The 57671-nt window shown below is 32.0% G+C and carries 60 protein-coding genes and 1 tRNA gene (1 of these 61 running past the window's edge); 42 read left to right on the forward strand and 19 right to left on the reverse strand.

The annotated features are described in order from the left end of the window. Positions 1-237: 237 nt before the first annotated feature. Positions 238-1779 (reverse strand): glycine--tRNA ligase, encoded by a 1542-nt coding sequence (locus Q0739_RS05430; RefSeq protein WP_298237693.1) that lies wholly within the window; start codon positions 1777-1779, stop codon positions 238-240. A gap of 98 nt (positions 1780-1877) precedes the next feature. Between Q0739_RS05430 and Q0739_RS05435 the strand changes: the two genes are divergently transcribed. Together Q0739_RS05435 and Q0739_RS05440 are read left to right on the forward strand one after the other, a co-directional pair. Continuing rightward, a complete protein-coding gene (locus Q0739_RS05435) occupies positions 1878-2555 on the forward strand; it encodes a phosphoribosyltransferase family protein (protein ID WP_298237694.1) in 678 nt (225 codons plus the stop codon). Between the two features lie 57 nt (positions 2556-2612). Next, on the forward strand, positions 2613-4223 hold the full coding sequence (locus Q0739_RS05440) for an Ig-like domain-containing domain (RefSeq protein ID WP_298237695.1): 1611 nt from the start codon (positions 2613-2615) through the stop codon (positions 4221-4223). Here the strand turns inward: Q0739_RS05440 and Q0739_RS05445 are convergent. From Q0739_RS05445 to Q0739_RS05465, 5 genes are all read right to left on the reverse strand, one after another. Next, a complete protein-coding gene (locus Q0739_RS05445; RefSeq protein ID WP_298237696.1) occupies positions 4210-4989 on the reverse strand; it encodes an amidohydrolase in 780 nt (259 codons plus the stop codon). The genes Q0739_RS05440 and Q0739_RS05445 overlap by 14 nt on opposite strands. A 7-nt stretch (positions 4990-4996) precedes the next feature. Continuing rightward, entirely contained in the window at positions 4997-5473 is a 477-nt protein-coding gene (locus Q0739_RS05450; protein WP_298237697.1) for a hypothetical protein, read from the reverse strand. A 337-nt stretch (positions 5474-5810) separates the two neighbouring features. Next, complete coding sequence (locus Q0739_RS05455) at positions 5811-6953, reverse strand: methionine aminotransferase (RefSeq protein WP_298237698.1); 1143 nt, start codon at positions 6951-6953, stop codon at positions 5811-5813. Positions 6954-6984: 31 nt separating this feature from the next. After that, positions 6985-7674: a LytTR family DNA-binding domain-containing protein gene (locus Q0739_RS05460; protein WP_298237699.1), complete on the reverse strand. Its 690-nt coding sequence runs from the start codon at positions 7672-7674 to the stop codon at positions 6985-6987. A 23-nt stretch (positions 7675-7697) separates the two neighbouring features. Then, positions 7698-8681, reverse strand: coding sequence for a histidine kinase (locus tag Q0739_RS05465; RefSeq protein ID WP_298237700.1), 984 nt, complete (start codon positions 8679-8681; stop codon positions 7698-7700). Between the two features lie 210 nt (positions 8682-8891). On the opposite strand from Q0739_RS05465, the gene gcvH reads away from it, so the two are divergent. The 5 genes from gcvH (at position 8892) to Q0739_RS05490 (ending at position 13619) form a co-directional block, all read left to right on the forward strand. Then, a complete protein-coding gene (gcvH, locus tag Q0739_RS05470) occupies positions 8892-9272 on the forward strand; it encodes a glycine cleavage system protein GcvH (protein ID WP_298237701.1) in 381 nt (126 codons plus the stop codon). Between the two features lie 49 nt (positions 9273-9321). Then, positions 9322-9642, forward strand: a complete 321-nt coding sequence (locus Q0739_RS05475) for a VanZ family protein (RefSeq protein WP_298237702.1) — start codon at positions 9322-9324, stop codon at positions 9640-9642. 60 nt (positions 9643-9702) lie between these two features. Beyond that, positions 9703-10425 (forward strand): energy transducer TonB, encoded by a 723-nt coding sequence (locus Q0739_RS05480; RefSeq protein WP_298237703.1) that lies wholly within the window; start codon positions 9703-9705, stop codon positions 10423-10425. A gap of 126 nt (positions 10426-10551) precedes the next feature. Continuing rightward, a complete protein-coding gene (locus Q0739_RS05485; RefSeq protein WP_298237704.1) occupies positions 10552-11337 on the forward strand; it encodes an energy transducer TonB in 786 nt (261 codons plus the stop codon). A gap of 182 nt (positions 11338-11519) precedes the next feature. Next, positions 11520-13619, forward strand: coding sequence for a gliding motility protein RemB (locus tag Q0739_RS05490; protein ID WP_298237705.1), 2100 nt, complete (start codon positions 11520-11522; stop codon positions 13617-13619). 79 nt (positions 13620-13698) lie between these two features. Here the strand turns inward: Q0739_RS05490 and Q0739_RS05495 are convergent, their stop codons facing one another. Continuing rightward, a complete protein-coding gene (locus Q0739_RS05495; RefSeq protein WP_298237706.1) occupies positions 13699-14565 on the reverse strand; it encodes an MBL fold metallo-hydrolase in 867 nt (288 codons plus the stop codon). A 226-nt stretch (positions 14566-14791) separates the two neighbouring features. Here Q0739_RS05495 and cyoE point away from each other — a divergent pair, with 226 nt between their 5' ends. The 6 genes from cyoE to Q0739_RS05525 all read left to right on the forward strand — a co-directional run bounded on the left by cyoE (position 14792) and on the right by Q0739_RS05525 (position 19389). Then, a complete protein-coding gene (gene cyoE, locus Q0739_RS05500) occupies positions 14792-15685 on the forward strand; it encodes a heme o synthase (RefSeq protein WP_298237707.1) in 894 nt (297 codons plus the stop codon). A gap of 2 nt (positions 15686-15687) precedes the next feature. Next, positions 15688-16269: a cytochrome c oxidase subunit 3 gene (locus Q0739_RS05505; RefSeq protein ID WP_298237708.1), complete on the forward strand. Its 582-nt coding sequence runs from the start codon at positions 15688-15690 to the stop codon at positions 16267-16269. A gap of 137 nt (positions 16270-16406) precedes the next feature. Then, positions 16407-17390: a cytochrome c oxidase subunit 3 gene (locus tag Q0739_RS05510; RefSeq protein WP_298237709.1), complete on the forward strand. Its 984-nt coding sequence runs from the start codon at positions 16407-16409 to the stop codon at positions 17388-17390. Between the two features lie 53 nt (positions 17391-17443). After that, positions 17444-17824, forward strand: coding sequence for a cytochrome C oxidase subunit IV family protein (locus tag Q0739_RS05515; RefSeq protein WP_298237710.1), 381 nt, complete (start codon positions 17444-17446; stop codon positions 17822-17824). A 97-nt stretch (positions 17825-17921) separates the two neighbouring features. Further along, positions 17922-18641, forward strand: coding sequence for a hypothetical protein (locus Q0739_RS05520; RefSeq protein WP_298237711.1), 720 nt, complete (start codon positions 17922-17924; stop codon positions 18639-18641). Further along, positions 18634-19389 (forward strand): SCO family protein, encoded by a 756-nt coding sequence (locus tag Q0739_RS05525; protein WP_298237712.1) that lies wholly within the window; start codon positions 18634-18636, stop codon positions 19387-19389. Before Q0739_RS05520 ends, Q0739_RS05525 begins: the two co-directional genes overlap by 8 nt. Positions 19390-19546: 157 nt before the next feature. Here Q0739_RS05525 and Q0739_RS05530 read toward each other — a convergent pair whose 3' ends face one another. Together Q0739_RS05530 and Q0739_RS05535 are read right to left on the reverse strand one after the other, a co-directional pair. Beyond that, positions 19547-19870, reverse strand: a complete 324-nt coding sequence (locus Q0739_RS05530; protein ID WP_298237713.1) for a metalloregulator ArsR/SmtB family transcription factor — start codon at positions 19868-19870, stop codon at positions 19547-19549. Next, entirely contained in the window at positions 19860-20291 is a 432-nt protein-coding gene (locus tag Q0739_RS05535; protein WP_298237714.1) for an SRPBCC domain-containing protein, read from the reverse strand. Before Q0739_RS05535 ends, Q0739_RS05530 begins: the two co-directional genes overlap by 11 nt. Before the next feature lie 359 nt (positions 20292-20650). Here Q0739_RS05535 and trxA point away from each other — a divergent pair, with 359 nt between their 5' ends. The 4 genes from trxA (at position 20651) to Q0739_RS05555 (ending at position 22780) form a co-directional block, all read left to right on the forward strand. Next, on the forward strand, positions 20651-20968 hold the full coding sequence (trxA, locus tag Q0739_RS05540) for a thioredoxin (RefSeq protein WP_298237715.1): 318 nt from the start codon (positions 20651-20653) through the stop codon (positions 20966-20968). A gap of 88 nt (positions 20969-21056) precedes the next feature. Next, positions 21057-21599, forward strand: a complete 543-nt coding sequence (locus Q0739_RS05545) for an ATP-dependent Clp protease proteolytic subunit (RefSeq protein WP_298237716.1) — start codon at positions 21057-21059, stop codon at positions 21597-21599. Positions 21600-21699: 100 nt separating this feature from the next. After that, entirely contained in the window at positions 21700-22629 is a 930-nt protein-coding gene (locus Q0739_RS05550; RefSeq protein ID WP_298237717.1) for a DUF58 domain-containing protein, read from the forward strand. A gap of 77 nt (positions 22630-22706) precedes the next feature. Then, positions 22707-22780, forward strand: a tRNA-Asp gene (locus tag Q0739_RS05555). Positions 22781-23016: 236 nt separating this feature from the next. Here the strand turns inward: Q0739_RS05555 and Q0739_RS05560 are convergent. The 4 genes from Q0739_RS05560 to Q0739_RS05575 form a co-directional block, all read right to left on the reverse strand. Continuing rightward, on the reverse strand, positions 23017-23166 hold the full coding sequence (locus Q0739_RS05560; RefSeq protein ID WP_298237718.1) for a PspC domain-containing protein: 150 nt from the start codon (positions 23164-23166) through the stop codon (positions 23017-23019). Positions 23167-23295: 129 nt separating this feature from the next. After that, entirely contained in the window at positions 23296-24444 is a 1149-nt protein-coding gene (locus Q0739_RS05565; RefSeq protein WP_298237719.1) for a DUF2652 domain-containing protein, read from the reverse strand. Between the two features lie 111 nt (positions 24445-24555). Then, positions 24556-25056: a DUF4440 domain-containing protein gene (locus Q0739_RS05570; RefSeq protein ID WP_298237720.1), complete on the reverse strand. Its 501-nt coding sequence runs from the start codon at positions 25054-25056 to the stop codon at positions 24556-24558. 162 nt (positions 25057-25218) lie between these two features. Beyond that, positions 25219-26244, reverse strand: a complete 1026-nt coding sequence (locus Q0739_RS05575) for a LacI family DNA-binding transcriptional regulator (protein WP_298237721.1) — start codon at positions 26242-26244, stop codon at positions 25219-25221. 151 nt (positions 26245-26395) lie between these two features. Here Q0739_RS05575 and Q0739_RS05580 point away from each other — a divergent pair, with 151 nt between their 5' ends. From Q0739_RS05580 to Q0739_RS05605, 6 genes are all read left to right on the forward strand, one after another. Further along, entirely contained in the window at positions 26396-27442 is a 1047-nt protein-coding gene (locus Q0739_RS05580; RefSeq protein WP_298237722.1) for a sugar kinase, read from the forward strand. A 97-nt stretch (positions 27443-27539) separates the two neighbouring features. Next, positions 27540-28205: a bifunctional 4-hydroxy-2-oxoglutarate aldolase/2-dehydro-3-deoxy-phosphogluconate aldolase gene (locus Q0739_RS05585; RefSeq protein ID WP_298237723.1), complete on the forward strand. Its 666-nt coding sequence runs from the start codon at positions 27540-27542 to the stop codon at positions 28203-28205. A gap of 263 nt (positions 28206-28468) precedes the next feature. Beyond that, a complete protein-coding gene (locus tag Q0739_RS05590) occupies positions 28469-29482 on the forward strand; it encodes a LacI family DNA-binding transcriptional regulator (protein ID WP_298237724.1) in 1014 nt (337 codons plus the stop codon). A 404-nt stretch (positions 29483-29886) separates the two neighbouring features. After that, the gene (locus Q0739_RS05595) at positions 29887-30030 is read left to right on the forward strand and encodes a hypothetical protein (RefSeq protein ID WP_298237725.1); all 144 of its coding nucleotides are present in this window, start codon (positions 29887-29889) and stop codon (positions 30028-30030) included. Positions 30031-30142: 112 nt separating this feature from the next. After that, positions 30143-32155 (forward strand): sensor histidine kinase, encoded by a 2013-nt coding sequence (locus Q0739_RS05600; protein WP_298237726.1) that lies wholly within the window; start codon positions 30143-30145, stop codon positions 32153-32155. A gap of 8 nt (positions 32156-32163) precedes the next feature. Beyond that, positions 32164-32838, forward strand: a complete 675-nt coding sequence (locus Q0739_RS05605; RefSeq protein WP_298237727.1) for a response regulator — start codon at positions 32164-32166, stop codon at positions 32836-32838. A gap of 261 nt (positions 32839-33099) precedes the next feature. On the opposite strand, the gene Q0739_RS05610 is transcribed toward Q0739_RS05605, so the two are convergent. Next, positions 33100-33588, reverse strand: coding sequence for a DUF456 domain-containing protein (locus Q0739_RS05610; protein WP_298237728.1), 489 nt, complete (start codon positions 33586-33588; stop codon positions 33100-33102). 141 nt (positions 33589-33729) lie between these two features. Here Q0739_RS05610 and Q0739_RS05615 point away from each other — a divergent pair, with 141 nt between their 5' ends. From Q0739_RS05615 to Q0739_RS05625, 3 genes are all read left to right on the forward strand, one after another. Continuing rightward, positions 33730-34089 carry a BlaI/MecI/CopY family transcriptional regulator gene (locus Q0739_RS05615; RefSeq protein ID WP_298237729.1) on the forward strand — a complete coding sequence of 120 codons (360 nt, stop codon included), beginning with the start codon at positions 33730-33732 and terminating at the stop codon, positions 34087-34089. Between the two features lie 4 nt (positions 34090-34093). Next, positions 34094-35512, forward strand: a complete 1419-nt coding sequence (locus tag Q0739_RS05620) for a M56 family metallopeptidase (protein ID WP_298237730.1) — start codon at positions 34094-34096, stop codon at positions 35510-35512. A gap of 101 nt (positions 35513-35613) precedes the next feature. Next, positions 35614-36090, forward strand: a complete 477-nt coding sequence (locus tag Q0739_RS05625; protein ID WP_298237731.1) for a hypothetical protein — start codon at positions 35614-35616, stop codon at positions 36088-36090. A gap of 5 nt (positions 36091-36095) precedes the next feature. Here Q0739_RS05625 and Q0739_RS05630 read toward each other — a convergent pair whose 3' ends face one another. The 4 genes from Q0739_RS05630 to Q0739_RS05645 are packed head-to-tail and all read right to left on the reverse strand — an operon-like array spanning position 36096 to position 39870. Then, entirely contained in the window at positions 36096-36830 is a 735-nt protein-coding gene (locus Q0739_RS05630) for a Bax inhibitor-1/YccA family protein (protein ID WP_298237732.1), read from the reverse strand. After that, on the reverse strand, positions 36830-37699 hold the full coding sequence (locus Q0739_RS05635; RefSeq protein ID WP_298237733.1) for a hypothetical protein: 870 nt from the start codon (positions 37697-37699) through the stop codon (positions 36830-36832). Before Q0739_RS05635 ends, Q0739_RS05630 begins: the two co-directional genes overlap by 1 nt. Before the next feature lie 54 nt (positions 37700-37753). Next, positions 37754-38899 (reverse strand): glycosyltransferase, encoded by a 1146-nt coding sequence (locus Q0739_RS05640; protein WP_298237734.1) that lies wholly within the window; start codon positions 38897-38899, stop codon positions 37754-37756. Then, the gene (locus tag Q0739_RS05645; RefSeq protein WP_298237735.1) at positions 38896-39870 is read right to left on the reverse strand and encodes a hypothetical protein; all 975 of its coding nucleotides are present in this window, start codon (positions 39868-39870) and stop codon (positions 38896-38898) included. The genes Q0739_RS05640 and Q0739_RS05645 overlap by 4 nt, the downstream gene beginning before the upstream one ends. 32 nt (positions 39871-39902) lie before the next feature. On the opposite strand from Q0739_RS05645, the gene Q0739_RS05650 reads away from it, so the two are divergent. From Q0739_RS05650 to Q0739_RS05685, 8 genes are all read left to right on the forward strand, one after another. After that, complete coding sequence (locus Q0739_RS05650; RefSeq protein ID WP_298237736.1) at positions 39903-40550, forward strand: outer membrane beta-barrel protein; 648 nt, start codon at positions 39903-39905, stop codon at positions 40548-40550. After that, entirely contained in the window at positions 40543-41100 is a 558-nt protein-coding gene (ruvC, locus tag Q0739_RS05655; protein WP_298237737.1) for a crossover junction endodeoxyribonuclease RuvC, read from the forward strand. Before Q0739_RS05650 ends, ruvC begins: the two co-directional genes overlap by 8 nt. A 198-nt stretch (positions 41101-41298) precedes the next feature. Continuing rightward, positions 41299-42450 carry a radical SAM family heme chaperone HemW gene (hemW, locus tag Q0739_RS05660; protein ID WP_298237738.1) on the forward strand — a complete coding sequence of 384 codons (1152 nt, stop codon included), beginning with the start codon at positions 41299-41301 and terminating at the stop codon, positions 42448-42450. Positions 42451-42464: 14 nt separating this feature from the next. After that, positions 42465-43214 carry a cyclase family protein gene (locus Q0739_RS05665; RefSeq protein ID WP_298237739.1) on the forward strand — a complete coding sequence of 250 codons (750 nt, stop codon included), beginning with the start codon at positions 42465-42467 and terminating at the stop codon, positions 43212-43214. A gap of 1 nt (position 43215) precedes the next feature. After that, a complete protein-coding gene (locus Q0739_RS05670; protein ID WP_298237740.1) occupies positions 43216-43824 on the forward strand; it encodes a DUF4230 domain-containing protein in 609 nt (202 codons plus the stop codon). Beyond that, on the forward strand, positions 43821-44189 hold the full coding sequence (locus tag Q0739_RS05675) for an MmcQ/YjbR family DNA-binding protein (RefSeq protein ID WP_298237741.1): 369 nt from the start codon (positions 43821-43823) through the stop codon (positions 44187-44189). The genes Q0739_RS05670 and Q0739_RS05675 overlap by 4 nt, the downstream gene beginning before the upstream one ends. A gap of 152 nt (positions 44190-44341) precedes the next feature. Next, entirely contained in the window at positions 44342-45151 is an 810-nt protein-coding gene (locus tag Q0739_RS05680) for a hypothetical protein (protein ID WP_298237742.1), read from the forward strand. A gap of 200 nt (positions 45152-45351) precedes the next feature. After that, entirely contained in the window at positions 45352-45930 is a 579-nt protein-coding gene (locus Q0739_RS05685; protein ID WP_298237743.1) for an alkylphosphonate utilization protein, read from the forward strand. Here the strand turns inward: Q0739_RS05685 and Q0739_RS05690 are convergent. After that, entirely contained in the window at positions 45927-46769 is an 843-nt protein-coding gene (locus Q0739_RS05690; protein WP_298237744.1) for a helix-turn-helix transcriptional regulator, read from the reverse strand. The genes Q0739_RS05685 and Q0739_RS05690 overlap by 4 nt on opposite strands. A 337-nt stretch (positions 46770-47106) precedes the next feature. On the opposite strand from Q0739_RS05690, the gene Q0739_RS05695 reads away from it, so the two are divergent. The 8 genes from Q0739_RS05695 to Q0739_RS05730 all read left to right on the forward strand — a co-directional run. Continuing rightward, complete coding sequence (locus Q0739_RS05695) at positions 47107-47640, forward strand: hypothetical protein (RefSeq protein ID WP_298237745.1); 534 nt, start codon at positions 47107-47109, stop codon at positions 47638-47640. A 193-nt stretch (positions 47641-47833) separates the two neighbouring features. Continuing rightward, positions 47834-48766 carry a dihydrodipicolinate synthase family protein gene (locus Q0739_RS05700; protein WP_366140777.1) on the forward strand — a complete coding sequence of 311 codons (933 nt, stop codon included), beginning with the start codon at positions 47834-47836 and terminating at the stop codon, positions 48764-48766. A 200-nt stretch (positions 48767-48966) separates the two neighbouring features. Beyond that, positions 48967-50493 carry an aldehyde dehydrogenase (NADP(+)) gene (locus tag Q0739_RS05705; protein ID WP_298237747.1) on the forward strand — a complete coding sequence of 509 codons (1527 nt, stop codon included), beginning with the start codon at positions 48967-48969 and terminating at the stop codon, positions 50491-50493. A gap of 34 nt (positions 50494-50527) precedes the next feature. After that, a complete protein-coding gene (locus Q0739_RS05710; RefSeq protein WP_298237748.1) occupies positions 50528-52261 on the forward strand; it encodes a DUF885 family protein in 1734 nt (577 codons plus the stop codon). Further along, a complete protein-coding gene (locus Q0739_RS05715) occupies positions 52254-53264 on the forward strand; it encodes a 4-hydroxyproline epimerase (protein WP_298237749.1) in 1011 nt (336 codons plus the stop codon). Before Q0739_RS05710 ends, Q0739_RS05715 begins: the two co-directional genes overlap by 8 nt. A gap of 57 nt (positions 53265-53321) precedes the next feature. Beyond that, positions 53322-55577, forward strand: coding sequence for a prolyl oligopeptidase family serine peptidase (locus tag Q0739_RS05720; protein WP_298237750.1), 2256 nt, complete (start codon positions 53322-53324; stop codon positions 55575-55577). A gap of 3 nt (positions 55578-55580) precedes the next feature. Further along, positions 55581-56828: an FAD-dependent oxidoreductase gene (locus Q0739_RS05725; RefSeq protein ID WP_298237751.1), complete on the forward strand. Its 1248-nt coding sequence runs from the start codon at positions 55581-55583 to the stop codon at positions 56826-56828. A 15-nt stretch (positions 56829-56843) separates the two neighbouring features. Next, on the forward strand, positions 56844-57671 hold the 5' portion of the coding sequence (locus tag Q0739_RS05730) for a Xaa-Pro peptidase family protein (RefSeq protein WP_298237752.1). It continues 396 nt past the right edge of the window; only the first 828 of its 1224 coding nucleotides appear in the window; the start codon lies at positions 56844-56846; its stop codon lies beyond the right edge, outside the window.

Below are 57671 nucleotides of genomic sequence, written 5' to 3' on the forward strand. Positions count from 1 at the left end.
CATTGAAATCAAAACAAAAAACGACCAAAAATCAAAAAACTCAGCTCGTTTTTGTAAAACTTTGCTGAGTTTTTTTATTCTATTTTTATAAATCAACTTACTTCTGAAAGTGCCTAGTAAGTTAAAAATATTTCGACAAGCTCAATATGACATCGAACTTACTTTTCAGACAGCCTCTTTTGTTTTATAAATATTGAAACAATCTATCGTTATCGGGACAAGATTATAACTTCTAGTTTACATCTTCATTAACCAAGAACGTACATCTACTTCTTGTTTAATAATAGCTCTTAAATCTTCAATTTTTACACGTTCTTGTTCCATAGTATCTCTATGGCGAATAGTTACTGTGTTATTTTCTTTGGTATCATGATCTACAGTAATACAAAATGGAGTTCCATTGGCATCTTGTCTTCTATAACGACGTCCAACTGCATCTTTTTCATCATAATCGATATTAAAATCCCATTTCAAATCTTCTACAATTTGTTTTGCTATTTCTGGTAATCCATCTTTTTTAACTAGTGGTAAAATAGCAGCTTTCACTGGTGCTAAAATACTTGGTAATTTTAAAACAGTTCTAGTTGTACCATTTTCGAGTTCTTCTTCTTGCAACGAATTTGAGAAAACGGCTAAAAACATACGATCTAAACCAATGGAAGTTTCTAAAACATAAGGGGTATAACTCGCATTTTCTTCATGATCGAAATACTGTAATTTCTTACCAGAATATTCCTCGTGTGCTTTTAAATCGAAATCGGTTCTAGAATGAATACCTTCTAATTCTTTAAAGCCAAATGGAAATTTAAACTCGATATCTGCAGCAGCATCGGCATAGTGCGCTAATTTTTCATGGTCATGAAAACGATATTTATCTGTACCCATGCCTAAAGACAAGTGCCATTTCATTCTATGTTGTTTCCAATACTCATACCATTTTTGTTGCGTCCCAGGTTTAATAAAGAATTGCATTTCCATTTGTTCAAACTCACGCATTCTAAAAATAAACTGTCTAGCAACAATTTCATTTCTAAAGGCTTTTCCCGTTTGAGCGATACCAAAAGGAATCTTCATACGGCCTGTTTTCTGTACATTTAAAAAGTTGACAAAAATACCTTGAGCCGTTTCGGGGCGCAAGTATAAATCCATCGCACTTTCTGCAGAAGCACCAAGTTTGGTCCCAAACATGAGGTTAAACTGCTTAACATCTGTCCAGTTCTTGCTTCCCGTTAATGGGTCTGCTATGTCTAATTCTTCAATTAGTGCTTTAACATCGGCTAAATCTTCATTCTCTAAAGATTTTGCCATTCGCGATAGTGTGGTATTTATTTTTTCTTGATACCCAACAACACGTCCATTAGTAGATACAAACTCTTCTTTATTAAAAGCATCACCAAATCGTTTTTCAGCCTTTTTTACTTCTTTTTCAATTTTAGTCTCAATTTTAGCACAATAGTCTTCAATTAAAACATCGGCGCGATAACGTTTTTTAGAATCTTTATTATCAATTAATGGGTCGTTAAAAGCATCAACGTGTCCAGATGCTTTCCAAGTAGTTGGATGCATAAAAATAGCCGCATCAATACCTACAATATTTTCATTCATTTGCACCATGGCTTTCCACCAATAGTCGCGTATATTCTTTTTTAATTCTGCTCCGTTTTGTGCATAGTCGTAGACTGCGCTTAAACCATCATAAATTTCGCTACTTTGAAATACGTATCCGTACTCCTTTGCATGCGAAATTACCTTCTTAAATTGATCATCTTGATTTGCCATAGGTGCAAAAATAAAAAACCGCATGAAACTAAAAGCCTTGTTCGTTAAAAATTAAGTTATTTTTTATTTATGTTTACAGGTCTTGACCGTAGAAATTTATGATGCAATCTCTAGTAAACTTATTCTTTCCAAAAATATGTTATGCTTGTCTCAATTTATTAGAGGATAATCAGGATACAATTTGTGTTAGTTGTAGGCACGATTTACCAGTAACTAATTATCATTTTAATGATGATGACACTGTTTTGAAAGTCTTTTATGGGCGTGTTAAAGTTGAAAAAGCTACAGCATTATTTAGATTTGAGAAGAAAAGCATCGTTCAGCAACTAATACATGGGCTTAAATACAAAGGGTATGAAAATATTGGATTTGTGCTAGGGGATTGGCTAGGAGGTGAATTAAAAACTATAGAACATTACAATACTATAGATTTTGTAATTCCTGTTCCATTGCATAAAAAGAAATTAAAAAAAAGAGGCTATAATCAGGTAGCCAAATTTGGCCAACAAATTGCAGAGGCTTTAAATGCTAAATATGTTGATGATGTTCTTTTAAAAATCACTAATACCAAATCTCAAGTAAATAAAATGCGATTTGCTAGATGGAATGAAAGTGATGAGTTATTCACACTACAGAATAAGAATAGCATAGAGCATAAACACATTCTTTTAGTTGATGATATTATTACTACTGGAGCAACATTGGAGGCTTGTACTAATGTCTTAAACCAAGCAAGCAATATTAAAATTAGCATTGCGGTTATGGCAATAGCCTAAAGAGTTATTCGTTATCTCTTTAAAATTATGTACGTTTGTGGAAATTTTAAATTGTTGATGAATAAGACCCTTTCAAATTTTATTTTAGCTGCTATAATAGGTGCTGTTTTTATTAACTGTGCTAATCGTGGAACACCAGATGGTGGGCCAAAAGATGAAACCCCTCCAGAAATAATAAAGTCTGAACCAGAAAACTACTCAATTAACTTTAATGGCGATGAAATAAAAATCACTTTCAATGAGTTTGTTAAGCTTAAGGATATACAGAAGCAACTTATTATTTCCCCTCCAATGGTTACTCAGCCAGAAATAAGACCAATTGGAGGTGCCAGTAGAGAAATAACAATTAAAATTTACGACACGCTTCAACCTAATACAACTTATGCTTTTAATTTTGGAAATAGCATACAGGATAATAATGAAGGAAACCCGTATTCATATTACAGATATGTTTTCTCTACGGGCGATTATATAGATTCTTTAACTGTTAAAGGAAATATTGTTGACGCAACAAAAAGACAACCAGAAACTTTTGTTTCGGTAGCACTTTATGAAGTAGATTCTACGTTTAGTGATTCTATTGTTTATAAAGAAAGGCCTAAGTATATAACGAATACTTTAGATAGTTTAACCACTTTTACTATAGAAAATGTAAAAGAAGGAAAGTATTTGTTAGTAGCTTTAAAAGATGGCAATGGCGATAATAAGTTTCAACAAAAAACAGATCAAATAGGGTTTTATAAAACTCCAATTGATGTGCCGACAGATTCTATATATACTCTAAAACTGTTTAATGAAGATTTAGACTTTAAAGCGGTAAGACCTCGATTAATTTCTGGCGAAAAAATTGCCTTTGGATATGAAGGCGATTATAAAGACATGAATATTGAATTGCTCTCAGATGTTTCAGAAGACTTTTCATATAGAATAACAAAAGACAAAGAAACAGATTCGCTTTATTATTGGTATACGCCAAGACAAGAAGTAGATTCTTTAATTTTTAAAGTGACTCATCCAACTTTCGAAAAAGATTTTACAGTGAGAATTAGTGAGCAGAAACGAGATTCTTTAACTATTAATGTTTCTCCATCTGGAAGTATTGGTTATGAAGACCCCATCGAAATTTTCGGGAACACCCCATTTAATAATTTTGATGCTTCTAAGGTGACTATTTTAGATAAAGATTCAACAGTGGTTACATTCACTTCAAAATTCGATAGTATTACCAATATTTATGCTTTAGACTTTGATAAAACAGAAGAAAATAAATATAATATTCAAATATTACCAGAAGCTTTCACTGGATTTTTTGATGTAAAAAATGACACATTAAATCATTCGGTTAATACAAAAAAGTTATCAGATTTTGGTTATATACGTTTCAATTTGGTGAATGCGGTATATCCTATTATAGTTCAATTAACAGACGCTAAGGGCGAAGTAAAAGAAGAACGCTATGCTACAGAAAATAAACCTTTAGACTTTTTAAACGTGAGTCCAGGAAAGTATTTTGTAAGGGTTATTTTTGATTCCAACGAAAATAAAAAATACGATACTGGTAACTATCTAAAAAAGACACAACCAGAGCGGGTAAGCCATTTTGAAATGACTGAAGAGGTTCGAGCAGATTGGGGATTAATTGAGACTTTACAATTTATACAAGAGTAAAATTATCTTTATCATCTAAAAACTTAAGTTTATTTCTGTAAGTTTCAATATGCCTTTTATCTAAAGTAACAATTTCTATTTGCTCTTTATTTGGTTGAAAAGAAGTCATTGTATTTCCTAATACATCATAAACTACTGAATGGCCAGAATACGTACTATTTAATCCGTCTTTACCCACACGATTTACGCCAACACAATAACTCATGTTTTCAATGGCACGTGCTTTTAGTAAAGCATCCCATGCAGTGACTCTTGGTTTTGGCCAATTAGCCACATATATTAGAACGTCATAATCGGCTACATTTCTTGCCCAAACAGGAAAACGTAAATCATAACAAATTAACGGACATATTTTCCAGCCTTTGTAATTTATAATCACTTTTTCAGTGCCAGCAGTGTAAACTTTGTTTTCACCAACTAGCGTAAATGTATGTCGTTTATTGTAAGTTGAAATATATCCAGAAGGTTCAACAAAAAGCAATCTGTTATAATACGTATTGTTTTCTTTTATTACTAAACTTCCAGTAATAACAGCATTCGTTTTTACAGCTTGCTCTAGCATCCACTTAACAGTAATGCCATTCATAGATTCTGCTACTTGTGAAGCATTCATAGTGAATCCTGAGGTAAACATTTCAGGCAACACAATAATATCTACTTCATTAGAAATAGCCTCAATTTTTTTGGAAAAATTAATCCGATTAAGTTCGGGGTTTTCCCAAACTAAATCGGATTGAATTAATGCTATATTAAGCAGATTTTGCATGTATTAATTATGCTTTTTTTAGTTTCTTTTTAGCTTTAATGTGAGACTCTTCAAATTTCTTAATTTTTTTATGCCACTTAGCCTCATTTTTAGGAGACAATTTACCTTTCTTTTTTAATTTTTCATACTTTTTTATAGCTTCTTGATGTTTTCTTGCAGATTTATCAAAATTGGATTGTGCTTTTTTCTTCCTTTTTAACGCTTTTTCTGCCTTTTTTTGTTTCTTTTTGGCTCTCTTCTGGTCTTTTTCTGCCTTTTCTAATTGTTTTTCAGTTTCTTCGGTTTTTTTAATTCGAGACATTTTATTGTTGAAAGCTGCTCTAATTTCTCTTCTTTCTTCAACAGATAGATTTTCAGTTACATCAACATTGTCTTTAAATATTTTCTCTTTTTTAACGTTGTAAGTTGTGCCATTAACATTGACTTCTTGAGCGCTTAGTAAAAGGCCAAAACAGATAAATAATAGTGTTATAACAAATTTCATAATTTTTATTTTATAATTTTAAACTTGTTATTTAGACACACAATTTTTTAAAAAGTTACTCGATAATCGAGATTTGCATCTTTAGCAGATTGCTTAGAAATTATTACTACCTGTTGTGTATTTTGAGGAATTTGTCAATTCGAGTGAATTTTGCTCATTTTTATGAGTAAAATTAGTGTCGAGAATCCAATTTTCCATTTCAAAACCTGTTCTCGATACGATTTTCTGTTGAAAATCACCTGAACGGACAATTTAGTAACGTAAATAAAATTGCACAACGGGTTATTACTGTTTTTTTTCTTATGAATACTTTCTAGGCTTGCAATAAGAGAGGTTACTATATGCGATTTAAAATTTCTGCAGCTTGTTTTAAAGTGTCATCCTTTTTGGCGAAACAAAATCGTAATACCTTATTGTCTAAATTATTATGATTAAAAACCGATAAAGGAATAGATGCAAGACCAAAATCAAAGGTCATTCGTTTGGCAAAATCTACATCATGTTCTTGAGTAATTGCAGAATAATCTAAAACTTGAAAGTAAGTGCCTTTGGAGGGTTTAAAATTAAATTTAGAGTCTTTAATAAGACTTAAGAACAAATCTCTTTTGTTCTGATAGAATTCAGAGAGTTCTATATAATGTTTTGGTTCTTGCATATAATCTGCAATGCCTTTTTGAGTGGGATGATGCACACAGAATACATTAAATTGATGCACTTGTATAAACATGGTCATTAGCTCTTTGGGTGCACAACAATAACCAACGCGCCAACCAGTATTGTGGAAGGTTTTGCAAAATGATGCGACAACAAAACTTCTAGATTTTAAATCAGGAAATAAACAGGCACTTTGATGTTTTTCTTCATCATAAATCATGTGTTCATATACTTCGTCACTAAGCACGATAATGTTGGTACCTTTGGTGATGTTTTGTAACTGAAGCATATCTTCTTTAGAGAACACCATCCCAGATGGGTTGTGAGGCGTATTAATAATAATCATTTTTGTGAGACTATTAACTTTCTGTTTTACAGCATTCCAGTCGATACTGAAATTGGGAGCTTCCAATTGAATGGGAATAGTTTTGCCGCCATTAAGTCTTACTGCAGGTTCGTAACTATTATAAGCTGGTTTAAAAATAAGAACCTCATCATTAGGTTTTACAAAGGTGTTAATAATAGTAAAAATAGCTTGTGTCGCTCCAGCAGTAATGGTTATTTCATTTTCTGGATGGTAACTAGAATTGTATAACAATGCCATTTTCTTTGCAATTGCTTCACGCAATTCTAAATTACCAAGCATGGGAGCATATTGATTGTAACCAGAATTCATGGCTTTGCTTACTAAATCTATAAGCTTTTGGTCGCTACCAAAATCTGGAAAACCTTGAGACAAGTTAATAGCGTTGTGCTTTTTAGCCAACCCACTCATTATTGAAAAAATAGTTGTGCCTACGTTTGGAAGTTTAGAAATATGCTGCATAAATGTAAAGATACAGACTTCTAATAAAAATTCACACGCCTAATTTATGAAGCAATTCTTGTTTGAAAGTTCTACCAATAGGAATTTTGGTTGTTTTTACAAAAATGGTATTGCTAGAAATTTTATCTACAAATTTACTGTTTATAATAAAGGATTTATGTACTTGAACAAATTGATTTTTAGGCAGTTTTGTAGTCCAGTTTTTCAAAGAATCTATATATGAAAGTTTTTGGTTTTCGGTAACTACTGTAATATAATTCCTGTCTGATTCAATATAGAGAATAGTATTTATAATTATTTTATGAAGCGTTTTGTCGACATTTAAAAAGATAGTTTCTGCATTTTCATCTAAGGTATTATTAGATGCTTCTAGTCTGTCTTTAGCTTTGTTTACAGCCTTTAGAAATCGATCGAATGAAAAGGGTTTGACCAAATAATCTACAATGGTGTCAAGCTCAAAACTAGTTACGGCATACTCTGGATATGCTGTAGTAATAATAATAGCTGGGGGATTTTTAATTGTCTTGATGAAATCTAGTCCAGACATATCGGGTAAATTAATATCTAAAAAAACAATATCAATAGTGTTATTATTTAAAAACGAATTAGCTTCAATGGCTGCTTGATAAGCCGAGATTAATTCGAGGCTTGGTATTCTTGCAATAAAACTTTTAAGAATTTTTTGTGCAGGTATTTCGTCTTCTATAATAATACAATTCATATGCTGGTTTTTAAACGTGTGGGTTAATTAGATTTTCGTTTCAAATTAAGGCTTAGCATCACTTTAAATAATTCTGTCTTATTAATGTTAAACTCATAGGCGTCCTTATAAATGAGTTCTAATCTTTTCTCTAGATTTTGTAATCCAATTTTTAAATCGGATGAGCTTGTTTTATTTTTATCAAAATCATTTTCACAAGTTAAATTTATGAACCCGTTTTTAACTTCTATGGTTATATTAATGTCACTGTTTAAAGTACTGTGTTTAAAAGCATTTTCAATAATAGTAATTAATAATAATGGCGCAATTTTATGTTGTAAAGAATCAATGTTAGTTGAATAATTAATTTGTTTAACACCTTCGGTTCGTATTTTTTGAAATTTTATATAATTATCAATAAACTTGATTTCCTTTTTCAGAGAAATTGTTTTCTCATTACTTTCATATAAAACGTGTTTTAGATTATCTGAAAGCATTAAAACAAGATCTGGTGTTTCATTTGGTTTTTCTAAAGAGTAAGAATAAATAGTATTCAAATTATTGAATAATACATGTGGGTTTATTTGCGACTTTAGAAATTTTAATTCCATTTCGGCATGTTCCTTTTTAATGATTTCAACTTCTTCTTGTTTATCAATAAACCGATATAATATCCAAATAAAAGAAAAGAAGATAAGAGGTACTAACGATTGCCATAAATAATCGCTTAAGCATTTAAAAACGGTACATCCGCATTGTGCAAAAGAATAGCAATAGAGCTGTGTTGCTAAAAATGAAACAGCAGCAAAAACAAATACATATAAAACGTATAGTTTCTTTTTAACAAAAAAGGGTAGGAGTAAAAAGTTATTAATATATACTATAATGATTAAAAGGGTTAAGTATTGAAGAAACGGATTTTCTTTCCAATAAAAATCTGAAAACAGAAAGAGTGATACAAACACAAAAAGCATCCAAAAGAGGATGTGAACCAATACCTGAGAAATATATTTATTAAGAATTCGCATATAGTTCTTGAAAATTAACTAGAAAACCTTGAACTGTCAAAAGATATGTACAAAATTCATGTTTGTGTGTGCGAACTGCTTGTTTTATAGTTGATTATTTTGTTAGCAACGATTTTATTATCAATTAAAAATAATTACTTAATTAATTCATTGAGGTTTGATAATTAAATTTGAATAAATACATTTGCTGAATCTAAATAAACAAATATAATGAACATACCATCAGATTTAAAATATACAAAAGACCATGAGTGGGTTAAAATAGAAGGAGATATTGCCACAATTGGAATTACAGATTTTGCTCAAGGGGAACTTGGTGATATTGTTTACGTAGAAGTAGAAACAGTTGATGAAACTTTGGAAGCAGAAGACATTTTTGGTACGGTTGAAGCGGTAAAAACAGTGTCAGATTTATTTTTACCAATGTCTGGCGAAATTATTGAGTTTAATGAGTCTTTAGAGGACGAACCAGAAACTGTAAATACAGATCCTTATGGAGATGGTTGGATGATAAAACTAAAATGTTCTGATATGTCTCAAACAGATACGCTTATGTCAGCCGACGATTATAAAGCGCTTATTGGTGCTTAAAAAATATGCTTTATTAATAGCGATTGCTTATACAGTTGTTTTAAATTGTATGAGTCTAATAAAATTAGATGAATTACCTGATTTAGGAACGTCATATAACGATAAAATATTTCATTTTTTAGCGTATTTTGTTTTGCCTATTTTGTGGTATTCTGCTTTTTATAACAAGTTCAAGGTTGGAACTACAAAGGCAATTATGTACTCAGGCATATTTTCTTTTATTATAGGAGTTATTATCGAATTACTTCAAGGAGGATTAACAGAGAGCAGAGTTTCAGATATTTACGATGTAGGCGCAAATACCTTTGGTATTATTATTGCAGTATTAGTATTAATAGTTTATAAGATAAAAGAAGTTAAAAAGATATAATCACTTGTTTTTTTGACAAATAAATGGTTATTTTAGCAATCCTGATAAAACAATTAAGATATGGAACCTAAGAAAAATCCTAAAGCAAATGTTGGACGTAACAGTTCACTGTATTTCGCAATTGGTTTAGCTTTAATGTTGTTTTTAACAAACTACGCTATCAATTACAAAACGTATGATAAGTCTAATATAGATATTGGGCAATTGAATTTAGATGAATTAGATGATGAAGAAATTCCAATCACAGAACAAATTCAAACACCACCACCTCCACCACCTCCACCTGCAGCACCAGAAGTTATCGAGATTGTAGAAGACGAAGAAGAGGTAGAGGAAACAGTAATTGAATCTACAGAGACAGATCAGGAGGAAGAAATTGTAGAGGTAGAAGAAGTAGAGGTAGAAGAAGTAGAAGAAGATATTGAAGTGCCATTTGCAGTTATTGAAAATGTGCCAATTTTCCCTGGATGTGAAAACAAAAGCGGAAACAATGCTAAGAAAGCTTGTATGTCTGAAAAGATTTCAAAGTTTGTTAATAGAAAATTTAACACAGAACTTGCCAGTGATTTAGGATTATCAGGAAGACAACGTATTAACGTAATCTTTAAAATAGACAAGACAGGAAATATTACTGGTGTTCGTGCTAGAGCACCACACCCAGGACTGGAAAAAGAAGCAGCAAGAGTAATTAACTTATTGCCAAAAATGAAACCAGGAAAACAACGAGGTAAGGCTGTAACCGTACCATATTCGTTACCAATTATTTTCCAAGTACAAGATTAAGAAGCATTCCTTTTAAGGGAAAACTAAATAAATTAAAATCCCGTTACAAATTTTGTAACGGGATTTCTTTTTTTGGTATGCTTATTGTGATTTTATCATAACATTAACATTTAAACTATAATTATTATGAACACTTCTAAGAAGTCTCGCGAACTCATTCGGCAAAATGAGCAAATCGCGAAAAAACCACAAAAGCATGATGCAAATCTACAAAAAAACTCAACCCTCTATTTCCAAATCGGCTTAATTGTCTGTTTGTTATTTACCTATGGGCTTTTTGAAATGAATTTTGAATCGACCATTCCTAAATATGCCGACTTACCTCCATTAGATGAACCAGAATATGTGGATGTTCCTATTATTAAACCTATTGAACCCACTTTTGAAGAGCCAATAGAACAAAAAAAGAGCAAACAACCTAAGGATTATGATGTTGTTCCAGATGATGTTGAACTCAATCCAGTATTACCAACAATCGATGACCCCGTTATAGATGATAACCCACCAATTAATCCAGATGATATTGTGGTAATCGAAATCCCAGATGAGGCACCAGTACCATTTATAAGTATTCAAGATGCACCAATTTATCCTGGTTGTGAAAAATTCAAGAATAATGACGATAGAAAACAATGTATGTCCGATAAAATCTCTAAACTTATTTTAAGAAAATTTGATACCAGTATTGCGAGTGATTATGGTTTAACAGGAAGACAAAGAATTAGTGTGATATTTGAAATAGATAAAACAGGTAATGTTACAAACATAGAATCTCGTGCCCCACATCCTAAGTTAGATGAAGAAGCAAAACGAGTTATTAGTAAAATTCCGCAAATGACTCCAGGTAGACAACACGATAAAAACGTTGGTGTTATTTATACTCAGCCTATTATTTTTCAAATAGAAAATTAGTTCGTGTAAACTAATAATATTTTTAAGCCGTTACTAATGTTAATTTAGTAACGGTTTTTTCTTGACTTCTAATAGTTTCATTTTCTTATAAATTTTGATTCAAATTCAAACAAACGAACGGCTAACGAATCTAAAAAAATATAGTATCTTTCAGCTCTAAATCAATGCTTAACAAAATACTTATGAAGCGATTCGTTGTACTACTCCTACTTTTAGTTCAATATAATATCTCCGCACAAAGCACTCCTTTTAATGAGAAGCCGCCTGTTTTTTCAGATTGTAAAAACATCGCGATAGATTCACTTCAAAACTGTTTTGATACAAATGTGTTTAAAAGGATTTATGAAAACTTTAAAGTGCCTCAGAAAGCTTTAGATGAAAGTTATAAAGGAGAAGTTGTTGTGCTTTTTGAAGTAGATACTACAGGAGTATTTCGCGTAATCTACGTCGATGCTATTTATAGCGAATTGAAAGATGAAACAAAACGAGTGTTTGATATGTTTCCTAAAATTCAACCAGCAACATATAATGGACGAAAAACGTATAAGCAGTATTCTATGCCGATTAAGATTCCTTTAGTGAATCAAGAAACAGTGTCTCAAGATTTAGCTAAGAAAAGTGAGGTTTCAAAACTAGAGCAACAAGCAAAAGCCGAGTTTGATAGCGTTAATGCCACATTAATTCCCTTTGAAAATAAAAGGTATTCAAGTCAATTAAATATTCCGTTCACGCATAACTATTATGCTAGATTCGATAGAAATATAAATGTTATTGGCACAAATAGTCACTCGGCCTCAAAGCCATTTGTTTACGATGAGGTTGCCAAATACTACGATTTTAAAGCAGAAACCGATAAACTAAATAAAGAAACAAGTACTTGGGCAGGTAAGAAATTATGGAATGAACATTTAGTGCAATTACAAGGAAAGGATTATTGGTTTACAATAGATCCTATTTTCGATTTACAAGTAGGTAAAGATACTGAAGCAGAATTTAGCTCTACTTACAATAACACAAGAGGTCTTTTGGTGCAAGGAGGTTTGGGTAAAAAGTTTAATTTCTACACAGCAGTTTTTGAAAGTCAAGGGCGTTTTGCGCAATACGTTAATACCTATGCAGAAAGTTTAAAAGCCTTTGGTCCAGATCCCGCAATTGTTCCAGGACGTGGTATTGCTAAACGTTTCAAGAGCGATTCTTACGATTACCCAGTTGCAGAGGCTTATTTGTCTTATGCGCCAGCTAAGTTTATAAATATTCAGTTTGGTCATGGTAAAAACTTTATTGGTGATGGGTATCGTTCTTTATTCTTGAGTGATGTTGCAAGTCCGAGACCATTTTTAAAACTAAACACTAAGTTTTGGAAAATAAAATATACCAATACATGGATGTGGTTAAAAGATGTTAGACCAGAAGTGACTGAAGATGGTGCTTTTTTAACTAAGTATATGGCAAATCACTATTTAAGTTGGAATGTGTCTAAGCGATTAAACTTAGGGTTCTTTGAATCGGTTTTATGGACTAACTCCAATGAACGCGGCTTCGACATTAATTATTTGAATCCTGTTATTTTTTATCGTGCCATTGAATTTGAAACTGGTCAAGGAGCAGGAAATGCTATTTTAGGAGCTTCAGCGAAATATAAATTTAAAGATAATATTTATGCTTATAGCCAATTTGTCTTAGATGAATTTTCTCTAAATGATGTAAAAGGTGGTGAGAAAAGTTGGAAAAATAAGTTCGGATATCAATTAGGTGTTAAGTATTTCAATGCATTTAAAGTTGATAATCTATTACTTCAGTTAGAATACAACCGTGTTCGTCCTTATACCTACTCCCATAATACGATTGTTCTGAACTATGGTCATAATAACCAGTCTATGGCACATTTATGGGGTGCTAACTTTAGTGAAACAGTTTTAATAGGTCGCTATCATTATAATAGATGGTATGCAAATGCTAAAATTATTTTTGGTTCGCGTGGTTTAGATTTTAATAATGGTGTAGACGATTTTAGTTATGGTGGCGATATCTATAGAAATTATAATGAAAGACCTTTTGATACTGGGGTTGAAGTTGGGCAAGGCATTAAAGCACAAACCTTTTATGGTAATTTACAAGCTGGTTATGTAATTAACCCAGCATCGAACCTTAAAATATTTACAGATATCACCTTTAGAAACTTTAATCCAGAAAGTACAACAGCTTCTGCATTTAAAAGCGATACCGTTTGGTTTAATTTTGGTATTAGAACGGATTTGTTTAACTGGTATTTTGATTTTTAATTTTATAGAGAGAAGAATGAATGAAGAGAAATCTTATAGAAATGAAGTTTTTCATCGTATTCGTATGGAATTACATAATCTACTTCTTTAAACTTTTATAAAGCGTTTTCCTAATTTTTTCTGAAGTAATAAATCCCCAGCTATAACCGAGGTCATCATATGTTTTTGTCAATGATGTATTAGAGGTCACTTCTTCTTCAGTTTTACCATTTTTAATTTCAGCTAATACGTTCGATTTTAAGTTTATTAGCATTTTTAAAAAAGTTTCATATTCTTTTTTATTTGAAAGATTTCCATGTCCAGGTATAATTTTGGTGTTTTCATCTATAAGAATCATTGCGCCTTTAACAGCTTCTATATATCCAGTAACACTTCCGCCAGAATTTAAATCAATATATGGGTATCGATTATGGAAGAAAATATCACCTGTGTGTAAAACATTGCTTTTAGTAAAATAGAGCATGCTATCACCATCTGTATGCGCATTGTCAAAATGCATCGCGATAACTTGTTCTCCATTTATATAAAGGCTTAATTTATTGTTAAAAGTGATGGTTGGTAAGGATTCATCAGTTTGTCTTTTGTTGTTTTTTACACGTCTGTAGATATTATCATGTGCTATTATGTTGACATCAAGTTTAGAGATATTTTCATTGCCACCTGTATGATCGCCATGGTGATGTGTATTTGCCAAAAACTTGATAGGTTTGTCGCTTAAATTTTTTATGGCTTCAAGAATTTTGGATGTCAATTTCGCAAATTGGCTATCAATCATAAGTACACCATCTTCACCTATAGAAATACCTATATTTCCACCTTGCCCTTCTAACATATAAATGTTCTCGGAGAGTTTATGGGTTTTTATTGTAACTTCTTTATTTTGCGAACAAGCACTTAATATAAAACCAAAGATTAAAAATGTAGAGATAGATTTATAAAGTTTCATAATGAATTTAATTGATGTTATATTGATTAAAAATACGACTTTTAATTTCAGAAGTAATAATTAAATAACACTCAAAAAGCATTGCTCAAAATTCCGCAACCCAAATTATCTGATAGAACTTCGTTATGAAGAAGTTTCAAGATGTAATAGATTTTCTATTGCATAATTCGGGTTTTATAAAGTATCTTTGCACTCGCAAATAGAAAGCGAACAAGCAAATAGACCATTGAGTAATTCGAAATCTTCAGTAGCAACACCTTCGGTAATTTCAGATTTTAAGGAAATTACTAAAATGCGACTCGCTTTAAGTGTTGTTTTTTCGTCTATTGCTGGCTATTTATTGGGTGTAGAAACGGTCGATTACAAAACGCTATTGTTGTTAGGTTTAGGTGGTTACTTTATGGTTGGTGCTTCAAATGCTTTTAACCAGATTATTGAAAAAGATTTGGACGCATTAATGAATCGTACAAAAAACAGACCTATACCAGCAGGACGTATGTCTGTGAATACGGCTTTTGTTATTGCTACTATTTTCACGCTTTTAGGTATCATTATTTTGTACACCATCAATAAGCAAACAGCAATGTTTGGTGCTATTTCAATATTTCTATATACCTGTGTGTATACGCCTTTAAAAACTAAAACACCTCTAGCAGTATTTGTAGGAGCCATTCCAGGAGCCATTCCATTTATGTTAGGATGGGTAGCTGCTACAGACGATTTTGGTATTGAACCAGGAACTTTATTTGCATTGCAATTCTTTTGGCAATTTCCTCATTTCTGGGCTATTGGCTGGTTTTTATTCGAAGATTATAAAAAAGGAGGATTCTTTATGCTGCCAACAGGAAGGCAAGATAAAGGAACTGCAGTTCAAACAATTATGTATACTATCTGGACTTTAATAGTATCAATAATTCCTGTTTTTGGGTTTACTGGAAAGCTGGAATTATCTATTGTTTCAGCTATTATTGTTTTTCTTTTAGGTTTATGGATGTTGTATTATGCCATACGTTTATTTAAATTAATGACTGAAAAAGCTGCAAAACAATTAATGCTAGTGAGTGTCTCTTATATTTCATTAGTACAAATAGTATACGTAATTGATAAATTTATTAGGTAGTTATGGATTTAACACAAGGCACTTTAGAGGAAAAGAATAGTAGAGCTAAAAAAATGATGCTTTGGTTCGGTATTATTTCATTAATAATGTCGTTCGCAGGATGGACAAGTGCATATATAGTAAGTAAATCAAGACCAGATTGGTTAAAAGATTTCGATTTACCTAATGCTTTTATAGTAAGTGTACTAATAATTGTAGTTAGTAGTGTTACGTTTATGCTTGCTGGAAAAGCGCTAAAGAACAGTAAGAGAAGTCAAGCTACTTGGTTATTATTGGCAACTCTTGTATTGGGATTTGCATTTATTTACAATCAATTTTCGGCTTTTAACGAGATAATAGGAGAAGGGTATCATTTTACTGGACCAACGAGTAATATTACAATGACATTTATTTTTATAATTGCATTTATGCATATTTTACATGTTGTGGTTGGTCTAATTTGTTTGTTAGTCGTAATTTATAATCATTTTAAACAAAAGTATACGCCCACTAGTATGTTGGGATTTGAACTAGCAGCAACCTTTTGGCATTTTCTAGATGTACTATGGGTGCTACTATTTTTGTTTTTATATTTTTTTAGATAGTTTTTTATTTTTTTTAAAGGTCTAAAGTAGCATCTCAATGTACTTTTATTTAGAGTGTGTATAATTTATAGCTGGATGTTTCTTTAGATAAATAAATTGATTATTTTTGTGCAACTTTTAAATAACAACCAACATATATGAGTACTACAGTTGTAAATACTGGAACAGAAGGTAAAACTTGGGGAGGTGGAAACAAACCACTAAATGCAAGTTATGGTAAAATGATGATGTGGTTTTTCATTGTATCTGATGCCTTGACGTTTTCAGGTTTTTTAGCCGCTTATGGCTTTTCAAGATTTAAGTTTATAGATTCATGGCCAATTGCCGATGAAGTGTTTACCCACGTTCCTTTTCTGCATGGTCAAGAGCTTCCTATGATTTATGTGGCTTTCATGACTTTTATTCTTATTATGTCTTCGGTAACAATGGTTTTAGCTGTTGATGCTGGACATCATTTAAATAAGGCTAAGGTTACTATATACATGTTCTTAACCATTATTGGTGGTCTAATTTTCGTTGGATCTCAAGCATGGGAATGGGCAACATTTATTCAAGGCGATTTTGGAGCTGTGCAAACAAAGGGTGGTAATATTTTACAATTTGTTGATACTGATGGTCACAGAGTTGCTTTAAGAGATTTTGTTACCGCTGATACTCATGCAGATAGAACACAGCATGAGCGTAAAAGTGGGTTGTGGTTTGTGTCAGAAGGATCGTTATCATCATATACAGTAGATGAAGTTGTTCAAGGTTTAGAGTCTCATGAAAATATTTTAGTAAGAACACAAATAATAAATGAAGCAGGAGAGAAAACTGTGCTGTCTAGAGCAGAATCTTTAAAACAATTAAAAGATAATGGGAAATTAGTTGTAGAAGGCGCAAATCTTCATGTAAATGAATATGGTTCACCATTATTTGCAGACTTCTTTTTCTTTATAACTGGATTTCACGGATTTCACGTATTCTCTGGAGTTATTATAAATATAATTATTTTCTTTAATGTAATTTTAGGGACTTACGAAAGGCGTAAAAACTACGAAATGGTAGAAAAAGTTGGATTATACTGGCACTTTGTAGATTTAGTTTGGGTATTTGTATTTACGTTCTTCTACTTAGTTTAATTAAGAATTTATTTTTCATTCCCTTTTTGAAGGGAATCTAAAAAACACATAAAATGGCACACGCACATAAATTAGAAATATTTAGAGGCTTAGTTAAGTTTAAATCCAATACTCAAAAAATTTGGGGGGTTTTAATTTTTTTAACCATTGTAACTGGTATTGAAGTAGTATTAGGTATTTACAAACCAGAATCTTTAATGGCTAAGTTTTTAGGAATGAAAATCTTAAACTGGATATTCATTATTTTAACTATTGTTAAAGCTTACTATATTACATGGGATTTCATGCACATGCGTGATGAAACCAAATCTTTAAGACGTATGGTTGTATGGACAGCTATATTCTTAATTCTTTATTTAATATTTATATTATTACAAGAAGGCGGATACGTTTTCGATGTTTATAAAGACGGATTTATAAAAAGAGATTTTTAACTATAATATATAGTTAAATAGATATATTAAGGCGGTTTTTAAACCGCCTTTTTTTATTTTTGTATGAGATAATTGATAAGGAAAAACACTCTAATAAATGGATTATAAGAAAGTTAGCAGATATGTTGTCTTGGGAATATTATTCTTTCTTCCAGTTACATTTTTATTGTTTTTATATCCTGCAACTCATAACTATACACCATTAGATATTGTAAATGATGAGGTATCAGATTTAAATGCATTTACTTCAACATCAGACAAGAAAACGCTTTTAAAAGACCATATTTCTGTAGTTGGTTTTTTTGGTGAAAACCCAAGTAATAAATCTACTACTGCCTTAAATTTAAAAGAACTAGTTTACGATAAATTTAAAGGATTTAAACGTTTTCAAGTGGTAGTTATCATGCCAAATGGGACAGAAGCATCTGTTGAAAAATTAAAATCTGAAATAAGCTCTTATGAAGATTTAAGGTTTTGGCATTTCGTATTTGGAAGTCCAAAAGAAATACAGACTATATTTGAAAGTTTAAAAAGTAAAGAAGGTTTGAATCAAAAACTAAGTACCGATATGGTTTTTTTGGTTGATAAAGATTTAAACCAAAGAGGACGTTTAGACGATAGAACAGATAAAGAAGTTGAAAAGAATACAGCCATTTATCCTTTGCTTTCGTATGATTGTATTGAAGTAGCAGAAATTAAGAATAAAATGAGTGATGATATGCGTATTCTATTCACCGAGTACCGTCAGAAAAGAAAAGGAGAATTTAATTCTGATACTAGAAGAGCGGACGATTTAAAATTAGAGACTAATGAATAAAATAAAAAAAACAAATTATTCATACATAGGTATTGCCTTTATAATTTTGGTTTTTGGCATTATTTTTATACCGAGAATTATTGATAGAATATCAAATAATGATATTTCCAGACAAGAAAGTAGAAGTGATTTGAAAGATGAAAATAAAGTAGTCGATTTAGAAGCTTTAGTTTTTATTGAAAACAATGGTGTTAAAAGAAAAGTACCACCATTTAGTTTTACAAACCAAGAAGGAAAAACAATTACTAACCAAGATTATTTGGGTAAGGTATACGTTGTAGAATTCTTTTTTACAACCTGCCCAACTATTTGTCCGAAGATGAATGCTAATTTAATTCAAATTCAGAACGCATTTAAAGATTTCGAGAATTTTGGTGTGGCGTCTTTTACTATAAATCCAGATTATGATACACCTGAAATTCTTAAAAATTATGCAGAACATTACGGAGTTACAAATCCGAATTGGCATTTATTAACGGGCAAGCAAGAAGCTATTTATAAACTAGCAAACGAAGGCTTTTATATTTATACAGCAGAGAATGAAAATGTAGATGGTGGCTTTGAGCATTCTGGAAATTTCGCCTTAATTGATAAAAATGGTTTCATACGTTCAAGAAAAGATGACTTTGGAAACCCGATAATATATTATAGAGGTATTGTTTCTGAAGCTGAAAAAGTTGATGATGATGGTGTAAAAGAAGAAATTAGCGCTCTAAAAGAAGATATTAAAAAGCTACTTAGCGAATAATTTTATTTTGTTCTAAAAATGATCTCGAATTTGATTAGTTCCCTTTTTCAATTCTGACTTTTCATTTTGTAATAAAGCGTGAGAATCTGTTTGTTGGTAACCTAGGGTTTTAATTAACAGATTGTAACGTCGTGTCTCCTCACAATGACACCGAGTATTAAGCCTTACCATCCAAATAATCCCCCAAACTACTCAATTTATCATCCCAGAATTGCTCATAGAATTTAATCCATTTATTAACTTCTTGAAGTTCTTTTGGGTTGGCGTTACAGAAGCGTTCGCGTCCTTGTGCGTTAATGTAAACTAATCCTGCTTCTTCTAAAGTTTTAATGTGTTTGGTAACGCCTTGACGGGTCATGTCGAACTGATTTGAGATTTGTGTGATGGATAATGTTGAGGTTGCGATAACCAAGGCGTGAAAAATATCACGCCTTGTTGGGTCTGCTATGGCTTTAAAAAGTTTGGTGATTTTATCCTGCATTTACTGTTTCTTTTAAATAGCTAGTTAAACCATTAATACAATTGTCCCATCCGCCATTGAAACTCTCAAACATGGCTACTGCGGTTTCGCCAGCGTAGTTTGAAATTCCAGAATGTTCTAGGGTTAGTTTTGTGCCTTCAGTAGTAGATTCTAGTTCCCATTTTACTGTGGTTTCGGTTTCGGTGCCGCCAACAATCCAAGTGTAGATTAAGGTGTATGGATTTGCTTCTATAATTTCTCCTCCAATGGTGGTACAGCCTTTTTCGTTTGGTGGGGAAGTAAATAGGTATTTATATCCTTTTTCGGCTTTAAAATCGGCTGGTATAAACCATGTTGAGATTTCTTCGGCTTTTGAAATGGCACTCCAGACTTGGTCTATGGTGTGATTAAACACAACTTCTTTTTTGATTGAATCTTTCATAAGTATTCTGTTTTTTTTTGATTAACCTGCCTATCGGTAGGCAGATATGCAACTTTCTGGTTGCTAAATTAAGGTAAATAAATTTAATACGCAACTTTTTGGTTGCTTAACTAAAATTTCAATGGGTGTTCTGCACCCGCGCAAGGGATAGTAGTGAAAAGCCCACAGCCCGACGAAGGAGGTGCGAGGACTTGTAACGGATAGCCCGACCCTTGTGGTTGCGCCCAAAATAGAAACTAAATAAAACCAATTGATGCCATTATAGGGAAAACAAATTGTTGATTTGTAAGCTTTGGAATATTTTTTGACTAATTTTGTGTTATTAAAACGAATTAAAAACATATTAAAATATAAATATTATGGCATTAGAGATTACAGATGCAACGTTTGAAGAAACAGTATTAAAGAGTGATAAACCAGTTTTGGTTGATTTTTGGGCTGCTTGGTGTGGACCGTGTAGAATGGTTGGACCAATTATTGAGCAAATTAGTGATGAATATGACGGAAAAGCTGTTGTAGGTAAGGTTGATGTTGATGCGAATCAAGAGTTTGCTGCTAAATATGGTGTGCGTAACATACCTACTGTTTTGGTTTTTCAGAACGGTGAGGTTGTTGGTCGTCAGGTTGGTGTAGCGCCTAAAAATGCATACACAGATGCTATTGACGGACTTTTGTAGTAGATTATAAAAAGAAAATTGAAAAGGTTTGCCATTATGGTGAACCTTTTTTTATTTTAGATGAAATTTAAAATAAATAAGAATTAAGATGAGTAAGCCAATAAAAGTACAAGATGCTATTGATAGCAAATTAATTGAAGAACGCAAGGTGTTTTTGTGGGGTCAGGTAGATGATAAGTCTGCTAAACATGTGATTGATAGATTGTTGTATTTAGATGCTTTGGAAACCGCAGATATCCATTTATACATTAATAGCCCTGGAGGTTATGTAACGTCTGGATTCGCCATGTACGATTGTATTAAATCTTTAAAAAGTGATGTGTCAACTATTTGTACTGGGTTGGCGGCTTCGATGGGTTCTATTTTGTTATCGGTTGGTACTAAAGGGAAACGTTTTATCCAGCCCCATGCACGTGTTATGATTCATCAACCAAGTGGTGGTGCACGCGGGCAAGCTAGTGATATTGAAATTACAGCTCAAGAAATTTTAAAAACCAAAGAGTTAAGTGCTAAGATTTTAGCGGACAATTGCGGGCAGGATTTTAATAAAGTGATGAAAGATTTTAATCGAGACCATTGGATGGGTGCAGAAGAATCTGTGGCTTATGGGATTGTTGATGGGGTTATCTAATTTTTTAGAGAAGAGAAAAGAAATAAGGACGAGTTTTAGATTTATTTGAAGTCTTGTTTTTTGATTCTAATAACGAAATGGTTTAGCATCTTTTTATAAAATGAACTTACAAACTGAACTAAATAAAGCAGAAGGGTTTAAAAATCTTGAGCTACTTGCAAAACAGGTGGTTGAGGGGTTTATTTCTGGAATGCATAAGAGTCCGTTTCATGGGTTTTCTGCGGAATTTGCTGAGCATAAGATTTATAATCAAGGAGAAAGTACGCGACATATAGATTGGAAATTGTTTGCCAAAACGGATAAGCTATATACGAAGCGCTATGATGATGAAACGAATTTGCGTTGTCATATTATTTTAGATAATAGTAGCTCGATGCATTATCCGAAATTGGATACGTTTTCTATTGATAGTTTAAATAAAGTTGGATTTTCGGTGTTGGCAGCAGCGTCTTTAATGCAAATTTTGAAAAAGCAGCGTGATGCGGTTGGCTTAAGTATTTATAGTGATAATTATGATTATTATGCGCCAGAGAAGGGGAGTGAGCGTCATCATCAAATGTTGTTGAATCATTTGAGTGATGCCGTTGTATCGAAACCTGTAAATAAGCAAACTGAAACGTATAAATACTTGCATGAAATAGCAGAAAAGATTCATAGACGTTCTATGATTTTTTTGTTTACGGATATGTTTCAGACTTCGGAAGATGAGGTGAAGTTATTTGAAGCACTAAGGCATTTAAAATATAATAAACATGAGGTGATTTTGTTTCATGTGTTTGATAAAGCCAAAGAATTGAATTTCGATTTTGATAATAAACCAAAGCGTTTTATTGATGTAGAAACTGGTGAATACATTAATTTATACGCAGATAACATTAAAGAAAGTTATAATGATGCTGTTACTAATTATTTTACAGTACTACGTTTAAAATGTGCGCAATACAAGATTAAATATGTTGAGGCAGATATAAATAAAAATTTTAATTCAATACTTACTACCTATATGGTAGAGCGCCAAAAATTTGCTTAGAAAAATGTTGAAAAAAGACCTAAAAAGATTTGACATATAAAAAAAGGCGTGTATATTTGCAACCGCAATAATGCAACGGTCTGGTAGTTCAGTTGGTTAGAATGTCGCCCTGTCACGGCGAAGGTCGCGGGTTCGAGTCCCGTCCAGACCGCAAGATTGCTAAAAAGCTCTGAGAAATTAGGGCTTTTTTAGTATTAAGATGTTGTGTTGTTCACGCCAAAAGCGTGATGTAGTCTACTAAGTTAGCTTAGTAGCCAATGGAAAGCTTTCCTTTTTTCTTAATAGAAAATTGGGATGCTTTTTTGTTTTTGAGCGATTTATGTTCGGTCAATTTCTATTAACTACTTAAATAGTGATGAACAATTTATATTAGGAGCTTATAAAATTTTACTTAGAAAACATTTTAACCAACCAAAGAATTAAATAAAGCCCAATACCAGCTCCAAATACCAGTACTAATACTACAAAAGCAATACGAATATGTGATGTTTTCCATCCTAATTTACCGCTTAACCATTCAGATACTCCTAAAATCATAATTTTATTTTTTTAAATTCAAATATAAGGAATATGACAAATCACATAAATTAATTTTGAACATTTGTGCTTTTAATTTTCTTAAAAGGAACTTTGCAACTTCTATCCTTTAACTACAAATATCATAGTTTAGGTTGCTGGTTCCAATAGAATACCAGAAGAATGCTTTTTCCCTGAAGCTCTTAAACTTTGGCAATACTGATCAAGTTTATCTAAAGAGCCGCTATAAAATTGAACAAAACCTTTCTTATAAAATAAATTGTAAATCATTTTTTTAATAAGGTTCTGCTTTTGCATCGCAGTTAAATTGATTCTGGTAAGATTATTTCCTATGCGTTGAAGAGTTATAATCAAATCTGATTGTCCTGTATGATTTGTATCAATCCAAGTTATAAAGTCTTTGGTTATATCAAAATTATGTGATGTTAAGAAGGGATCGTTTTCATCACCATTCATAATGCATCTATGTGTACTTCCGTTTTTAGTAATCTCACTATTTGTTTTATCGCTGCCTTTAACATGAAGCACCCAAAGATGTTTTGCATGAGCATCTGAAACAATGTCAAAAACCAATTCTATTGGGGCATTTATGGTAGATTCTACAGCGAGTATTTTACTCATTTTTGAATCAGGAACATAATCTTCTAAAGTGGGTTCAGGAATATGTGATTCTAAGGGAGTTAATGATAAGTAACAGTATTTTATTGCACCAAAATCATATTCGTCTTGTCCTTTTTGTGGTTTTTCCCAGGCGACATGATCAACTTCAACCCAGGTTGAACACGCATTCATAAGTTGATTAGTAACTAAAACATACTCTTTTAAGGAGATATCATTCTTCATAAGGCGATGTGCAACAATCAAATCCTTTCCAAATAGTTTAGATCTTTCCTTTACTTGGTTAACAGAAATGTTTCCATAATGAATAATAAATTTCAAACTTAAACTATTAGCATTTATACAAGCACCGCATTGGCATATTCTTTGGGATTCATATTTTCTTAAGCAAAGATGAAATTTAACATACATTCGTTGCACTTGAGCAAGGGTTTCGGCGGCGGTAGGTTTTCTGCCTTTTCTGTAAAAAAGCACAGCGTCACCTTCAATTTCTGAAACTTCAAGATCAATTTCATTAGCATCAATAAGCGTTTCTAATAGTTCTTTTATTATATGTTCACTATGAGATATTTCGGTTTCGTGTACAAATTTAGTGAAGCCACTTATGTCAGGAATGAAAAGGAGTGTTGGTTCAGCTGCAGTGTTTTTTGTTGATGTCATAAGTTAAAAAGATTAAAGAACCTCTTGAAAAAGCTCTTTGGTTAACAAGGTTTTTGCTTTAATAACAAAACATGTCTGGTGAGTTCTTGACTTCCCTTTTTTAATATTATACTATTTCTCCTCTTCGTCTTGGTTTTCAGAAGAAGATGGTTCTTCTTCCTGTGGTGCTGGTAATGGAATGTTAGAGCTAAATATATCCCTGTCTAAATGCCATTTACCATCAATATTCTTCCAAATAATAATGTATTTGCCTTCGTCTAACTTATTATTACTGGCATCAAAAAGATTGTACGCACCTTCTTCAATAGCCGTGTTTTTGTAAGATTCAACATGAACCGTGGTTAAAGTCGCATGGTCAATTCCCATACCAAATACGCCATTCCAAAAGGAACCTATAGCTTCTCGTCCTTCAATTACTGGACTGTTAGCAGGGAATAATCTTCCGTTTTCCGTGTAAAGCTCACCAATGGCTTTTCCATTATGCGCATTAAAAAATTCAGCAAAAACTTTATTAGCTTCTACAATTTCATTTGTTACATCTTTTGATGTTTGAGAACAATTAATAATTAAAATCGATGCAAGCAGTGTAATGAATAATACTTTAGTTTTCATGTTCTTATGTATTGGTTGGTTAAAAAAAAATAACTTAGGAAAACTAACAAAGTAGAAAGGATGTTATAAATATAGTAATTTTTAAGATTTTGATAAAGTAAATAGCTTTTGTTGCTATAGAAAATAAGCCTATTAATTGTCTTAGGCAGTAATAATTCAATTTTATTTCAATCTAGAAGAATCTCTAATAACTAATTCCGCTTTCAAAATTATTTTATTTAAGGATTGATTAACGGTATCTTTTTTAGCGTGTTCTAAAAATACTTTGGCCGCTTGCTTACCTATTTCAGCACTGTGCTGATTAATACTTGTTATAGATGGTGTCACCATAGCAGCGAATGGTTCATTTCCAAAGCCTACAAGAGCTATGTCTTGTGGTAGTTTTATATTTCTTTCGTTTAAAACTTGTAAAGCACCTAAAGCAGCATAATCTCCAGCTACATAAACAGCATCTGGCCTGTTTTCTAGTGCTAATAATTGCAACATTTTTTCTCGACCATCCTCGGTGGTTAAGCTACTTTCAAGAAGCAGCTCATTATCTAGAGGAAGATTGTGTTTTTTTAAGGCATCAACATAACCTCGAATTCTATTATTAAAAATACGCGTGTGTTTATAACCGCCTATATGAGCAATACGTTTACAACCTTGTTGCACAAGATGCTCAACAATCATATGGCTACTATCATAATCATTAATCCCAATATAATCTACATTCAAATCATTTTCACCTCGGTCAAATAAAATAAGCGGTATGCCTTTAGATTTAATTTTTTCGAAATATTGCAAATCTACTGTTTCATTAGCCATTGATGCAATAATGCCATCAACCTGTGTAAATAATAAGGTATCAATATTGTTACATTCCTTTTTAAAAGATTCGCTCGATTGGGTAATAATAATATTATAGCCTTCATTATTTAAAATTTCTTCCATATTCTGAATGACAGAAGAAAAGAAATGGCTATTTGTACGGGGGACAATGACTCCTACTAGGTTGCTTTTTCCTCTACGAAGCGCACTTGCTAGATGATTTGGTTGATAGTTTAGATTTTTAGCAACTTGTTTTACAGCTTTTTTAGTCTTTTTACTTATTCTAGAATCATCATGAAGTGCTTTAGAAACTGCAGCCGGCGAGATGTTTAAGACATTAGCAATATCTTTTATGGTTGTTTTCTTTTTTTTTACCAATTTTTTATATATTTGCTTAAACGTTTAAACAAATATAAAACCTTATTCGTTATAATCAAAATAGTATTGGTTTAATAATATTTTGATTGTTTTTTGAGATTTATGGTTAAACGTTTAAGCAAATAATTAATTATTAAATAAAATAACTGAAATGGGTAAAGTAGTAACATTTGGAGAAATCATGTTAAGATTGGCGCCACAAGGTTTCTTGAGATTTTCGCAAGCCAATAATTTTGATGCAATCTATGGAGGAGGAGAATCGAACGTGGCAGTTTCTTTGGCAAATTATGGAGTAAACGTAGATTTTGTAACACGCTTACCAAAAAACGATATTGGCGAATGTGCCATGATGGAAATGCGTAAAAGAGGTGTTGGGGTAGATAAAATTGTTTGGGGTGGAGATCGTTTAGGAATTTATTTTTTAGAAACTGGAGCCGTATCAAGAGGTTCTAAAGTAGTGTATGATAGAGCGCATTCTGCAATAGCAGAAATTGAATCAGGTATGATTGATTGGGACGCAGTTTTTGAAGGCTGCGAATGGTTTCACTGGACGGGCATTACACCTGCAATTTCTCAAGGCGCTGCCGATGTTTGCTTAGAAGCGGTTAAAGCAGCAAGTTCAAGAGGAATAACTATTTCTACAGATTTAAACTATAGAGCCAAATTATGGAAGTATTGTAATGCAAATCATCGAGAAGCTGTCATGACAGAATTAACCTCGTATTGTGATATCGTTTTAGGAAATGAAGAAGATGCAGAAATGCATTTCGGTATTAAGCCAGAAGGAATTACTGTTCAGACTCAAGGTCATGACGTAAAGGCAGAAGCTTTCTTATCGGTTTGTGAGCAAATGATGGAGAAATTCCCAAGAGCAAAAAAAGTAATTACAACATTAAGAGGTTCTATTTCAGCTTCGCACAACACTTGGGCAGGCGTTTTATATGATGGAAAAACATTATTCCAAACGCGTCAATATCAAATTACAGATATTGTCGATAGAGTAGGTGGTGGAGATTCATTTATGGGAGGTTTAATCTACGGATTATTAAAATATCCAGAAGACGACCAAAATGCATTAGACTTTGCAGTAGCGGCGTCTTGTTTAAAACACACAATTAAAGGTGATGCAAACTTGGTAACTGTTGCAGAAGTTGAAAAATTAATGGGCGGTGATGCCTCTGGACGTGTAGCAAGATAATATATAAGTTTATTTGTTAAGTCTTAAGTCGTTTAGGAGATAAAACAGCTTAACAACTTTACGACTTAAGACTTAACGAATAAACATTTAAAATAAAATGGCACAGTTTACAAGAATAGAAGTAGCTCAAGCAATGAAAGATACTGGAATGATTCCTTTATTCTTTCATCAGGATATAGAACTTAGTAAAAAGGTGTTAAAAGCCTGTTACGATGGAGGTGCTCGATTAATGGAGTTCACAGCACGTGGCGATTTTGCTCATGAAGTTTTTGGAGAATTAACTAAGTATGCCGTGGCAGAATTACCAGGAATGATTATGGGAGTTGGCTCAGTAACAGATAGCGCAGCAGCGTCCTTATATATGGCTCTAGGTGCTAACTTTATAGTTACACCCGTTTTAAGAGAAGACATTGCAATCGCTTGTAATAGAAGAAAAGTATTATGGTCTCCAGGATGTGGTTCGTTAACCGAAATAGCTAGAGCCGAAGAGCTAGGGTGTGAAATTGTAAAACTATTCCCAGGAGATATTTATGGACCACAATTTGTAAAAGGAATTAAGGGGCCACAACCTTGGACAAGTATAATGCCAACAGGGGGTGTTTCACCAACTGAAGAAAATCTAAAAGGATGGTTTGATGCTGGTGTTACTTGTGTGGGTATGGGGTCAAAACTTATATCAAAAGCTATTATAGCTAATAAAGATTATAAAAAGCTTGAACAGGATGTTAAGCATGCTTTAAATATTATTAAATCTGTTCGTTAACTAATGATATAAAAAGCTTAAATTTATTAAGAGGCTGTTTAAAAAGGTGTCATTCCGAACAAAGTGAAGGAATCTTTCAAATTCAAGTTGTTGATTGTGAGATTACTTCGAAATCAAAATTTCTCGTAATGACATAGTAATTGTTACTTTTTAGACAGTCTCCTTGTTTCTTAGAATTTTGATGTTTCTATTTTTCTTCTACAACGTAAATTACAACAGGTATTTTTGTAAATTGCATAGCTTTTAAATATTGAATAATTAAAATGGTTACTTTAAAACAATTAGCAAAAGAATTAAATGTTTCTATATCTACAGTTTCTAAAGCTTTAAATAATAGTGAAGAAATAGGAGAAGATACAGTAAAGCGTGTTAAAGAACTTGCTAAATTGTATAACTATACACCTAATAAAGTTGCCCTAAGCTTAAAGCAAAACAAGACTAAAACAATAGGGGTTATTATTCCAGATATCTTGAATCACTTTTTGGCAAAGGTACTTTTTGGTATAGAAAGAGAAGCCACTCAACGAGGTTATAATATTATTACATGTATTTCTAACGAATCTCTAGAAAAAGAAGAAGAAGCACTCGATTTATTAGCAAATGGAAGTGTAGACGGATTTATTTTATGTGTTGCTGAAGAGTCACAAATTAAAAATGAAATAAACCATTTTAAGAGAACAATTGCAAAAGGACTACCTATTGTTATGTTTGATAGAGTTGCTCATGATGTTTTATGTGATAAGGTAATTGTTGATGATTTTGATGCAACATACAAAGCAACAAATAGTTTGATTGCAGAGCATAGAAAAAACATAGCCTTTATTAGTAGGATTGATGATATAAGCGTTGGAAAGTTAAGAGAACGAGGTTATAATAAAGCAATTTTAGAAAAAGCGATTCAGGAACCACTGGTTTTAAAGCTTAACAAAAAGGATGACAACCAACAAAAAATAAAATCCTTTTTTAAAAAGCATAAAAATATAGATGGGGTTATTGCTGCAGATAGTTCCTCAGGTATAATTGCTATTAATACGGCATTAAATAAAGGTCTTAAAGTTCCTAAGGATGTTTCAGTAATTGGTTTTGCAAGTAAATCTGTGTCAGAACACTCAATTCCTAGATTGACAATTATTAGGCAACATGCAAAACAAATTGGTGCTAATGCAGCCGATTTACTTATTCGCAGATTAGAAAAAAAGTACGATGAAGAAATAGACTTTAAAACCAAAATAGTTAAAACAACTTTGGTTAATAATAAGTCTACTTTGAAACAATAAATTTATTTTACCACAAAATAGGGTAAAGTTCTAATAGGAAGAGAATAACTATTTTTGTAAGAAATTAACCGTATTACCGTTCGTCGATACTTTTAATCGATAAAAAATGCATTTCATCGATTATATTCTATCCTGAAAGTCTCATTAACCTAGTTTAGTAACCTCTTAGCGAGCACTATTATTTTCCCCTCAGCGAGTTAAGAAAATTAATCCATTTTTTGACTGTAAAGTCAGATTCCCTCAAAGTTTAAAATAAAAAAAATCTGTACGCCTTTATGCGTTCGATTTTAAAGTTAATTATCCATTTTTTCCCTCGTCTAAGGTTTTGATTTTCAAAGCCTCTTAGATAGAATTTTAATATTTAATAATTAGAAAAAATAAGTTTAACCTTAAAATCGAATAATATGAAAGCCCTAAAAGTTACATTACTATTTGCTGTTTTTTTTGCAGCTTTAACATCATGTACTAAGCAAGACTTAAATGAAGATGATGTGTTACAAGACGAAACTCAAGTTATTTATAAAAATGGAGATGTTGTGCATAGATAAAATATAACCTTAAATTAAAAAATATTAATGCCTCTATCATAAGATAGGGGCATTCTGTTTTAATAAAATTAAAAAATTATAGATACATTTGATTAATAATATTTCGATTGTATTGAAACATAAATTTTTTATTCTATTACTATTATTCTCATCTGTTTGTTTTTCTCAAGAAAAGACTAACATAGTTATTGACAGTATTAATCTTTATTTATCTAATGTAAATAAGAAAGCTGATAATGATTTTGAATCGAGTTTAGTTAATTTATTAAGAGCTAAAGAACTTTCTGAAGAGTATAATATAGATTCTCTTATAATAAAAAGTAATATAGCATTGTCTAGTTTCTATTTGGATAATGGGAATGATAAATTGTTTCTAAGTTATGGCCATTCTGGGTTGAAATTGGCGAATAAAATTAATGATTCTACTTTATTGGCTTTGATTAACAAGAATTTAGGTTATTATTACTATGATAAATCTATTGATAGTGCTTATTACTATAATAATAATGCAGAGAAGTTATATAGAGGTCTTAAAGACAACTACAATAGAGCTGTTGTGCTTTTGGATATAGCCCTTCTTCAAAAAAATGATAAAGATTATACAGGTAGTGAATTAACTTCAATAAATGGATTAACACTGCTAGATAAATTATATGAATCTGAAAATGTCAAAAGGTATAAATCCTATTTTTATAATAATCTTGCGATCTTGTTTAAGGAACTCAGCCAGTTTGATGAGTCTATAGATTATAACTTAAAAGCCTTAAACTTATTAAGTCAATTGCAAGGGGAAAATAATGCGTTAATTGATGGGCAAAAAAATAATTTAGCTAATGTATATAATAGTTCAGAACAATATACTTTAGCCAATGACTATTATCTTCAGATTTTAGAGAATAAAAACTTGATTAATGAACGTCCAGGTTTTTATGCATTAGTTTTAGATAATTACGCGTATAATCTTTTTTTATCGAATAAAAATAGCCAGCTACCCAATCTATTTTTGAAAGCCTTAAAAATCTGTGAAAGCATTGGGGATGATTATAAGTCAATTGTAATCAATCAACACTTGGCTGAATATTATAATCATATTAAACAAAAAGATTCAGCAAAATATTATGCTTATCGCGCTAAAGAAATTGCTGAGCCAAATTTCACTGATGATCTTTTAGAGTCATTATTAGTTTTGTCTAAGATTGAAGATGATAGTATTGCTGTAAAATATTATGACGCTTACATTAAGCTTAATGATAGTATAATAAAAAATGAAAGATCAATAAGAAATAAGTTCACCAGAATTCAATACGAAACAGCAAAGATTGAAGAAGAAAACATACAAATAGCAAGAGAACGTCTATGGCTTCTAATAATTTCAATTGTGCTTATAATCGCTTCTTTTTTAATATATGTTATAATCAATCAAAGAAATAAAAATAAAGAGCTCCAGTTTGTGCAAAAGCAGCAAGAAGCTAATGAAGAAATTTATAACTTGATGCTCTCCCAAAACGAAAGCATAGAGGAAGCAAGAACTCTAGAAAAACAGCGTATCTCACAAGAATTGCACGATGGTGTTTTGGGACGTTTATTTGGAACCAGATTAAGCTTAGACAGCTTAAACATGAACCCTTCTCCAGAAGCTATTAAAACGAGAGGTCAATATATTGATGAACTAAAAACGATTGAGCAAGATATTAGAAAAGTATCTCATGAGTTAAATACCGATTTTGTGTCAGGTTCTGGATTTATAGATATTATAAAAACCTTGATAGAAACGCAAACTAATGCTTATAAATTAGAGTATAAAATAGATTACGCCGAAACCATAAATTGGGATAATGTTTCAAACAAAAAGAAAATTCATATTTACAGATTGCTACAAGAGTCCTTACACAATATCTATAAGCATGCTAATGCAACATATGTTAAAATTAGTTTTAAATTAAAAAATAATGTAATTTGCTTAATCATTGAAGATAATGGATCTGGGTTTGATGCAAACAAAGCGAAGTCTGGCATAGGTTTAAAAAACATGAATGCTAGAATTAAAGAAATAAATGGAAAAATAGAGATTACATCAGAAAAACAAAAAGGAACACAAGTTAGCATAGAAGTCCCAATACTCTAACAAAAATTATGACCGAGCATATTAAAATATTAATGATTGATGATCATCCCATGATTATTGAGGGGTATCAAAATACCTTACAATTCACAAAGAAAGACAATCAAGAACTAAAAATAGATATTGCTAATAATTGCGACGAGGCTGTTGCTTTTATGAATAAATCGGTTGAAACAAATATGCCTTATAATGTTTTATTTGTTGATATAAGTCTGCCTCCTTCAACAGATGGTGCGATGAGTTCTGGTGAAGATTTGGCAGAATATGCTAGAGAGGTATTGCCAAATGCAAAGGTTATTATTTTAACCATGTTTAATGAGTCTTTCAGAATTCATAATATCATTAAGAACATAGACCCAGAAGGGTTTCTCATAAAAAGTGATTTAACCTCCAGCGAATTAGCTAGTGCATTTCAAGCTGTTTTGTATAATCCACCATTTTATAGTGGTACCGTAAATAGTCATATAAGAAAAACTATAACCAGTGATATTGTTATAGATGAAAAAAACAGAAAGATATTACATCTATTATCTCAAGGAGTGAAAACTAAAAATTTAGCCTCTCATTTAGATATGTCTTTAAGCGCAGTTGAAAAACGAAAAAAACAACTTAAAGACTTATTCGAAATTGAAGATGGTCAAGACGAAACCTTGTTAAATGAGGCTAGAAAAAAAGGTTTTGTTTAAAAATTAATCACAAAAAGTCCTTATTTGTTAAATATTCAATTTAATTCATTTTTTTTCTCGACGAAAAAGGTTGTTATTCCTATATACTACCATTTAACCGTAACACTATTACGGTTTTTCCACAGTTAAAAGATAAAAAAAACTACTATTTTTAACTTCGTCAACACTTCAATTTAGTTAATCCCTCAAATTATTTGTTGATAATAGCAATTTACAATGGCCCTGTGGAGGTGAGAGACCCACAGGGCTCTTCTTTTTATATCATTTAGCGTGTTCTATAATAATACCTATAAATAACCCTAAGTAGATTATTGCTACTACAAACTTTATAAAAGTTGAAGTTAAAAAACCAATAAAAGATCCAAAAGCAGCTCTAGTAGCCACTTTAGAATCGTTTTTATTTATAAGCTCACCAATAAGAGCTCCTACAAAAGGTCCAATTATTATTCCACCAGGAATAGGTAAAAGCAAACCAACAATCAAACCAATAGTAGTGCCAATCATGCCATATCTCGTACCTCCAAAGCGCTTAGTGCCAATAGCAGGAATTACATAATCTAATAACCATATAAGAATAGCGATTATTAATGTAATAATTAAAAAGGGCTTGTTCATTGGTATAGTATCTGTAAAATGCAAAATTAAAAGACCAATCCAACTAGTAAGTGGCCCAGGTAAAACAGGTAAAAAACTACCTATAATACCTAAAAGCATCATAAGTGCTGCAATGATAATTAAAATGATATCCATAAATATGTTTAAGTTATATACTAGCTTAGACTAAATATTATGCCAAATGTTACATTTTTAAACTAAAAAATTAGTTTAAACTAATTTTTTAGTTATATTTGTTGAACTAAAAGTTTAGTTGAATAAGAAAATCTAATAAAAATGAAGCAACTTACTAAGGCTGAAGAGGATATTATGCAAATTCTTTGGCAGTTAAAAAAAGCCAATGTAAAAGCAATTATAGCACAACTTCCAGAGCCAAAACCTGCATACAATACAGTATCAACAATTGTTAGAATTCTAGAAAGCAAAGGCTTTGTTGATTATGAAAAGGCAGGCAAAGGACATGTTTATTTTCCGCTATTGGAAAAGCAGGACTATAGTAATCAGTCTATAAATAAACTGGTTGATAATTACTTTCAAGGTTCTTTTAAAAGTATGGTGTCTTTTTTTGTAAAGAAAAACGATATGGATATTAAAGATTTAGAGTCTGTGTTAAAAGAGATTAATAAAAAAGATTAGTAGTATGTTACATTATATAATTCAAACCATAGCATTTCAATTATTCTTTTTAATAATATATGATGCGTTCTTAAAAAAGGAAACATTTTTTAATTGGAATAGAATCTATCTATTAGGTACAGCATTATTATCTCTTATAATTCCGTTTATTAAATTAAATAGTTTGAAAAACGTGATTTCTCAAGAATACATTATCAGTTTGCCAGAAATTATTATCGGCGCAACAAACCAAGCTGAAGTAAATTCAATTCAATTATCACCTATAGTGATTGCTAATAAATCATTTTGGTCATGGGAACTACTCTTTTATTTGGGTTTAGGGATAGCGGCTTTGTTTTTCGTTTTTAAACTGGTCAAAATTTTGATATTACTATATCGTAATCCAAAACAAAAGGACGGTAATTTGTATATCGTTAGTTTATTTGGGAGCAATACGGCGTTCTCTTTTTTTAACTATATATTTTTAGGAGATAATCTTAAACAGGAAGAAAAAGAAGCTGTATTAAGGCATGAAAAAGTTCATGCAAAGCAAAGGCATACATTGGATTTATTATTTTTCGAGTTTTTAAGAATTCTATTTTGGTTTAACCCGCTAGTTTATATGTGTCAAAACAGAATCATGTCGCTTCATGAATTTATTGCAGACGAACAAGCCGTAAAAAATCAGAGTAAAAACCAATATTATCAGAACTTATTATCTCAAGTATTTGAGACTAAAAATATTTCATTCATCAATCCATTTTTTAAAAAATCATTAATCAAAAAACGAATCGTTATGTTACAAAAATCAAAATCAAAACAGATTAATTTAGTTAAGTACTCATTGTTAATTCCAATGGTATTTGGAATGTTAGTTTATACCTCATGTTCTAGTCAAACTAATGAAAAAGAATTATCTATTTCAAATCAAATAGAAATACTAAAATCAATGATAAAAGAGAATAAAGGAGTTGTTAGTGAAGCTGATAAAGCAGAACTCTTTAAACTAATTAATGGAAAAGAAATAGGACAATGGAAGGTTGTTGAGGGTGTTTTAAACCCTAATGCAAATGAAGTCCCATTTGGAGTTATAGATCAAGTGCCTCTATTTCCTGGTTGTGAAAACTCACCAGCAGATGAACAAAAGAAATGTATGGCAATGAATGTTTCAAAACATGTTAACTCGAATTTTAATGTAAAGCTGGCTAATGAATTAGAATTATCAGGTAGACAGCGTATTAATGTTATTTTTAAAATAGATATAGAAGGTAATATTAAAGATGTTCGAGCCAGAGCACCTCACCCTCAATTAGAAAATGAAGCTATACGAGTTATTAAAACACTCCCCAAATTTACACCAGGAGAGCATAAAGGAAAGAAAGTAAATGTCCCTTATTCTTTGCCAATTATATTTGAAATTGCAGAAGAAAAAACAAAGAATTAAACTTCTTTCGTTATTTATAAACCGGAGTGATAACTTCGGTTTTTCTTTTTTAGATTTTATAGAACCTAAAAAAATTGTACTTTTCGGTTTCAGTTAAAATCATGAGGTATTTTTTAATTTTTATATTTTTTTTATCACTTGTTTCTTGTGAATATTTTAATGTAAAAAAAACATCTTCCGAAGCCATTTTAAAAGAAGAATTGCAAACGTTTAATTGGAACGAGGTAGATGCTTATCCCAGTTTTTCTGCGTGTGACTCTATATTAACTAAGTTGGCTGGAAAGCTATGTTTTGAGCGTATTTTAAGAATGCATATAATGACTAGTTTGCTAAAAGAAACTATAATTGTCACACAAGATATTAATGATACTTTGAGTCTTGAATTTATAGTTTCAGAAACGGGCGATTTAGCACTTATGCATGTAAAAGTAGACTCACTTACAAGTGCAGAAATACCGAATATTTTAGATTTACTCAATAAAAGTTTAGATTCACTACCTAAAATATTTCCAGCTACTAAGCGTGGGCAGCAAGTTAAAACAGAATTCAAGTTGCCAATAATTATTAACGTTAAGTAAGATTGTTAAAATCTAATAGCCAACTTTTTCATAAGCCTTAAAACTTCAACATATAACCAAACTAGTGTAACTAAAAGGCCCCAAGTAGCAAGCCACTCCTTATATTTTGGAGATTTGTTTTTATGTCGTTCAATAAAATCGAAATCTAACAAGAATGATAACGAGGCAAAAATAGCGGCCAGTATATTAAAAATTATAGCAGGCCAAGAGGTGCCCCAAATAAAAACTTTAATCCCGAAGAAACTTAATATCCATGAAATAATATAAATCATAAATATACTAGTTACAGCGGTAATTATAACGCTTCTAAGTTTTTTGGTAACTACAATAATTCGTGTTTGATATAGTAGCAGCATTACAACAAAAGTAACAATAGTTATACCAATAGCTTGATATGGGAAATTAGGAAATTTAGCATGTGCATATGCCGATATGCTTCCAAGAAAAAAACCTTTTGCTATAGCGTATAATGGAACTAATATATGTGCCCAATGTTGCCTAACAGAAATTATTAAACTAATAATAATTGACGCCAACAAACCACCCATGGAATACCATTTTACGTTTATTCCATCACCATGAAGTTTCCAAATCCCTATAGAAATAATAACAATAATACTAATTGAAGCTAATGATTTAAGAAAAACACCAGAAACGGTCATTGTTTTTGGCGTGTTATTTTCTTCATAAAAAAAATAATTGGTAAAAGCAGGATTAGATGTTTTTTGAAGTAAATTCATTATAGGTTAAACTTATATCCAGCAGCAAAATTTATTGGAAAATTATCACTATTATCAACAAACGCAGAGAATAGTTCATTGTAAATAAAGGAAATTACGCTGGAGTCAGACAGTTTTATATCGCTACCTATTCCGAAGATAAAAGGAACTCTAAAGGCATTACTTTTAATAATCATTTCACTGTCATCTACCGTTATAGTATTTTTTGAAATAGTATAGGTCGCAAATTGTGAATTTACGTAAATATTAAATTTTGGTTTATTTATAAAGCGATACCTGTATCCTAACGCAAGAACAGTTGAAACATATTGGAAATCGTCACTTTCTAAAGCATGCTCAATACTAAAAAAACCAGATTGTCTTGGCAATTCCTTTTTTTCAAATGCTTCTAATTCAACAGTAAAATATGGTACTTTGGTATTGTTTAGATTTTCGATAAAAGGATGATTCGTAATACCTCCAAATATACCCAATCGTACTTGAGTTTTTACTCTTTCATCTGTGTAAGCGTACCTTGCATGCCCAGTGGAGTTATAAGCTTTAATAAATTTTTTTAAGCTATAACGGCTAAAACCAACTTCGTCTGTAGACATATTAGAGCTTTTTGTTAAATCGCTTAAAGTCTCTCTGAACTCATTGAAGTAGGTGTCATCTTCGTCTTTGGTGTTAATTAACTCTGTTAAGTTTTCATCGTTGTCTTTAATGAAAAAGCGGTAGCTATCTTCTAGTTTTAAAGAAAGTAAGTCTAAATCACCTTCAACTTCTAGTTTTAAAATTAATGTTTCGCCATTAACCATATAACTTTCTTGAGCTAAGATGCTTTGGGAGTTAATTATTAAGATTAGCAGTAAGAGGAAAAGTCTTTTCATGCTATTTTAAGTTTTGGGTATTTGTAAATCTACTAAAAATAAATGAGATTCGGGCTATTTTTTAAAGACCCTACCTTTCCATTTGTAACTTCTAAATAATGATATAAAGGCAATATAAACAGTGAAAAAAGGATATATAATAAAGCTAAAAAAGAAACTCTTTAGCACTCCTTTTTGATTAAAAAATGTAGCCGATTTATAAATTAAAAAGAAATCGATATTAAATTTAATAATTAAAATATACAAAAATACTTTCGGGCTAATCTCGTTAAAAAGCATGAGTGTAAATGTGCTTATTATTAAACCATTCATAGCAAGAACAATTAGTCCAGTAAGCTTGCTAAACCAGTTGTTATAAGCTTTAGCTTTTGATGCCCATCGTATACGTTGCCTAATAAGTAAAGACCAACTAGATTGGGCTTTTGTACAAACAATACTTTGTTCGCATTTCAAATAATTTACTTGGTTTGGGTAAGCTTTAACGGCTTTTTCTAGTAGAAAAATGTCATCTCCACTAGCAATAGTAGTGTTACCTTGGAAACCGTTTAATTTAAGAAATAATTTTTTTTTATAAGCCAAGTTAGCACCATTACACAAAAAAGGTTTTTGTATCCCAAAACCACCTATGGTAGCACCTTGAAGACTTAAAATGTCTAGCGTTTGAAACCTATTTAAAAAACGATTTTTTGTAATATATTTTACTGGGGCTACGACGCATTTACTCTGGGTATTTTGTATAAACTCATCAAAGCTGTCTAACCAATATTTTGGCAGAATACAATCGGCATCTGTGGTTACTATCCAATGGTATTTAGATTTATTTATAGCCGAGGTAATAGCATCTTTTTTTGGCGAGTCTGTATGTCGCTCATTCTTTATTATCCTGATGTTTGTCCCAGTATTTTCATTTTTTTTCGAGATTGTATCGATAACGTTTTCAATAATTCCTGTGGATTCATCTTCAGAAGCATCATCCACAAAAATAATTTCATACATGCCCTTCGGATAGTTTAATAAAGCTATTGACTCTAATAAAACAGGTAAATTTTCAGCTTCATTTCTAAAAGGAATAATGACTGAAAAAGTTGTTTTGGGTGTTATATCCTTTAAATGAAACGTGGCTACTTTATTAAAACCATAAACGAAACTTCCAATAACAATCAGGTATAAAATGATGATGATTAAGTAAGCAAATATCATATTTTAACGATGTCTTTTGGGAGTTTAAATTTTAGGACATAATAACTTCCAAAAACACTTGGAAGCACAAAATTAAGCAACCACATAATCGTTATGATACTTAAAATAATGAGTTCATTAACACCTAAATATGCAAATAAGTAAACTGCCACACTCCCTTTAATAATAACATCTAAAATAAAAATGGATGGAATAATAGATGCTAATAGATACATTGTTGTAATAGGAACCATGGCATCAAAATAGTCTAAATTCACTTTAAAAATTAGCAATAGAAAATAAAACTGAAATGAAAATATAATGTATCTAGCTATTGAGAAAGTAAATGCTTTAAATAAATAATCCCTTGATAAATTTAAAATATAATCTATAATTTTTTTTAACGAATAGCCTCGGATAGTAAATGACAGTTTGTTAATAAAAAAACGAATAATAATTCCTGTTAATAATACGCCAGCCACAAGTATTATAATGTTTGTATGATTTATTAGTAATTCATAATGGTAAGCAAAAAGAATAAGACCTATAACTCCAAAGATAGAAGTAGTAGCCATTTGCATTATGTTTCCTATTAAATTTAACAATACAATCTGTTTTCTATAACCTGTTCTGTAGTACATAGCTTTTGCACCATATTCTCCAACTCTATTAGGTGTAAACAATGAAGCTGTAAGAGATCCAAGACATTGTTCTAGTGCTTCAAAAAATGTAATTTTTTTTACAATAAAGGTTAAATGTTGCCATTTTAAGATTTCGAAAAACCAATTAAATATGGTTAAAAAGAGTAGAAAACCAATGTTTTTTAGTGAAAAATCATCATTTTTAAACAAAAAATCAGTAAAAATAGAAAAATCAAGTTGGGTGTTAGTTTTTAATTTATGTATTATAAAATAAAAAGCACAAACAACAATACTCATTTTAACAAGTACAAGAAAGAATTGTTTAGATTTGTATAGTAACGCGTTTTGCATATAGAGTTACAAATTAAATCATTATAAATGTTATGACCTCAAATTTTAGTACCTATAAGCTTACAATTTTTATTTTAACCTTCTTTATAATTGGATTTTCTGGATTTTCTCAAAGAGACACCAGTACTTTTAAGGCTCAAGTAGCACTGGGAGTTAATAGTCCATCTAGTGATGGTTTTGTGGATGGTTTTGAAGGGAAATCGTTAAATTTCCCAACTGTTAACTTAGGTTTACAATATATGTTTAAGCGGAATTTAGGCGCAAAATTAGATTATAGTTTTAGCCGAATTTCAAACGAAGATGCAACGCCAGAATTCAAGCTTAATTATTCACGAATAAATGCTCAACTAGTTTACGACACTAGTCGAATACTGAGTTTTTTACCATCTCGCATAGGAACCTTTATACATGCTGGCCCTGGATTTTCAATGATTAAACCATTAGGGAATTTTGGGCAAAATGATGTATCATTTTTAAATATTATGGGTGGTATGGAATTCCATTATGGTATCTCCGATAAACTGTCAATGTATTTAGATGCATCATATATGTATGCGTTTTCAGATGGTTTTGATCCAATTTCAGAAGGTTTTGGATCTTTCAACGGAGATTTATTAACCATAACAATTGGCGTTTCTATTTCACTAAGCGGTTGTTATTATTGCGAACAAGATGACTAAAGAACGTATTATTTTAGGGATAGACCCAGGAACAACCATTATGGGGTTCGGACTTATAAAAGTAGTTGGTAAGTCTATGCAATTTGTGCAATTAAATGAACTGGATTTAAAAAAATATAGTGACCACTATTTAAAATTGAAACTAATATTTGAGCGTACTATTGAACTTATCGATACACATCATCCAGACGAAATTGCAATTGAAGCACCTTTTTTTGGAAAGAATGTACAAAGTATGCTGAAGCTTGGTCGTGCGCAAGGTGTTGCTATGGCAGCAGGCTTAAGTAGACAAATACCAATTACAGAGTACTTACCAAAAAAAATAAAAATGGCAATTACAGGTAATGGTAATGCGAGTAAAGAGCAGGTTGCTAAAATGCTACAAAGTTTATTAAATCTTAAAACTTTACCGAAGAATTTAGACGCCACTGATGGTTTAGCGGCTGCCGTTTGTCATTTTTATAATTCTGGCAAAGTTACGGTTGGTAAAAGCTATTCTGGATGGAGTGCTTTTGTGAAACAAAATGAAGATAAGGTTACAAAAAGTTGATTTGTTTAGTTGTCATTCCTGCGAATACAGGAATCTACTTTTAAATTATTAATATGATTTATTTAAGAATTGTTTTATTACTCCTTTTTGGTTTAGAATTATAACAAACAAAATTTAGCGTCAATTTTAACCACATCTATGAGCAGTTTTATTAATAATAAATTAGGCTGCGAACTGCAACTGAATACTGATAACTAAATGAGCGGCATCTACATCCACATACCATTCTGTAAACAAGCATGTTATTATTGCGATTTTCATTTTTCAACATCTTTAAAAAAGAAAGATGAGCTAGTTCAAGCTTTAATAAAAGAATTAGAACTCAGGAAAAAAGAATTAAATAACCAAACCATAGAAACCATTTATTTTGGTGGAGGGACACCTTCTCTATTAACTAATGAAGAATTAAGTGTATTGATTAGTACTGTTTACAAAAACTACCAAGTTGGTAATAATCCAGAAATATCACTAGAAGCTAACCCAGACGACCTTTCTTATAAACGAATAATCGAATTAACAAATACGCAAATAAACAGATTAAGTATTGGCATTCAATCCTTTTTTGATGACGATTTAAAAAGTATGAACCGCGCTCATTCATCAGGAGAGGCTAAAAATTCGTTGTCTGTGGCTACAAAACATTTCGATAATATTACAATAGACCTTATTTACGGTATACCAAATATGAGTTTAGAAAAATGGAATACCAATTTAGAAATGGCCTTTAGTTTTGGTGTAAATCATATCTCAAGTTATGCTTTAACGGTAGAACCAAAAACAGCATTAGATTCTTTTATTAATAGTGGTAAATATCCACCAATTGATGAAGCTTTGGCATTAAAACATTTTAATCATTTAGTAAAAAAAACAAATGATAAAGGTTTTGTACATTATGAAATTTCAAATTTTGGAAAGCCCAATTTCTTTTCAAAACATAACACGAGCTATTGGCAAGGTAAATCCTATATAGGTATTGGCCCTTCGGCACATTCATTTAACCAAAATAAGCGAAGTTGGAATGTGGCAAACAACGCAAAATATATTAAAAGTATTCAAAATAATGAATTGCCAAATACAGTAGAAACGCTTTCAAAAAAAGATCAGTATAACGAGTATGTTATGACGGGACTAAGAACCATTTGGGGGGTTTCACTAAATAAAATTCAAAACGATTTTGGCAATGAGTCTCTTAAGTATTTAAATAAGACTGCAAAAAAGTTCATAAATAATGGGTTACTAGTTACTTCAAGTGAAATTGACGAGAATCATAATAACATAGAGAAGTTAATAACTACTCAAAAGGGAAAATTTTTAGTTGATGGCATTGCTTCCGAACTATTTATGATTTGATTATATTTGGGAATATGATTGCTATAATACAATACAATTCAAGAAAACTAAAAATAGACTTATCAAAACCATTGGATATTTCCATGCCATTAAGGGCTTCCAAAAGCAATGTAAATGCATGGTATATTGAAGAACCAAAAATTAAACCAGTAAAAGATGGTGAATGGACTGCAAGTATTAAAGAGGGAGCTTGTGTAAATTTTAATAATATTTTTTTTAATCCACATGCACATGGTACACATACCGAATGTGTTGGTCATATAACAGAAAAAGTACATTCTATCAATCAGAATTTGAAGCAGTTTTTCTTTTTGGCAGAATTAATTACTGTCGCGCCAGAGAGGTTAAATGGCGATTCTGTAATTTCTAAAAAACAACTTCAATTCGCAATTGGTAATAAAAAAAGAGAAGCAATTGTTATTCGAACCATTCCCAATTTGGATGAAAAAATAAGCGCTCAATATTCCAATACAAACCCAACATATTTGCTTGAAGAAGCAGCTATTTATTTGCGAGAAAAAGAGGTAAAACATTTGTTAATTGATTTACCCAGTGTTGACAAAGAAAAAGACGAATGTCAACTATTGGCGCACAATGCTTTTTGGAATATAACAGGAAAATTAAGAATGGATGCAACTATAACCGAGCTTATTTATGTACCAAACAATGTAATAGATGGAACTTATTTTGTTAATATTCAAATAGCTCCTTTTGAAAATGATGCAAGTCCTAGTAAACCAATTTTATATAAAATTATAGATTAATATGGAAGCTTTTTTAGGAATCATCATAGGAGTTTTAGTGAGTTTGGGTATTGTAACTTATTTAAAATCGATAAAGAAAAAACAGCTTGTAAATTCGCAATCGGTACTGCTACTAAACAAAATAAAAAAGGTTTGTAAGTTTATAACGGTAGAAGGCGATTTTGCCGAAATATATCATTATGAGGATGTAAAGGCACGTTTTCTAAAACTAATTTCAAGTAAAAAAAAGGCGTTGGTAATTATTAATGCGAAGGCGCATGTAGGGTATGATTTGTCTAAAATTGAATTAAAATCTGATGTAAATAGAAGGAGAATTATTTTAGAGCATTTTCCGGAACCTGAGATTCTTTCAATTGAAACCAATTTGAATTATTACGATAAGTCGGATGGTTTGTTCAATAAATTTGAAGCGACCGACTTAACCGATTTGCATAATGAAGCAAAAATTCATATTCAAGATAAAATACCAGAAAGCGGATTAATTCAAGTTGCTCAAAAAGAAGCTTTAGAAACTATTTTACTTATGGAAACCATTGTTGAAACTATAGGATGGCAATTAGATTATTCAGCTTTAAAAATAGATGCTAAGAAGCAAGAGCTTTTAAAATGAACATAGAGCAAATTCGAGAATATTGTTTGAGTAAAAAAGGAACTACTGAAGATTTTCCATTCGATGAAGACACGCTTGTTTTTAAAGTACTTGGTAAAATGTTTGCGTTAACATCTTTAAAATGGTGGGAACGAAGCGAAGCAGGTATTAATTTAAAATGTAATCCTGATTATGCTCAAGAACTTCGAGCAGAATATTCAAGTATCCGTCCAGGCTATCATATGAGTAAAATACACTGGAACACCATATATCTTCATGAAGGTGAGTTACAACCAAAGTTTGTATTAGAACTTATAGATCATTCTTATGAAATGGTTGTAAAAGGGATGCCTAAAAAATTAAGAGTTACTTTAGGGTCACTATAAATTTTATATAAAAAGGAATAAAACTTCATTTTTTTGTATATTTACTATTCACTTCCTTAAATAAATTGATTAGTAGCATAGTCAAAAGAATCCCCAAATTTTAAAGACAAGATTAATTAACCATTATATTAACTTTAAAATTTTAACAGATTATGAAAACAACCAATCAATTTTTTACCGCTATTGTAGTATTATTTTTTCTACTTAGTCCAGTTGTAATTTTAGCTCAAGATGAAGCCAAAGAAGGACCAACTTACATATCAGCTACTACCATGTATTGGGCTAAGGATTACGAGGGTACTATGGATGAATGGAAAGCTGCCGAGAAAGAATACATGGAAAAAGTGACTCGAAAAAACGAACACATTTTACATGCAGCGTATCACACACATTTGTTTACAGAAAACAGTAATGAAATTGTATATGTACAAGGCTACGCTACTTGGGAAGATATAGATAAAGCAGCTGCACGTAATGCTGAACTAGAAAAAGAAGCATGGCCAGATGAAGAAGCTAGAGAGGCTTTCCTAGAGAAGTTAGGTTCTGCTTATTCAACCTATCACTCTGATGAAATTATGGTAACCATGAATGGTGCAAAACACATGACTGAAAAACCTACAAAGGATATGGTTGTGTACTTAAGAAAAAATAAGTGGGCATTTCCAAAAGATGGAACTATGGAAGAGTATAATGCTATTTACAAGAAAATTCGTGAAGACGTGATTAATAAAAACGAATACATTAAAGCGTATTACCCGAACAGACATAATTGGGGTTCAGATAGAAGAGATTTTGTTGAAGCTATTTTTATAGATTCAATACACGATTTAGGAAAAATGTTTGATAGAAATGGAGAACTAATGAAAGAAGCCTTAACAGAAGAAGATGGTAAGGCACTAAAAAAATATTTTAAAGGTCACGCCGATTATTTATATATGTGGTTGCATGAACTCTCAAAGTAGTTTTATTAAAAGTAAAATTAAAAAAGGATACCAATTATGGTATCCTTTTTTATAATATAAGCCACCGTGCCTTTTGAGTAATAAAGTAAATCACTTAGAACTAACAGAATTTTATCAAAATGTATAATAGATATAAAATTATCAATTTGTACGAACTACATTTTAAGTGTATCATTGTATGAGCTAAAAAATAGTATTTAATGAGCGTATTTCAAACCTTAAAAGACAGAAGCAATAATTCCTGCGAATTATGTTCATCAGCCAAAAATTTAAAGCAATACACTATCCCGCCCTCGTTAAACGAAAATGTGGCTAACGATATTTTAGCATGCAGCACTTGTTTAGATCAAATAAATGGTGACGTAGAAATGAATCCAAATCATTGGCGCTGTTTAAACGATAGTATGTGGAGTGAACACGTGGCTGTGCAAATTATGGCATGGAGAATGCTACAAAGGCTTCGTAATGAGGGGTGGCCAAAAGATTTATTAGACATGATGTACTTAGACGATGAAGCTTTGGTTTTAGCAAGAGCAACTGGAGAGCATGAAGACGAATCGGCTAAAATAATTCATAGAGACTCTAATGGGGTAGTTTTAAATGCTGGAGATTCAGTAGTTCTTATTAAAGATTTAAAAGTAAAAGGGTCGAGTATGGTTGCTAAACAGGGAACCGCAGTTAGAAATATTCGCCTAGACCGCGAAAATGATAAATATATAGAGGGAAAAGTAGGAGCACAGCAAATAGTAATTATAACAGATTACGTTAAAAAAACCTAATAGGTCTTTTTAAATTCCGAAGGGCTAGTATTTTTTAAGTTTTTAAATTGCCTGTTAAAATTAGACATATTATTAAACCCTGCTTGTTCTGCTATTTGAATTACAGATAAGTCTTTGTTTGATAGTAATAATTTACATGCATGCTCAATACGCAATTCGTTTAAAAACTGAACATAGGTTTTGTTAGTTCGTTTTTTAAAATACTTGCAAAAAGCATTTTTTGTCATATTAGCAACTTCTGAAATAGTATTCAATGAAATTTCTTTTTGAAAGTTATTCATAGTATATTCAAATATATTCTGCATCCTTTTTCCCTCGTTATCGGTATATTTTTTTTCATAAATAAAAGATGATAAACTAGTAAAGTTTGAATCTGATGTTAATTTTAAAAGTTGAAGAAGTATGATAAAACGTTTAAATTTTGTTGATTTTTCAAGTTGAAAAAATAGCTCTTTCATTATTTCTTGCTGAGATGTTATTTTAAACCCGTGTTTAGCATGTTTAAAAAACAACTGTAACTCTTTTAACTCTTCCAGTTCAAAAAAATGTGAGCCAAATGAATCTTCAGTAAAAAATAACGTTATCATATACGATACTTTTGAAGCATCAGTATCACTTTTAAATACATGTGGAATATTGCTTCCAATAACTAATATGTCATTTTTAGAATAATAGTTCACAGAATCGCCAACAATAAGTGTGCCTTCACCTTCTGCAATTAGGCTTACTTGAATTTCTTCATGTTGGTGAAGTTTATCATAAAAGGATTGACTACGATTAATTTCTAAGGCAAGAGCATCTTGTTCTGGCTTTGGTATCTTAAAAGGTAAAACTTTCATTAATTATAAAATCAGCAGTAAATATACACAAATACTATTCGTCATATTATGTTAAAATACCAAATTGGATAATATAGTATTGTTCATGAATAAATGAGCATCGTATTTTTTGTAAAAACTGAATTAATTTTACCCCTGTAATCAATTTTGTAATTATTGATAACGACATAATCATCGTTTATGTATTAAGTTTTACAATTGAATTTTAGAATTAATGTTTATCGCTAAAAGTTAAAAAACTTTCAATTGTTTGCAAATAACTTTTAAAAGCTTTGTTTAGGTAAAAACAATTATTGAATTAATTATTTGCTATAACTAAAAATAAGAAGAATGCTTTTTGTTTGATGTTACTTTTAGTGATGGTTTAGCATTAGAAGTTCAAGTAAATCCAAAATTTTCAACGAAAGAATTGGCAGAAATAGAAGCAGATAAGTACGCAAAAGTGATTGGAAGATTACCAAAGGCGATAAGAAATTATGCAAAGACCGTTTGGATTCATAAAGGAAATGAAGCCTTTGGCGGTGGAAACAACAACTTTCTTATTCATACAGAGCAAGGTTTAGACTATGAAGCAAATGGTATTTTAGAAGAAACACTTGTACATGAAGGAAGTCATATATCACTAGATGCAGATCATGCCGAAGCTTCTGGATGGTTAGCCGCTCAAGAAGCAGACGGAACTTTTATTTCTACTTATGCTCGCGATAATCCCAAAAGGGAAGACGTAGCAGAAAGCTTTTTAATGTATTTAGCTGTCACATATCGATCAGACAGAATATCTGAAGATCTTAAAAGTACAATTAATAAAACGATACCTAATCGTATAAAATATTTTGAAGATTTGAACTTAAATGTTAGTCCAATAGATTAATTTTTTTCGTTCAATAAAATGTTGCTAGTCAACAAAACCATGTAAATATTATTCAGTAAAATTAATAATTGTAATTATTTGGATTGTATAGTATCGTTTGTGGATAATCAACTATTCTTAATAAATATAATTTCCATATAATTTTGTATCAATAAAAAAATCATATAAAATGAAATTCAATTGGGATGGTGTAATGCCAGCAGTGTTTACATGGCTGAAAGAGTCAAAATCTGGCGTTCTTGAAATTGACCTTGATGCAACACAAAAACAGGCCGCAGGTATTTTAAAAGTTCAAGGAAAGGGCGGAAGCAGAATGAGCGGACTTGTTGGTTCTGGTACTCTGGGTGAGAATAGCTACCTAAGCACCAAACAGCGTCTTTCTTTACTTAAATCTCTTTCTGAGGTTGCTAAAGAATACAATGTTCCGTTAATCAGCGGAGCTGCAGCAGAAACTAAGGAAGAACTTGCCGAAATCGTTGAAGGACTTGCAAAAGTTGGAGTTGATACAGTCATGGTAATGCCTCCAAAAACTAAGGCGGTTCCTTGTGAAAAAGAAATGTATGAGTACTATGCTCTTTCTGAAGCAACTGCAAATGATGTAGGCGTAACAATTATGCCTTATAACAACCCTGATGCAGCTGGTTATCATGCGCTCTCAACGGACCTTCTTCTAAGACTTTCTGTTCTTCCTAAAGTAACTGCTCTTAAAATATCGACTATAGATGTTTCAATTATTGAAACTCTCATGTTAGAGAACAAAGATTTAAAGGTTTTGGCAGGAGTAGATACAGTCACTGTACATGCAGGACTCGCTGGAGCATGTGGTGGAATTACAGGTGTAGGTACTATCTTCCCAAAAGCAAGCGTTACTATGCAGGAGTATGTTTTAAATGGAGAATGGGCTGAGGCAAACAAAATTTCTCAGGCTTTAAATTCCTTATCGTATCTGGATGCTAAACCATTGCTTATGGAATATCTTAAGCTTGCAATGGGAATTCATCATAATGATGTTGCTGGTGGGTTGCGTACCTTTGGTAAGAAATTAACTCAACAGCAAATTGATGATGTCCGTGCAAGATATATTCTGGCGAAAGAAAGACTTGAAGTTCTGGATTTACTAAGTTAATCCTTTCAAATATTCAAAAATGAGAAAGCTTCGTTTTTGCAGAAGGCATAATGAAGATATTAAAACACGTTTATCATAATTCTAGAGATTTTATGAGAAAAGGGTTTTCATTTCAAGGTATTATTGCAAAAATATCTATTATCAAAAAAGTAGCTTACAAATAAGTAAATTTGAAAAAAAGCATTAAAAAATAAATAAAGATGATAACAGGAAAAAATTATATAGGAAACACACTTAAAGCAAGTGGTAATATAACGCACAAAACCATCGACCCAAAACTCAATATTGAGAATCCAACAGCGTTTCATGAAGCCACAGCTGAAGAGATTGATGAAGCGGTTCAGTTAGCATGGTCTGCTTTTAAAGTGTTTAGAAAAACATCAGGAGAAAAAAGAGCTGCGTTTTTAAATGCGATTGCTGATGAAATTCTAGCTCTAGATCAAGAATTAATTGATGAATATACTACAGAATCTGGATTGCCTGAAGGAAGAGCCATTGGTGAGCGTGGAAGAACGGTGTTTCAATTACGTTCTTTTGCAGACTTAGTAGCTAACGATGATTGGAGAGAGAATACCTTTGATGAAGCTATGCCAGATAGAACACCACTTCCAAAAGACGATTTAAGACGTACTTTAATTCCTTTAGGGCCCGTAGTTGTTTTTGCAGCAAGTAATTTTCCTTTGGCATTTTCAACCGCAGGTGGCGATACAGCCAGTGCATTAGCAGCAGGGTGTCCAGTTATAGTTAAAGCACACGCAATGCATTCTGGTACGGCAGAATTGGTAGCTTCAGCTATTATTAAAGCTGCTGAAAAAACAGGTATGCCAAACGGCGTGTTTTCAAATATTACAGGTAGCGGAAGAACTGTTGGTACCGCTTTAGTAAAACATCCTAAAGTAAAAGCAGTTGGTTTTACAGGAAGCATCACTGGAGGTAGAGCATTATTCGATGTAGCCGCAAAACGCGAAGAACCAATCCCGGTTTTTGCAGAAATGGGAAGTATTAACCCAGTTGTTATTACATCTAAAGCGATAGAAAATAGGTCTGAAGCCATAGCAACAACCTATGCAGGTTCTATTACTTTAGGAGCTGGACAATTTTGTACAAAACCAGGTTTAATCCTTACGGTTGAGGGTGATAATACTCAACAGTTTATTAAAGATTTAGCAGAAAAAACAATCGCTATTAATCCACAATGTATGTTGCATCCTAACATAAAAAGAGGATTTGTAGAAAACGGTAATAGTGTATCGTCTCAAGCAGGAGCAGAAGTTGTTGGGAAAATAGAGGGTACTATTGAGGCTAATTATGCAGAATCGCAAATCACGAGTGTTTCTGGAGAAGACTTTTTGGCGAATCCTAAATTACATCAAGAGGTTTTTGGGCCATTTTCTTTGGTAGTAAGAGCTAAAGATGAGGATGAATTAATCCAAATCATCAACGGATTAGAAGGGCAATTAACAGGAACCATTATTGCAGAAAAAGAAGATTATGCAAATCTGCATGAGGTGATAGATGCACTTGAAAATCGCGTAGGAAGAATCATTTTTAACGGTGTGCCTACAGGTGTTGAGGTGTGTCCATCTATGCAACATGGAGGGCCTTATCCAGCATCAACAGATTCTAGATTTACAGCAGTAGGAACCAATTCTATAAAACGATGGGTACGTCCAGTAAGTTACCAATCGTTCCCTAAAGAATTGCTACCAGAAGCTTTAAAACGATAAAAATATAAGAGAACCCCTAAAATTAGTATTTACTATGAATTATATAAAATGTTGTGTGTTCATTTTGGTGTTAAGCGTTACATACAGTTGCAATAAAAAAAAAGTAAATACAAATTCGGAAAGGTTACAAAGTTTGATTAATAGCTATCAAGACCATAAGGGGTATGATGAAAACGTATATCCTTTAGGTCTTTTTACAAAAGCACATTACCAAGCAGAAGCAGAATATGCACAATCAAAATTAGACGAACTGTCTGAAATTGAGGCTTCTGATTTAAGTGAAACCGAACATATTTCATTAGACCTTTTAAAGTTTATCCTTCAAGATAAAATAGACTATAACACTTTTGAGTGTTATTTAAACCCGTTACTTTCTGATGCTGGTTTTCATACCAATTTAACGTATAATGTTAAGCCATTAACCAGTTACAAACAGGTAAAAACCTATTTAAATCAATTAAATGCCATCCCAGAATTTGTAAATCAACACCTTGCAAATTTGCGTGAAGGCTTGGGAAAAGGTGTATCGCAATCACGAGTTATCTTTAATGGCTATGAGTCTTCGTATAACGATCATATTGTTGAAAACTATGAGGATAGTTTTTATTATTCGCCATTTAAAAACCTACCCGAAAATTTAACTAAAGCACAAAAAGATTCCGTGTTAACAGTAGCTAAAAAAGCTATTGAAACAGTTGTTACACCACAATTTAAAAAGATAAAATCATTTTTTGAAACAGAATATTTGCCAAAAACAAGAACCTCCATTGGGGCTTTAAATTTGCCTAACGGAAATGATTTTTATCAAAACAGAATCAATTTTTACACCACAAGTACTACCTATACAGCCGATGATATTCATCAAATAGGATTAACAGAAGTGGCTCGTATAAAAGCAGAAATGCAAACCATTATAGATGGATTAAATTTTAAAGGAAGCTTTGCAGATTTTTTACAATTTCTAAGAACAGATGCGCAATTTTATGCCAAAACACCTAAGGAGTTATTGATGAATGCTCGCGATATGGCTAAAAGATTAGATGCGCAGCTACCAAAATTCTTTAAAACCTTGCCTAGAAAGGCTTATGGCGTAGCACCAGTACCTGATGCCATTGCACCAAAATATACAGGCGGACGTTATATAGGTACTTCAAAAAACAGTACAGAACCTGGGTATTATTGGGTAAACACCTACGATTTACCAAGCAGACCTTTATATACCTTGCCAGCACTTACAGCCCACGAAGCGGTACCAGGGCATCATTTACAAATGAGTTTAAATAATGAATTAGGCGATAGTATTCCTCAGTTTAGAAAAGACTTATATTTATCTGCTTATGGTGAAGGTTGGGGGTTGTACTCTGAATTTCTAGCTGACGAAATGGACTTATACAAAACACCGTATGAGAAATTTGGTAAGCTCACTTACGAAATGTGGCGTGCCTGCCGTTTGGTGGTCGATACAGGTATTCATGCTAAAGGATGGACACGACAACAAGTAATAGATTATATGGCATCAAATACAGCCTTGTCAATGCTTGAGGTGAACACAGAAACAGACCGTTATATTTCATGGCCAGGGCAAGCACTATCCTATAAAATAGGAGAGCTCAAAATTAGAGAGTTAAGAGAAAAGGCAAAAAAGGCATTAGGTCCAAAATTTGATATTCGCGAGTTTCACGAAATTATTTTGGAACAAGGCACCGTAACCTTATCCATATTAGAAAAAAGAATAAACACATATATTGACAAGATAAAGAATGAGTAGAGACACATTTGTTTGTATAGATGCGCACACCTGTGGTAACCCAGTACGGGTGATTAAAGAAGGAAAGCCCGATTTGGTTGGGGCTACCATGAGTGAAAAGCGTCAACATTTTTTAAAAGAATATGATTGGATTCGCAAAGGCTTAATGTTTGAACCTCGCGGACATGATATGATGAGTGGCAGTATGCTATACCCACCTCATGATCCAGAAAATGATTTTGCCATTTTATTTATTGAAACTTCGGGTTGTTTACCTATGTGTGGACATGGTACTATTGGTACAATAACCATAGCTATTGAAGAAGGTTTGATAACCCCAAAAACACCTGGTAAAATAAAAATGGAAGCTCCAGCAGGTTTGGTAGAAATTGAATACCAACAAACAGCCAATAAAGTAGATTGGGTAAGACTCACTAATGTAAAAAGTTATTTAGCTGCTGAAAATTTAACTATAGATTGTCCTGAATTAGGGGAGTTAACTTTTGATGTCTCCTATGGTGGAAACTATTACGCTATTATAGATCCTCAAGAAAATTTTTCGGGAGTTCAAGATTTTACAGCGAGTAAACTGATACAATATTCACAAGTATTAAGGGATAAAATCAACCAGAAATATCCAAATAAGTTTGTGCACCCAGAAAATGAAACCATCAGGGATGTATCGCATATACTATGGACTGGAGAACCGCTAGACCCAACTTCTACAAGAAGAAATGCTGTGTTTTATGGAGATAAAGCAATTGACAGAAGTCCTTGCGGAACAGGAACATCTGCGGTTATGGCGCAACGTTATGCCAAAGGGACATTGAAAAAAGGTGATGAATTTATTCATGAAAGTTTTATAGGAAGTAAGTTTATTGGGCGTGTGGTTGAAGAAACGACCTTAGATGGTAAACCTGCTATTATACCTAGTATTCAAGGTTGGGCAAAAGTATTTGGTTATAATACCATTATTATTGATGATAAAGATGACCCTTATGCTCATGGGTTCCAAGTTATTTAGTTTGCATCTAGACCTGTCAGGTTTTTAAAACCTGACAGGTCTCTTAAAAATAAACACATGAAACAATTTTATTATATAGTATTTGTACTATGTATTGCAACTTTAAAAATGCAATCGCAAAGTGTAACTCAAAAAGATTACAAAAGAGCAGTAAGTTACTTATACAATAACTACAATAATAAAACGGTTTTTAATCTTAATCCAAAAATCAATTGGTTTAAAAATGGAGAAGGTTTATGGTTTGTAGAGTATTCTGAAAAAGGGAAAAGTTATAAAACAGTTGGTTTGAAAGACCATCAGGTTAAGCCATTATTCGACCACGAAAAGCTATCAAATGCATTTCAAGAAACGTTCAATAAAACTATAAAATCAACGGAATTTTTATTGTCAAACATCGAATATGAAGACAAAGAAAACCTGTCTTTCTATGCTTTTGGGAAATCGTATGTTCTAAATTTAGCATCTTACAAACTTCAACTTAAAGAAGAGGACAAACTAGTAAATAATCCTTTTGAAAGCACATCACCAAATGGTAAATGGATAGCCTATTCAAAAGATTATAATTTGTACATTAAATCTACCGAAACCGATGAAATCCATCAATTAAGTTTTGACGGAAAAAAGAATTACGAATATGCCACTTATTATGGATGGTTCGATTTAATAGAGGGTGAAAATGGAGAGCGCCCCAAACATTTTGCAGTCAATTGGTCACCAGATTCAAAATACTTGGCAACCAATATAATTGATTTGCATAATGCTGAAAAAATGTACTTGCTAGACTATAGCATTGACTCACTGTACAAACCAAAATTATTGTCTTATTACAGAGGCTCACCAGGTGATACTACGGTAATACATCAAAAGCCTGTGTTTTATAATATTGAAACAAAAAAAGCCGTAAAAACAAATCTGCCAAGGGTATCGCATATCAATGCCATTTATACAAGTTGGTCTAATGAATCTGGGGTTTTATTTGCAAAATACCTCGAGCGTGGGTTTCAAAAAGGTTATGTAAAACAAGTAGATTTAAATACGCAAACTGAGCGCACATTAATTACGGAAACAAGTAAGATTGGTATTGATAATTTCAAAGAGTTTTATTTAGAAAAACAGCAAAAAATTGTTTTCCTATCGCAAAGAAGCGGTTGGAGACAGCTTTATAGTTTAGATTTAAAAACGAATGAAATAACACCACTTACAAAAGGGAATTATTACATCAATGATGTAAGTTTTATTGATAAATCTAACGGTGATTTTTACATTTTAGCATCAGGAAAAGAAACAGGTAATAATCCATACCATCAACAAGTATATAAAGTTTCTTTAAAAGGAAAAGTTACCTTATTGACTCCTGAAAATGCACATCATCAGGTGTCGTTTTCAAAAGATGGAAAGTATTTTACAGATAATTTTTCAACAGTAAATATCCCAACAAAGACAGTTTTAAGAGACTCAAAAACAGGCAAAATTTTAACGCAATTAACACAAGCTGATGCATCAGAAGTTATAGAAAAAGGATGGAAAGCTCCAGAAATTTTCAGTTTAACTGCAAAAGATAAAAAAACAACGATTTACGGTGCAATTTGGAAGCCTACAAATTTTGATGCTTCAAAATCATACCCTATCATAGATGCCACTTACACAGGCCCACAGACACAGCGTTTCCCAAAATCTTTCCATGTAGCGTTTAGCAATCAGGCTTTGGCAGAATTAGGATTTATTGTGATGCAAATGGACGGATTAGGAACTTCGGGTCGTTCAAAAGAATTCCAAAGTCATTCCTATAAAAATATGGGAAATAATTTAGAAGATCACGTACTGGCCATTAATCATTTAGGCAAGAAATGCGCTTGGATAAATACTGATAAAGTGGGCATTTTTGGACATTCGGCAGGTGGATTTGATACGGGGCGTGCTATGGTTGCTTTTCCAGATTTTTATAAAGTTGGGGTTGCCAGTTCTGGAGACCATGATTTTAGAATGGAAAAAGCTTGGTGGCCAGAAATGTATCAAGGTTGGCCAGTAGATGAAACCTATCAAGAGGTTTCAAATATAACAAACGCGAAAAATTTAAAAGGTAAATTGTTATTGGTTCACGGCGGATTGGATGATAATGTAAACCCTTCAGGGACTTTTAAATTCGCCGAAGCTTTAGTTAATGCCGATAAAGAATTTGATTTGTTAATTCTTCCAAGTCAACGACATGGCTATGTAGGCAAGCACAGAAATTATTTTATTAAAAAACGATGGAATTATTTTGTTGAACACCTTTTAGGAACAACACCTATTTGGGATTTTAGTATGAAATAATAAATGAATAAAAACATAATTATAATTGGCGGAGGTATCATCGGTTTATGTTCCGCGTACTACCTTGAAAAAGAAGGGCATCAAGTTACAGTAATTGATAAATCAAACTTTTCATCAGGAGCATCCTATGTAAATGCAGGCTATATTACACCTAGTCATTTCATTTCATTAGCAGCACCTGGTATGATTACAAAAGGCATCAAATGGATGTTTAACTCGGCAAGCCCCTTTTACGTAAAACCGAGTTTAGACTTAGATTTTTTAAAGTGGACTTGGGCGTTTAAAAAATCGGCTACACCATCAAAAGTGGAGAAGTCTATCAAGCCAATTAAAGACATCAATCTGTTTAGTCGTGATTTGTATGAAGCCATGAAAGACTCAGGAGATTTTAATTTCCACTACGAAAGAAAAGGGCTGTTGATGTGTTATAAAACAGATAAGGTTGGAGAAGAAGAATGGAAAGTAGGCTTACGTGGTATTAAAGAAGGTTTGAAAGTAGATCTTTTATCGGAAAAAGAAGTTAAAACACTGGAGCCTAAAGCAGATACTAATTTTAAAGGAGCTGTGTATTATCATTCAGATTCGCATATGACACCAAATCATTTTATGCCAGAAATGATAGGCTATTTAAAAAGTAAAGGGGTTCAGTTTTTCTCTAATGAAGAAGTAAAAGATATTGAAATATCAAATGATAGTATTTCAAAAGTAGTTACTAACAAGCAGGAATTATCTTGTGATGAAGTGGTTTTAGCCGCGGGAAGTTGGAGCCCTTTATTGACGAAAAAACTAGACTTAAAAATTCCTATTCAAGCAGGAAAAGGCTACCGAATTAATGTTGAGCGCGAAACCAATATTACCATTCCAGCTATTTTATGTGAAGCAAAAGTAGCGGTTACACCAATGGACGGTTTTACACGTTTTGCTGGAACTATGGAAGTAGCAGGTGTTAATCATGACATCAATCCTGTTAGAGTAAATGCAATTGCTAATGCCGCAAAATCATATTACAATTCAGTTGAGATTACTGAAGAAGAAAAACAACAAGCCGAAAGTGGTTTGCGTCCCTGTTCGCCAGATGGTTTACCATATATAGGAAAATCTTCAAAATGCAGTAACTTAACCATAGCCACAGGACATGCGATGATGGGGTGGAGTTTAGGACCCGCTACAGGAAAGTTGGTTGCTGAAGTGATTTCAAATAATAAAACATCTTTAGATTTATCGTGTTTTCATCCCGATAGGAAGTTTTAAAAAATTATATTATTTATGAGTACAGTCGGAATAGGTGGTTCTACCATAGAAGCAGAGTTAAAAGCTATAAAACCTATAGCACATTTGGTGAATCCTATTCAAAAAGAGGAGTTTAAAGCTCGTATAAAAAAGGCTTGTATACTAATGCAAGATAAGAATGCACAAGTAATGTATTTACATGCAGGAACAAATTTGTATTATTTTACAGGAACACAATGGAGTTCTAGTGAGCGTATGGTAGGTGCTTTGTTATTTCCAAATGGCACCTTACATTATATAGCTCCTGAATTTGAAAAAGGAACTATATTGGATTTTATGCTAATTGAAGGTGACGTACATTGTTGGCAGGAACATGAAAGTCCGTATGAATTATTTGCGCAAATCTGTGCTAAACATCAAGTGAATGATGGTGCTATTCTAATAGATGAAGCAACTCCTTTTTTTATAACCGATGGTATTTTTAAGGCAAATACAGCATTTGAATTGGTAAATGCGAAACCTATTACGGCTGCCTGTAGAATGGTAAAATCTGAAGCAGAAATAGCCATTATGCAACATGCTATGAACATCACTTTAGAAGTGCAAAAAGCTGCCGCTAGAATTTTAAGAGTTGGTATTTCAGCTAAAGAAGTTACCGATTTTATTCACGAAGCACACAAGCGTTATGGTGTTGCATCGGGCTCTTATTTTTGTATTGTATTGTTTGGAGTCGATACATCGTTTCCTCATGGAGTAAAAACGCCAAAGAATTTAGAGGAAGACGAAGTGGTTCTTGTTGATACAGGTTGCGTATTACATGACTATATTTCAGATATTACCAGAACCTATGTATTTGGAGAAGCC

This window comes from uncultured Algibacter sp., assembly GCF_947487605.1.
Classification (GTDB): Bacteria; Bacteroidota; Bacteroidia; order Flavobacteriales; family Flavobacteriaceae; genus Algibacter_D.

What these genes read in the sequence shown, in the direction of transcription:
- Q0739_RS05515 (WP_298237710.1), top strand. Translation starts at nt 17,444, where the DNA reads ATGGCACACGCACATAAATTAGAAATATTTAGAGGCTTAGTTAAGTTT.
- Q0739_RS05640 (WP_298237734.1), bottom strand. Translation starts at nt 38,899, where the DNA reads ATGATATTTGCTTACTTAATCATCATCATTTTATACCTGATTGTTATT.
- trxA (WP_298237715.1), top strand. Translation starts at nt 20,651, where the DNA reads ATGGCATTAGAGATTACAGATGCAACGTTTGAAGAAACAGTATTAAAG.
- Q0739_RS05535 (WP_298237714.1), bottom strand. Translation starts at nt 20,291, where the DNA reads ATGAAAGATTCAATCAAAAAAGAAGTTGTGTTTAATCACACCATAGAC.
- Q0739_RS05430 (WP_298237693.1), bottom strand. Translation starts at nt 1,779, where the DNA reads ATGGCAAATCAAGATGATCAATTTAAGAAGGTAATTTCGCATGCAAAG.
- Q0739_RS05720 (WP_298237750.1), top strand. Translation starts at nt 53,322, where the DNA reads ATGAAACAATTTTATTATATAGTATTTGTACTATGTATTGCAACTTTA.
- Q0739_RS05480 (WP_298237703.1), top strand. Translation starts at nt 9,703, where the DNA reads ATGGAACCTAAGAAAAATCCTAAAGCAAATGTTGGACGTAACAGTTCA.
- Q0739_RS05450 (WP_298237697.1), bottom strand. Translation starts at nt 5,473, where the DNA reads ATGAAATTTGTTATAACACTATTATTTATCTGTTTTGGCCTTTTACTA.
- Q0739_RS05710 (WP_298237748.1), top strand. Translation starts at nt 50,528, where the DNA reads ATGAATTATATAAAATGTTGTGTGTTCATTTTGGTGTTAAGCGTTACA.
- Q0739_RS05705 (WP_298237747.1), top strand. Translation starts at nt 48,967, where the DNA reads ATGATAACAGGAAAAAATTATATAGGAAACACACTTAAAGCAAGTGGT.
- Q0739_RS05545 (WP_298237716.1), top strand. Translation starts at nt 21,057, where the DNA reads ATGAGTAAGCCAATAAAAGTACAAGATGCTATTGATAGCAAATTAATT.
- Q0739_RS05445 (WP_298237696.1), bottom strand. Translation starts at nt 4,989, where the DNA reads ATGCAAAATCTGCTTAATATAGCATTAATTCAATCCGATTTAGTTTGG.
- Q0739_RS05630 (WP_298237732.1), bottom strand. Translation starts at nt 36,830, where the DNA reads ATGAATTTACTTCAAAAAACATCTAATCCTGCTTTTACCAATTATTTT.
- Q0739_RS05690 (WP_298237744.1), bottom strand. Translation starts at nt 46,769, where the DNA reads ATGAAAGTTTTACCTTTTAAGATACCAAAGCCAGAACAAGATGCTCTT.
- gcvH (WP_298237701.1), top strand. Translation starts at nt 8,892, where the DNA reads ATGAACATACCATCAGATTTAAAATATACAAAAGACCATGAGTGGGTT.
- Q0739_RS05530 (WP_298237713.1), bottom strand. Translation starts at nt 19,870, where the DNA reads ATGCAGGATAAAATCACCAAACTTTTTAAAGCCATAGCAGACCCAACA.
- Q0739_RS05685 (WP_298237743.1), top strand. Translation starts at nt 45,352, where the DNA reads ATGAGCGTATTTCAAACCTTAAAAGACAGAAGCAATAATTCCTGCGAA.
- Q0739_RS05455 (WP_298237698.1), bottom strand. Translation starts at nt 6,953, where the DNA reads ATGCAGCATATTTCTAAACTTCCAAACGTAGGCACAACTATTTTTTCA.
- Q0739_RS05590 (WP_298237724.1), top strand. Translation starts at nt 28,469, where the DNA reads ATGGTTACTTTAAAACAATTAGCAAAAGAATTAAATGTTTCTATATCT.
- Q0739_RS05665 (WP_298237739.1), top strand. Translation starts at nt 42,465, where the DNA reads ATGATTGCTATAATACAATACAATTCAAGAAAACTAAAAATAGACTTA.
- Q0739_RS05510 (WP_298237709.1), top strand. Translation starts at nt 16,407, where the DNA reads ATGAGTACTACAGTTGTAAATACTGGAACAGAAGGTAAAACTTGGGGA.
- Q0739_RS05635 (WP_298237733.1), bottom strand. Translation starts at nt 37,699, where the DNA reads ATGAAAAGACTTTTCCTCTTACTGCTAATCTTAATAATTAACTCCCAA.
- Q0739_RS05550 (WP_298237717.1), top strand. Translation starts at nt 21,700, where the DNA reads ATGAACTTACAAACTGAACTAAATAAAGCAGAAGGGTTTAAAAATCTT.
- Q0739_RS05440 (WP_298237695.1), top strand. Translation starts at nt 2,613, where the DNA reads ATGAATAAGACCCTTTCAAATTTTATTTTAGCTGCTATAATAGGTGCT.
- ruvC (WP_298237737.1), top strand. Translation starts at nt 40,543, where the DNA reads ATGACTAAAGAACGTATTATTTTAGGGATAGACCCAGGAACAACCATT.
- Q0739_RS05620 (WP_298237730.1), top strand. Translation starts at nt 34,094, where the DNA reads ATGTTACATTATATAATTCAAACCATAGCATTTCAATTATTCTTTTTA.
- Q0739_RS05490 (WP_298237705.1), top strand. Translation starts at nt 11,520, where the DNA reads ATGAAGCGATTCGTTGTACTACTCCTACTTTTAGTTCAATATAATATC.
- Q0739_RS05625 (WP_298237731.1), top strand. Translation starts at nt 35,614, where the DNA reads ATGAGGTATTTTTTAATTTTTATATTTTTTTTATCACTTGTTTCTTGT.
- Q0739_RS05605 (WP_298237727.1), top strand. Translation starts at nt 32,164, where the DNA reads ATGACCGAGCATATTAAAATATTAATGATTGATGATCATCCCATGATT.
- Q0739_RS05675 (WP_298237741.1), top strand. Translation starts at nt 43,821, where the DNA reads ATGAACATAGAGCAAATTCGAGAATATTGTTTGAGTAAAAAAGGAACT.
- Q0739_RS05725 (WP_298237751.1), top strand. Translation starts at nt 55,581, where the DNA reads ATGAATAAAAACATAATTATAATTGGCGGAGGTATCATCGGTTTATGT.
- hemW (WP_298237738.1), top strand. Translation starts at nt 41,299, where the DNA reads ATGAGCGGCATCTACATCCACATACCATTCTGTAAACAAGCATGTTAT.
- Q0739_RS05610 (WP_298237728.1), bottom strand. Translation starts at nt 33,588, where the DNA reads ATGGATATCATTTTAATTATCATTGCAGCACTTATGATGCTTTTAGGT.
- Q0739_RS05700 (WP_366140777.1), top strand. Translation starts at nt 47,834, where the DNA reads ATGCCAGCAGTGTTTACATGGCTGAAAGAGTCAAAATCTGGCGTTCTT.
- Q0739_RS05560 (WP_298237718.1), bottom strand. Translation starts at nt 23,166, where the DNA reads ATGATTTTAGGAGTATCTGAATGGTTAAGCGGTAAATTAGGATGGAAA.
- Q0739_RS05585 (WP_298237723.1), top strand. Translation starts at nt 27,540, where the DNA reads ATGGCACAGTTTACAAGAATAGAAGTAGCTCAAGCAATGAAAGATACT.
- Q0739_RS05680 (WP_298237742.1), top strand. Translation starts at nt 44,342, where the DNA reads ATGAAAACAACCAATCAATTTTTTACCGCTATTGTAGTATTATTTTTT.
- Q0739_RS05715 (WP_298237749.1), top strand. Translation starts at nt 52,254, where the DNA reads ATGAGTAGAGACACATTTGTTTGTATAGATGCGCACACCTGTGGTAAC.
- Q0739_RS05465 (WP_298237700.1), bottom strand. Translation starts at nt 8,681, where the DNA reads ATGCGAATTCTTAATAAATATATTTCTCAGGTATTGGTTCACATCCTC.
- Q0739_RS05485 (WP_298237704.1), top strand. Translation starts at nt 10,552, where the DNA reads ATGAACACTTCTAAGAAGTCTCGCGAACTCATTCGGCAAAATGAGCAA.
- Q0739_RS05505 (WP_298237708.1), top strand. Translation starts at nt 15,688, where the DNA reads ATGGATTTAACACAAGGCACTTTAGAGGAAAAGAATAGTAGAGCTAAA.
- Q0739_RS05495 (WP_298237706.1), bottom strand. Translation starts at nt 14,565, where the DNA reads ATGAAACTTTATAAATCTATCTCTACATTTTTAATCTTTGGTTTTATA.
- Q0739_RS05460 (WP_298237699.1), bottom strand. Translation starts at nt 7,674, where the DNA reads ATGAATTGTATTATTATAGAAGACGAAATACCTGCACAAAAAATTCTT.
- Q0739_RS05615 (WP_298237729.1), top strand. Translation starts at nt 33,730, where the DNA reads ATGAAGCAACTTACTAAGGCTGAAGAGGATATTATGCAAATTCTTTGG.
- Q0739_RS05520 (WP_298237711.1), top strand. Translation starts at nt 17,922, where the DNA reads ATGGATTATAAGAAAGTTAGCAGATATGTTGTCTTGGGAATATTATTC.
- Q0739_RS05565 (WP_298237719.1), bottom strand. Translation starts at nt 24,444, where the DNA reads ATGACATCAACAAAAAACACTGCAGCTGAACCAACACTCCTTTTCATT.
- Q0739_RS05595 (WP_298237725.1), top strand. Translation starts at nt 29,887, where the DNA reads ATGAAAGCCCTAAAAGTTACATTACTATTTGCTGTTTTTTTTGCAGCT.
- Q0739_RS05580 (WP_298237722.1), top strand. Translation starts at nt 26,396, where the DNA reads ATGGGTAAAGTAGTAACATTTGGAGAAATCATGTTAAGATTGGCGCCA.
- Q0739_RS05525 (WP_298237712.1), top strand. Translation starts at nt 18,634, where the DNA reads ATGAATAAAATAAAAAAAACAAATTATTCATACATAGGTATTGCCTTT.
- Q0739_RS05570 (WP_298237720.1), bottom strand. Translation starts at nt 25,056, where the DNA reads ATGAAAACTAAAGTATTATTCATTACACTGCTTGCATCGATTTTAATT.
- Q0739_RS05435 (WP_298237694.1), top strand. Translation starts at nt 1,878, where the DNA reads ATGATGCAATCTCTAGTAAACTTATTCTTTCCAAAAATATGTTATGCT.
- Q0739_RS05670 (WP_298237740.1), top strand. Translation starts at nt 43,216, where the DNA reads ATGGAAGCTTTTTTAGGAATCATCATAGGAGTTTTAGTGAGTTTGGGT.
- Q0739_RS05650 (WP_298237736.1), top strand. Translation starts at nt 39,903, where the DNA reads ATGACCTCAAATTTTAGTACCTATAAGCTTACAATTTTTATTTTAACC.
- Q0739_RS05475 (WP_298237702.1), top strand. Translation starts at nt 9,322, where the DNA reads ATGAGTCTAATAAAATTAGATGAATTACCTGATTTAGGAACGTCATAT.
- Q0739_RS05645 (WP_298237735.1), bottom strand. Translation starts at nt 39,870, where the DNA reads ATGCAAAACGCGTTACTATACAAATCTAAACAATTCTTTCTTGTACTT.